The organism is Luteibacter sp. HA06 (assembly GCF_054061215.1).
Map to the genome: position 1 here is coordinate 287476 of NZ_JBSSDZ010000001.1, position 57671 is coordinate 345146.

Here is a 57671-nt window from a genome sequence, read left to right on the forward strand (position 1 = left end):
GGTGCGACGGGAGCGGATACGGTCGCATTCATCGCGATGCCGCCGCCGTGGCTTCGGGCTGGCGCGGCACGGCGTCGCCTTCCTTCCAGCCGCCGCCGAGCGCCTTGATCAGTGATACCGCGGCGAGCAGTCGCTGCTGGTCGTTCTCGATCACCGCACGCTGGCTGTTCAAGGCCTGGCGCTCGGAATCGACGACTTCGAAATAGCCGGCCAGACCGCGGTCGTAACGTGAACGGGAGAGCTTCGCCGCCGCTGTGGAGGCGTCGACTGTTTCGTCCAGCGCATCGCCGCGTTCGCGCAGCCACGACGTGTCGGACAGCGCGTCCTGTACTTCCCGGAACGCCGTGATGCCGGTCTGCCGCCACCGGGCCTGGGCCCCGAGATAGGCGGCCTGCGCAGCCTCCAGGTTGGAGCGATTGCGGCCCCCTTCGAAGATCGGCAGGTGCACGGACGGGCCGATCGACCAGATCTGGCTTTCACTGTTCGTCAGGTCGCCAAACCTCGGGCTGGCAAAGCCACCCGACGCGGTAAGACTTACCGAGGGAAAGAAAGCGGCCCTGGCGACGCCGATTCGAGCACTCGCCGCCGCCAGCGCACGCTCGTCGCTGGCGACATCGGGCCGCCTCTCGAGCAGTGTCGAGGGAAGACCGGCGGGCACATCGGGCACATGAGGTGTCCACGTGATCGGGGCCACGCTGAAGTCCGCCGCGTTGCGTGCTTCGAGCACGGCCAGCGCGCTCTCGAGATTGTCCCGGCGGCGGCGGGCATCGGACAGATCGGCTCGCGTCTGACTGAGCTCGGCACGGGCGCGCAAGCCGTCCAGATCGCTCACCACGCCCGCTTTCGCCCGACGGTCGGCAAGGCGGAGTTCGTCTTCGCGGACGCTGACCGTGCGTGACAGCACGTCGATTTCGCGGTCACTGCTGCGCAGGGAGAGGTAGGTGGATACGGTAGAGGCGGCCAGACTCAGTCGCACCTGCGCGACCGCGTCTGCGCTGCTCTGAAGATCGGCACCGGCCGCCTCCACACTCCGCCGCACGCGACCCCACAGGTCCACTTCATAGGCGACGTCGACGGGCGCTTCCCACACGGTGGTCTCGAGGAAGGGGAACCGGTTGGCGATGGTCCCCGAGGTACGCGCGCGCGCGTACGCGGGGTCGAACGTAACATCCGGGTATCTGGCTGCCCGTGCGACGCCGAGCAGGGCCCGGCTCTGGTCAAACCGTGCCAGCGCACCGGCCAGGTCCTGGTTCGCCGCAAGTGTCGCGGCAACGTGGCGATTCAGTTCGTCGTCGCCGAACAGCCGCCACCAGTCGTCCGGGAGCGCAGCGGTCACCTCGGGCGCTTGCTTCCATGCTGCCGGCACCGGGGTATCCGGCCGCTGGTAGTCGGGGCCGACCACGCAACCGCCCAGCCCGGCGACAAGCAGCGCCAGTGCGCATGCCCGCCCGATCATGGGGCCGCTCCACCTTCCGGCACGCGGATCTTCACGATGGTCGACAGTCCGGGTGCCAGTCTCTCGCGATAACGCTGGAGGTCCTGGTCGCTGAAGAGGATCTTCACCGGCACGCGCTGCACCACCTTGGTGAAGTTGCCGGTGGCGTTGTCCGGCGGCAACAGGGCGAATTGCGAGCCCGAGGCGGGAGACAGGCTGTCCACGTGACCGATGAAGGTCAGATCGGGCAGCGCGTCGATGGTCATTCGCGCCTCGGTGCCCCGTTTCATGCCGTGCAACTGGGTTTCCTTGAAATTGGCCACGACCCAGACCTGGTCGGAGACGATCGACAGCAGGGTCTGGCCGGCATTGACCCGCGCACCCACCTCGACGGAGCGTCGCCCTACATAGCCGCTGACCGGGGCCAGCACCTTGGTGTAGCCATAGGCCAGGGTGGCGTCATGCAACGAGGCCTCGGCCGTGGCCACCTGGGCCCGGGCCGATTCGGCGGCAGCGGTGGCGGCGACCTTGCGCGCATCGGCGCTGGCCTTGTTGGCTCGCGCGGAATCGGCGGCCGCCTTGGCCGCGTCATACTCCTGCTGGGAAACACCGCGGGGGGTTTCGTGAACCAGTTCGCTGTTGCGCTTCAGATCGAAGGCCGTCTTCTCCACGTTCGCCTGCGCGGCGACGATCGAGGCATTGGCTTCGACGATCTGCGCATCCGCACTGGCGACCTGCCCCCTGGCGCGATCGATGTCGGCGTGGGCCTGCTCCACCCGGACGTCGAAGTCGCGGGTATCCAGCTCGAGCAGTACCTCGCCCGCCTTCACATGCTGGTTGTCGTCCACATGCAGGGCGACCACGGTGCCCGTCACGCGTGGGGCGATAGGGTGCAGGCGCCCTGTGACATAGGCATCCGTCGTGGTTTCCGTCCGGTCCAGCCAGAAGAAAATGACGATGACGAGCGCGCCGATCACCAGCAGGCCCCCGATGATGCGTAACGCGTGTTTCATCCCGCCAACCTCCGTGAATACGGCGCCACGCTGCCACCGCTGTTGCCAACTTGCTTGGCGAATCCTGCGGGCAATCCCGAGCCCGGGCGGTCCCTCACGTTTTCCTGTCGCGGGGTTAGCCATGCTTTGGGGCCACCTACGAGAACGCCGCCATGCCTGATGCCCGTTACGATGCCGCCTCGCCGGTGCGCGAAGGTTCCCCGTTTCCGCGCGGCGCCACCTGGGACGGCAAGGGCACGAACTTCGCGCTGTTCACCGCGCACGGTACGCGCGTGGAAGTATGTTTCTACGACGAATCCGGCAACGAGACCGGGCGCATCGACCTGCCCGAGTACACCGACGAGGTCTGGCATGGCTATGTTCCGGGTGTGGGCCCGGGCCAGCTCTACGGCTACCGCGTCCACGGGCCTTACGAGCCGGAGAACGGCCACCGCTTCAATCCCAACAAGCTTCTCCTCGATCCCTACGCCAAGCAGATCGTCGGCGACCTGATCTGGGCGGACGAGCTGTACGGCTATACGGTAGGACATGCCGACGGCGACCTGAGCTTCGACGAGCGCGACAGCGCACCCTTCATGCCCAAGGCGATGGTGATCGACCCGTCGTACAAGTGGGTGGAGTTCGGCAAGCCCTCGGTGCCCTGGACGCGTACGGCCATCTACGAGGCGCATGTGCGCGGCTTCACGATGCGGCACCCCGATGTTCCTGAAAACGTGCGCGGCACCTTCGCCGGCATGGCCACGCCCGCGGTGATCGACTACATCCGCGACCTCGGCGTGACTTCGGTCGAGCTGCTTCCCGTGCATGCCTACCTCGACGACCACTACCTGCAGGAAAAAGACCTGCGCAATTACTGGGGCTACAACACCATTGGCTTCTTCGCGCTGAAAACGCGATACATGTCGGGCGGCGATCCCCGCGAGTTCAAGGACATGGTCGCGGCGTACCACCGCGCCGGCCTCGAGATCATCCTCGATGTGGTCTACAACCACACGGCCGAAGGCAACGAGATGGGCCCGACGCTCTCGTTCAAGGGCATCGACAATGCCAGCTACTACCGGCTCGCCGAAGACAAGCGTTATTACATCAACGACACCGGCACCGGTAACACGGTGAACCTCAGCAACGCCCGCGTGTTGCAGATGGTCAACGACTCGTTGCGTTACTGGGCGACAGAGATGAATGTCGACGGTTTCCGCTTCGACCTGGCGACGATTCTCGGACGCGAGCCTTACGGCTTCGACGAGAACGGCGGTTTCCTAGACTCGTGCACGCAGGATCCCGTGCTCAACCAGGTGAAGCTGATCGCCGAGCCGTGGGACTGTGGTCCCGGCGGTTACCAGGTGGGCGAGTTCCCGCCGGGCTGGGTGGAATGGAACGACAAGTTCCGCGATACCGTGCGTGCCTTCTGGAAGGGCGAGGGCGGCAAACTCGCCGAGTTTGCGCGGCGTTTCACGGGCTCCGCCGACCTCTTCGACAAGCGCGGACGCCGCCCCTACGCTTCGCTCAACTTCATCACCGCGCACGACGGCTTCACATTGCGCGACCTGGTGAGCTACAACGACAAGCACAACGAAGCCAACGGCGAGAACAACCAGGACGGCTCCAGCAACAATCACTCGTTCAACCACGGCGCCGAAGGCAACACGAAGGACGCCGGCATCCGTGCCATGCGCCAGCGGCAGTCGCGCAACCTGCTGGCGACGCTCTTCCTCGCCCAGGGCACGCCGATGCTGCTGGCGGGTGACGAACGCGGTAACACGCAGAATGGCAACAACAATGCCTACTGCCAGGACAACGAGATCAGCTGGATCGACTGGAACGACGATCCGACCGAAGGTGGCCTGGCCACGGCCGTTCGCGAACTGGTTGCCCTGCGCGACCGCTTCCCGATCCTGCGTCGCGCTCGCTTTCTCGACGGTCGCTATGACGATGTCGCCGAAGTTCGCGACATTGTCTGGCTGAACCCGGGCGGTGGCGAAATGCAGCAGGAGCACTGGGACGATCCCCGCGCACGCTCCATCGGCATCCTGCTAGACGGCCGCAGCCAGGCGTCCGGCGTGCGCGAACGGGGTAACGACCAGACCGTGCTGATCCTGATCAACGCGTTCGACGGCGGCGTGGAGTTCGAACTGCCGGAGGGCGCCTGGACAGTTGCGTTCTCGACCGATCTCGACCTGGCGACCGACACGACCGCCGAGGACAACAAACTGATCGCGCCGCCGCGTAGCTTCGTGGTGCTTGCCCTGGGCTAAGATTCCCGAACCTTCTGCCAGGGACCGACCGCCATGCGCCTCCGCCCGCTCGTTGCGCTCCTCCTTCTTGTCGGTTCCAGCGCTGCCGGGGCCGCCGACCTCGTCGTCTCGGCGGCTTCCAGTCTTACCGACGCTTTCCAGGCAGTCGGCAAGGCCTACGAAACAAAGCATCCGGGCACGCATGTGGTGCTCAATTTCGCCGCGTCCGACGTGCTGCTGCGGCAGATCGCCAGCGGGGCGCCCGCCGATGTCTTCGCCTCTGCCGACGAAACCGCCATGGACAAGGCGGTTGCGGCCAAAGCCATCGACCCGGCCACCCGCCAGGATTTCGCGAGCAACCGGCTGGTGCTGATCGTGCCCAAGGGCGGCCAGGCGCATGTCACCTCGCCGGCTGACCTCAAGAGCGATGCGGTGAAACGCGTCGCCTTCGGGGATCCGGCCTCGGTGCCGGTGGGCCGCTACACCAAGTCGGCGTTGGAGCAGCAGGGTCTGTGGGAGACCGTCTCGGCCAAGGGCGTGCTGGCGCAGAACGTTCGGCAGAGTCTCGACTACGTGGCCCGGGGTGAAGTCGATGCCGGCTTCGTCTTTGCCACGGATGCCACCCTCATGAAAGACAAGGTCGATGTGGCCGCCGTGGTGCCGACGCCGAAGCCGATCACCTATCCGATCGCTGTCGTCACTGGCTCGAAGCAGGCAAAGGAGGCGGTCACGTTCGAAGCTTTCGTGCAGTCGCCCGAGGGGCGCGGCATCCTCGCCGGGTTCGGCTTCCAGGCCCCCTGAGCCCCGTGGGAGCGATCTGGGTACCGCTTGCGTTATCGCTCAAGGTGGCGCTGTGGGCGACCGCCATCAATCTCGTGCTGGGCGTCGCCGTGGCCTTCGGGCTATCGCGCTGGCGCTCCCCGGCCCGCGAGGTGGTCGACTCGATCCTCACCCTGCCGCTGGTCCTTCCGCCGACGGTGCTCGGTTACTACCTCCTTGTTCTTCTCGGCCGCCGCGGCGTCTTCGGTGCGTGGCTGGATCGCGTCGGCATCGAACTGGTGTTCACCTGGCAAGGTGCCGTCATCGCGTCGACCCTGGTCGCCTTTCCCCTGGTGCAGAAAGCCGCCCGGGCTGCCTTCGAAGCGGTCGACCCCCAGCTGGAGAGCGCCGCGCGCGTGCTCGGACTGCGTGAGGCCGCTGTGTTCTTCCGGGTTTCACTGCCCCTGGCTGCTCGTGGCATCACGGCGGGTGCCTTACTCGCCTTCGCCCGGGCGCTCGGCGAGTTCGGCGCCACCCTGATGATCGCCGGCAATCTGCCGGGGCGCACGCAGACCTTGTCGGTCGCGATCTACGCGGCCGTGCAATCGGGTGACGACAACACCGCGGCCCTCATGGTCGGCGTGACCTCGGTCACCTGCGTGATCGCCTTGCTACTCGCCGGCTGGCTGGCGCCGGATCACTTGCGGCGGTCGCGTCCATGAGCGTGGATATCGCGATCCGGAAGACCCTTCGTTCAGACGATCGTCACTTCGAACTCGACGTGGAGATCGTGTCGCAACAACGGCGTGTCGTACTGTTTGGCCCCTCGGGCTCGGGGAAGAGCCTGACGCTCCGGGCGGTCGCCGGTCTGCTCACGCCGGACGCGGGCCACGTGCAAGTCGACGGGCGGGTTCTCTACGATTCGGCGTCCGGCATCGACCTGCCGACGCGAGTGCGCGACGTCGCCTATGTCTATCAGGACTACGCGCTGTTCCCCCATCTCACCGTGGCGCAGAACATCGCCTTCGGGCTGGAGCGTGGCTGGCTTAACCCGCGACGTCGTCACCGCGAAGTGCGCGCGCAGCGCTGGATCGACAGCCTCGAGCTTGGCGCTATCGCGCACAGCTACCCCTCCCGCATCTCGGGCGGCCAGCGGCAGCGTGTCGCGCTGGCACGGGCGCTGGCGACCGAGCCGCGTATCGTCGTCCTCGACGAGCCTTTCGCAGCGCTCGATCCCGCGCTGCGCGGCCGTATGCGGGCCGAACTGCTGACACTGCAGCAGCGCCTCGATCTCCAGCTCATGGTGATCACCCACGACCCTGCGGACGTCGAAGCGCTCGACGGACACACCTTCGAAATAAGGGACGGCCGGGTAGCCGCCGTGGGATGATGCCCGCCTTTCGTGCATGACCACCCGGCGAGACAGGCAACAGCAGTGACGGCAAGGGACGACAAACAGGGCGGCAAGGTCATCGCGACCCACGCCTTCAAGTACCTGCTCACCGTGGCGATCGTCGGCGGCGCGATTTTCCTGCTGCACCGCTATATCGCGAGGATGGCATGGCACGATGTGCTCGCCGCGATCGAGCGGATTCCCCGCTGGCATGTCGGCGGTGCGATCCTGGCGACCCTTGTCAGCTGGGCCTGCCTCACCGCTTACGACGTGTTTGCTGTCGAAACCGTGGTGCCGGGCAAGGTCCCGATGCGGATGAAGATCTTTTCCGGCGTGACCACGCATGCTATCTGCAACGCGCTCGGCTTCCATGCAATCACCGGGACCGCGTTGCGCTATCGCATGCTATCTACCCAAGGGGTCGGTGCCCCCGATGTCGCGCGCGTCGTGGGTCTGGTCGGCTTTTCCGTGGGCATGGGCTTCGCCGCGGTCACGGCTATCGCGATGATGCTGGAGCCGGCCATCGCCCATGGTTGGGGACGCTGGCTCGGGCTGGCGCTGATCATCCTCTTCGTTCTCCTGTTGCGCTGGCTGGCCGGCAAGCACGACGAACTCAAGCTCTGGAAATTCACCACGCCGGTGCCGTCCGCCCGTTCCGCCGGCGCGCAGATCGTCATCGGCGTGATCGAGATGGTCGCAGCGATCACGGTGATGTACCTGCTGCTGCCGACGGACATTGCCGGCAGCTTCCTCGACTTCGCGCCGATCTACGTGGGTGCGATTCTCGCCGGCATCGTCAGCAATACGCCCGGCGGCATCGGCGCGTTCGAGGCGATCACGCTGGCGGCCTTCCCGCAGGAGCAACGCGCACAGGTGCTTGCCGCGCTGTTGGCCTACCGCGCGATCTACGGCCTTGGCCCGTTCGTGCTGGCCTCGATGGCGCTCGGCGCTTACGAAGTACGGCGGCGGATGAGGAAGCAGGCATGAGGCTCGCGCGCTGGGCGATTCTCATCCCCGTGCTTCTCCTCGCCGCATGCGCTACGCCGCACGCCCGGCGTACCGATGTGCTGTTCTGGAATGAAACACAGCGTGAGGCGGCGTTCCGGAGCATGGAAACGCATTACGCGAGTAACGTCGTGCGCCACGGTATCGCGCACCCACTGCCTGCCGGCGCGCCACTGCAGCCGCGCTTTGCCGATGGCGGCACACTGGCCGCATACATGGCGGCACATCATGTCGCCGGCATCATGGTCGTGCAGGACGGGCGGATACGCCTGGAGCAATACGGTCTCGGCGCCACGCCGGAAACGCGCTGGACCTCGTTCTCCGTCGCCAAGTCGTTCACCTCGACCCTGGTCGGCGCGGCCCTGCGTGATGGCTCGATCCACAGTCTCGACGACAAGGTCACGCGGTACATTCCGGAGCTCGCTGCTGGCGCCTACCGCGATGTCACCGTACGGGAACTGTTGACGATGACATCCGGCGTCCGCTGGAACGAGGATTACGTCGATCCGAAATCGGACGTCGCGATGATGTACGAGGGACGCCGCCAGCCCGGTGAGCCTCTATTGGTCACCTACATGGCCGCGCTGCCGCGCGAGTTCGCGCCGGGTGAGCGCTGGATCTACAAGACCGGCGAGACCGACCTGATCGGCATCCTCGTCGCGCGCGCCACCGGTAAGACCCTGGCCGCGTATCTCTCGGAGAAAGTATGGAAGCCCTACGGCATGGCTTCCGATGCACTGTGGTTGAAGGACGAGGTCGACGGTACGGAAGCGGGCGGCTCGGGCATCTCGGCAACGCTGGCTGACTACGCGCGCCTTGGCCAGTTCCTCCTCGATGGCGGAAGCGCGAACGGAAAGGCCGTGCTGGCAGATGGCTGGATCACCGATGCCACGCAAAAGCATGCGGACATCGGTGTGCCCGGCCGTGGCTATGGCTACCAATGGTGGACCTACGACGACGGCGCGTTCGCGGGCATCGGCATCTTCGGGCAGCTGCTCTACGTTGATCCGGGTCGCCATCTGGTGATCGTGCAACTGGCGGCGTGGCCAGTGGCGACGAACGATGAACAGGCAAAGGCGCGCACCGCCTTTGTCCAGGCTGTTATCGCTGGCCTGGATCGCTGACACCACCCATCAGGACGAATGGGCTTAAAATTCCCATACCCCTCCCCGATACGTACGAAGGCCCGCCCCATGGCGCTTACCTGGAACGACCTCATCTGCACGCCGGACAAAGAAGCGATCGACGCGCTCGCCGAATCCTGGAACTGGCTCCTCGGTGACGCGTTCACGCCGCTGATGTTCACTGCCCTTGGCGACATGTTCTTCGAAGCGGATGCCGGCGGCATCTTCTGGCTCAATACCGGCACGGCGGAAGTCGAGCGTGTCGCGGACAACGTCCCGGCATTCAACACCCTGCTTCGCGAAGAAGCCGCCGACGACTGGCTGCTGCCGGGGCTCATCGAAGCTTTGCTCGAGGCGGGCAAGGTGCGTGCGGAGGGTGAGTGTTACACCTACGTCACACTGCCGGTTTTCGTCGAAGGCGAGTACACCGTGGAGAATCTGAATCCGGTTCCGGCGAAGGAACACTTCGAACTCACCGGGTCGATCCTGCGGCAGCTCGACGACATGCCTGATGGCGCGAGTGTGGACATCGAGGTCAAGCACTAACCTGATCAGAACGGATGCCGCCCTCGCGGGGAATCAGTGCTTGCTCTTGTCTGCTCGAGACAGCGCAAGGCGTTCTTCGATGTCCTTATGAACCATGGCGGCAGCGTGATAGACGCCAGTGCGCGCAGCTTCGTCGCGCGACGCTATGCCACGCTTAATGAAGTCGCTTTGTTCGTCAGCCGCGTAGTTTGCGATTTCGATCAGGTTCTGGTCGGGATCGCGCAGATAAACCGAGCAGATTGGGCCGACTGCGCCGGTACGATTGATCGGTCCTTCTTCGATGGCGATGCCGAGGGCGCGCAGCTCTTCGACGACTTCTCCGAGGGGGGTGCTGGCAATGAGACAAATATCAATCGCGCCGGGTGTAGGCGCCTTTGCCTTGGGCTCGAACTCCTTGCCCCGCTGATGAAGATTGAATTTCTGCCGACCGAAGGTGAGCGCCTTGCGGCCTTCGCCGAATGTTGTCACGTTGAATCCAAGCACCTTGGTATAGAAGGCAACCGTCGCATCGATATCGGCGACGGTGAGTACGAGGTGGTCGATGCGGTCGATTTTCATACGTTTGACGATACCCCACTCAGGGTCCGCACGCAGCAGCCCGCGATTCAAGCAGCGCCCGCTCCCGATCGTTCCGCGTCATTGCCGCGGCGCGCAGGAAGGCCTCGCGCGCCGCCTCGAACCGGCCCAGGCGAAACAGCAGATCTCCCTGCACGCTCGGTAGCAGGTGGTAGTCCTTCATCGACGGTTCGTCGATCAAGGACTCGACGATATCCAGCGCAACGTCGGGGCCTTCCGACATCGACACGGCGACCGCGCGATTGAGTTCAACCACGGGTGATCGCACGACGTCCACCAGTGCGGCATACAGTGCGGCGATGCGTGCCCAGTCGGTATCTTCGGGACGCACGGCGCGTGCGTGACAGGCGGCGATAGCGGCCTGCAAGGCGTACGGGCCTTTCGCGCCGCCAAGACGTTCCGCGCGCTCGAGTGCCTTCAGTCCAAGGCCGATCAGAAGTCGGTCCCAGCGACCCCGGTCCTGCTCCAGCAGGAGGATCGGTTCGCCGTCGGAACGGGTCCGCGCCCCGGCGCGAGAGGCATGGATTTCCATCAGGGCGACCAGCCCGTGCACCTCCGCCTCATCGGGCATCAGGCCGGCAAGCACGCGGCCCAGTCGCTGCGCTTCGGCGCAAAGGGCGGGCCGCATCCAGTCGCCGCCGGTCGTGGCCGCGTAGCCCTCGTTGAATACGAGGTAGACCACGCGGAGCACGGCGGCCAGACGCTCCCGTAACTCGTCACCGCGAGGTACTTCGTAGGCGATCGCTGCATCGGCGAGGCTGCGCTTGGCGCGGACGATGCGTTGCGCGACGGTCGCCTCAGGCACCAGGAAGGCGCGCGCGATCTCGTCGGTTGTAAGGCCGCCGAGCAGACGCAGCGTGAGGGCAACCTGGGCCTCGGTGGAAAGCACGGGATGGCAGGCGGTGAAGATCAGCCGCAGCATGTCGTCGCCGATATCGTCGTCGAGCGCCTCGATGAGCGCGTCGTCGGACGATTCGAGCATGCCTTCCATGTCCTTGCCCAGGGCTTCCAGCTTGCGGCCGGCCATGCGCTCACGCCGGATGCGGTCGATCGCCCGATGCTTCGCCGTCTGTGTCAGCCAGGCGCCAGGGTTGTCGGGTACGCCAGCGGTCGGCCACTGTTCGAGGGCGATGACCAGGGCGTCCTGGGCGAGTTCTTCAGCCAGCCCGACATCGCGAACCATGCGGGCGATGGTGGCGATCAGTCGCGGTGACTCGATCTTCCAGATCGCGTCAATCGCACGGTGAGCATCACGGGTAGTCATGACGACGGATCAAAGCATCCGCCGTCATGACAGGCAAGGCGCGCTGCGGCATCAGCTGATCGTGGCGAGCAACTCACGCATGGCGTACAGCGGCCGGATCTCCAGGCGGGCGTCGTCGCCGTCCGGGAACGGGTAGGCCTTCGTCCATGCAAGCACGTCATCGATGGAGTCGACGCGCAGCACCCAGAAGCCGGCGATCATTTCCTTGATCTCGGCGAAAGGCCCGTCGAATACGCTGGCACGTCCTTTGCCGAAGCGAACCCGCTTTGCGTGCCGGCTGGAGGACAGGCCGAAACCTGCGATGAGGAACCCGGCCTCGTGACCGGCCTTGTTCGCTTCCATCATCTTGCCCAGCACCTCGGGACCCGGGTCGAAATCGGTCTCGCTGCGCTCATTGGCCTTGAGCATCACCATGTAACGCGGCAGCTCCGAATCGCCCTCGGCCGGGTCACCGAAACCCGACAGGCCGCCCGGGCAGCCGATCGGGCGCACCTCGACCTCGGCCGCACCGTGCGCATCCTCCGCCGGCCAGCCGGATACCCAGGCCACGGCCTGCTCCATGGAATCGGCCTCGATGATGCTGAAGCCAGCGACGAGCTCTTTCGTCTCGGCGAAGGGCCCGTCGACTATGACCGCCTTGCGGCCCTCGGCGAAGTGAATACGAACGCCGTCGCGGCTGGGCTTGAGGCCCTCACCAGCCAGGAAGCGGCCATCCGCCGCCAGTGTGTCCAGATGTTCGGCCATGGCCTCGACCAGTTCACGGGTCGGCGCGGCGCCGGCTTCGCTATCGGTGTCGGCCTTACGTACGATCAGGAAGCGCATAGGCTCCTCCGCTCAGGGGTTGGGGCGTTTCTCGGCGCCATTGATCATCCAGGCGGTGCCGAACTTATCGGTGAACATGCCGAAGCGTTCCGCCCAGAAGGTCTCAGCGATCGCCATATGGACGCTTCCTCCTTCGGACAGCGCAGCGAACACACGATCGGCTTCGGCAGCCTGGTCAAACCCCAAGGCGATCGAGACACCGTGCATGCCCGGGAACGGCATGTTGGGCGGGCAGTCCGAGGCCATCAACCACTGGTCGCCGATCTGTAACCGGGCGTGCATGATTTTCTCTTCAGATTCCTTTGGCAAGGCCGGTTGCCCGGGTTGGGGCGGCATGTCCTTGTACCGAGCCATCATGATGATCTTTGCGCCCAACACCTTCGCATAAAATTCGAAGGCCTCCTCGCAGTTGCCATTGAAACTGAGGTACGGGGTAACTGTCATGGCGGTATTCCTTTGAGAAAGAGGGATCAGGACTTCGCGGCGACTTCGGCGTGCATGCGCTCCACCGTGGCGCGAGCCTCGGGGGTCAACGACTCTTCGCCGAAGTCATCGACCTCGAACATGCGACGAATCTCAATTTCCGACACATCTCCCTCCATCGGATTGGGTGCCCGCTTCATCCACTCGATGGCCTCGTCGAGTGAGCGGACCTGGATCAGCCAGTAGCCGGCGACCAGCTCGCGGGTTTCGGCGAAGGGGCCATCGATGACATCCCGGCGGTCACCGTCGAAGCGGATGCGCGCGCCGTCGCTGCTCGGCCGCAGCCCGTCGGCGGCCAGGAGCACACCGGCCTTCACCAGTTCCTCGTTGAACTTGATCATCGCCGTCATCAACGCCTCGCTGGGCATGTCGCCGGCTTCCGACGCCTTCGTCGCCTTCAGGATCACCATGAAACGCATGTGCCTTCTCCGTTGCCATGGCCGGGACATTCCCGGCTTTCATGACTACGTCGATTGTGCCCTCAGCGAATCGACATGGGCGTACGAAAATTTTCAGCAGCATGACGCCAGGAGCGGGCCGGCGCTTCGAAGCAGCAGCGGACGCCATCCTCCTCGAAGGTGATCGCGGCCTTACCGGAGGCCTGGCAGGCCAGCACCCGCTCGATAAACCGCACGCCGAAGCCCCGGTGGGCCGGGGCCGTCACCGGCGGGCCCCCCGTTTCTTTCCAGGTCATGCACAGGCGCTCCGTGGCCGGATCGAAGTGCCAGCGCAGGTCCACGTGGCCGGTGGCATTCGACAGCGCACCGTACTTGGCGGCATTGGTCAGCAGCTCGTGCACGGCCATGGCGACCGATACGGCAGCGGCCGACGCCAGCATGAGGGGTGGTCCATCAAAGGCGATCCGGGAGTGACCCGGGTCGTGGGGCGCGACGGTGGCTTCCACGACGCCGCGTAACGCGACGTCCTCCCAGGCGTGAGTCACAAGCAGGTCATGGGCGCCGGCCAGGGCTCGCAGCCGGCTCTCGAACGCCGCCAGGGATTCGGCGACCGGACGGTCCTCGCCGAAGGTCTGCGTGGCCATGGCCTGGACGACGGCAAGGGTGTTCTTCACCCGGTGGCTCAGTTCGTTGACGAGGATGCGCTGCGCCCGTGACGCCTCCCGGTGGGCCGTGACATCGATGCAGCTTCCCCAGTAGCCGGCGAAGCGGTCGCCGCGATAGAACGGTTTGCCGTTGTCGAGGAGCCACCGGTACTCGCCGTCGTGGCGGCGGAGGCGATATTCCATCGAGAAAGGTTCCCTTGCCTGGAAGGCGCCCACGTAAGTGGAAAGACACCCATCGATGTCTTCGGGGTGAACCCCCTCGACCCATCCGTTGCCGATTTCGTCGACCATCGAGCGGCCGGTATAAGCCAGCCATGGTGTATTGAACCAGTCACAGAGCAGGTCCGTACCCGAGCGCCAGATCATGACAGGCGCGAAATCGGCCAGCTCGCGGAACGCGTGGTCGTCTGCGATAAGCGATCGCTCGTAAGGACTCTTCGCCTCGTCGTACATCCCTTTCCCCTTCGCTCCCCTGCCTGCCGACGATATCGCAAGTCACGGCGTCAATGAACGCTTCTCGCGCCGAGGCGTGAGGCCCGTCACGCACGGCGATATCGGGGAAGATTCTCCGATTTCTTCCATTGCGCATGAGTACATCTACGTAAGCATGCGCAATAACGCCCGCAAACCTCCCGAAGTCTGGCGCCGGCATGTCAGAATCCGGACGCCATCGCGACAGGGGTCGCGCGTAGCATCACTTTGGGGATCAACGTCACGTCGTCAGGACACCGCCACGGGCGCGTGGCCGGCGCCGACGTATCCGCGGGCACGGCGGCACGCCGTCACACGAGTAAAGGATTGGAAGGGAATATGGATCTGCTTCGTTTCATCGCCTCGTTGCCCGCGCGCCTGCTGCGTGGCCTGCTCTGGCTGCTCGGCACGGCACTCCGCCCTGTCTTCGGCAACATGTCCTGGTCCGCGCCCGCCTGGGTCCCGGCTACGGGGCGGACAGCCCGCCAGCATCCCCTGAAGTTCGCCGGGACGATCGCCGGGGTACTCGTGCTTGCCGCGGCCGGCTGGTTCGGCTGGCACTGGTGGGAAAACCGCCCGAAGCCCGTCGAACCCAACCGGATCACCTTCGAGGCGCCGGCGCCGGACATCAGCGACTACGACCACGTGCCGGTGACCGTGCATCCGCTGACCGTCACGTTCTCCGCCTCGGCGGCAAAACTGGAGGCGCTGGGTAAACCGGTCACTGATGGCATCGCCATGGACCCGAAACTCGCAGGCCAGTGGCGCTGGGAAAACGACCGCACGCTGACCTTCGTACCCGCTGCCGACTGGCCCGTGGGCCGCAAGATCGACGTCCGCTTCGACAAGGCGAAGGTGTTCGCACCGCATGTACTGCTGGCGGACGACCACTTCGAGGTCGCCACCGCACCGTTCACGGCGAAGGTGGTGAACGGTGAGTTCTACCAGGACCCGCAGGACCCGACGAAGAAGAAGACCATCGTCCAGCTGGGCTTCAATTACCCGGTCGACGCAGCCCAGCTGGAGAAGCGCCTCGCCCTCGACCTGCGCAATCGCGACCAGAAGCACGGCGCGGAGCTCAAGTTCAGCGTCACCTACGACGAACACCACCTCAATGCCTTCGTCCATTCCCAGCCGCTGCAGTTGCCGCGCGACGACGGCTCGGTCGGCCTCAAGCTCGACGACGGCGCACGTAGCAGCCGTGGTGGCGACGGTACCGAGAAGGCGCTCGAGACCGCCGTACGTGTGCCAGGCCTGTACAGCCTCACGCTGGACGAGGTCACGCCCACCCTGGTCGACAACGCGCGCTTCGAGCCCGAGCAGGTCGTGGTGATGACCTTCGGCGGTCCGGTCAGCGACGCCGAGTTGACCAGGCACCTGCACGCCTGGGTCGTCCCACCGGACGACAACGAGCACGCGTGGTCCGCCGGCGAGATTAGCGACAAGGACCTCCGCTCATTTACCCCGATCAAGCCTGAAGTCGTACCCACCGAGAACGACTGGTCAGCCGCGCAGAGCTTCCGCTACCACGCCCAGCCGGGGCAGCGCATCTACGTCCGCGTGGACAAGGGCATGACCTCGTTCGGCGGCTACGTGATGGCCAAGCCCCGCGCGGACGTGCTGACCGTGCCGGACTACCCGCGCCTTCTGCGCTTCATGGCGGACGGCTCCCTGCTCTCCCTTAGCGGCGACAAGCGGATCTCCGTCGTCTCCCGGAATATTCCCGGCATGCGCGTCGAGGTCGGTCGGGTCCTGCCCGATCAGCTGCAGCATCTGGTTTCGCTGAACTCGGGCAGCTATGCCAAGCCCGAGATGTACGGTTTCACGTCGGATCACATCGTCGATCGCTTCGTAAAGAACGTTTCCTTCCCGGACGAGGGTCCGGGCAAGGCGCACTACGAAGGCTTCGACCTGGGCCAGTACCTGGCATCCGGCAAGCGCGGCGTCTTCCTGCTCAAGCTCTCGGGCTATGACGAGAAAGCCGAGAAGGAGGCGCGGGAGCGCCGGGTGAAGGCAGCTCGCGAGGCGGCGGCCCGCGATGCGGGCGCGGACGCGGATGCCGCGGCAGCCGAAGCAGAGAAGGGCGATGACGAGAGCCACGCGCCGTACGACTGGCCGAAGGACGAGCGCCTCGTTGTCATCACCGATCTCGGCGTGATCGCCAAGAAGTCGATGGACGGCAGCCAGGACATTTTCGTGCAGTCCATCCGCACGGGTTCCCCGGTCCCGGGCGCCACCGTGACGGTCATCGCGAAAAACGGCAGTACGCTGTTCACCCAGAACACCAGTGCGGACGGTCTCGCGCATTTCGCCAACCTCAAGGGTTTCACGCAGGAGAAAGCGCCGGCGATGTACGTGGTGCGTCAGGGTGAAGATCTTTCCTTCCTGCCCGTGACCTCGTACGACCGCACGCTGGATTTCTCCCGCTTCGACATTGGCGGCGAGCCCAACGCGCACAGCCAGGGGCAGCTTTCCGGTTACCTGTTCTCCGACCGTGGCATCTACCGCCCGGGTGACCTCTTCCACATCGGCATGATCGTGCGCGCCAACAGCTGGACGCGTAGCGTCGCTGGCATGCCGCTGATCGCCGAGGTGGTCGATCCGCGTGGCACCACCGTGCGGCAGCAGACCGTATCCATGGACGCGGCAGGCTTCGCCGAACTCGAACACACCACCGCAGAAACCTCGCCGACGGGTAACTGGACGGTGAACCTTTACATCGCCAAGGACGGCAAGCCGTACTCGCAGATCGGCAGCACCACGGTGCAGGTGAAGGAGTTCCAGCCCGATCGCATGAAGGTGGCGGCGAAGCTCTCCACTGCCGTGACCGAAGGCTGGGTGAAACCGGCGCAGCTCAAGGCTCTGGTCGACGTGCAGAACCTCTTCGGAACACCCGCCGCGGACCGGCGTGTGGAGGGTTCTCTCACCCTGCGTCCCGCCTTCCCCTCGTTCCCGAGCTACAAGGATTACCACTTCTACGACGTGCGCCGGGCGAAGGAAGGTTTCGAGGAGAAGCTCGCCGACGCGAAGACCGACGATAAAGGCCACGCCGAGTTCGCGCTGGACCTGTCCAAGTACGCCGATGCCACCTACCAGCTCTATTTTCTTGCCAAGGCGTACGAGGCCGACGGTGGTCGCAGCGTCGCCGCCGCCACGCAAGGCATGGTCTCGTCGAACGACTGGCTGGTCGGTTACAAAGCCGTCGACAACCTGGACTACGTGAGCCGCGATGCGAAGCGTACGGTCAACCTCGTCGCCATCGATCCCGGTGCGAAGCGTATCGATCTCAACGGCCTGAAGCAGGCCATCGTCGAGACGCGCTTCGTGTCGGTACTGACCAAGCAGGACTCGGGTGTCTTCAAGTACGAGTCCAAGGCGCGCGAGACCACCGTCTCGGAGACTCCGCTGACCATTCCAGCAGCGGGCCTGGAGGTCGCACTTCCCACCGGCAAGCCCGGCAACTTCGCGCTGGTCGTGAAGAATGCCGAGGGTAAGGAAGTCAATCGCGTCGCCTGGTCGGTAGCCGGCGAAGGCAATGTGTCGCGTTCGCTCGAGCGCAATGCCGAGCTACAGCTCACGCTGTCGAAGAAGGACTACGCCCCGGGCGAGCCGGTGGATATCGCCATCCGTGCGCCCTACGCGGGTAGTGGCCTGATCACGATCGAGCGTGACAAGGTCTACGCGCACGCCTGGTTCCATGCCGATTCGACCAGCACGGTCCAGCACATCACGGTGCCGGCGGATTTCGAAGGCAACGGTTACATCAACGTGCAGTATGTGCGCGATCCCTCGTCGGACGAGATCTTCATGAGTCCGCTGTCGTTCGGTGTCGTGCCGTTCTCGGTGAACATGGATGCACGACGCAATGTGCTCGCCGTGGAGTCCCCGCAGCTGGTCAAGCCCGGCGACACGGTGACCTTCCACGTGACCTCCACGACCCCGACGCGCGCCGTGGTGTTCGCCGTGGACGAGGGCATCCTGCAGGTCGCGCACTACAAGCTGGGCGATCCGCTGCAGTACTTCTTCCGCAAACGCATGCTGGAAGTGTCCACCTCGCAAATTCTCGACCTGATCATTCCGGACTTCCAGAAGCTGATGACCATGGCGGCGCCGGGCGGTGATGCGGACGGTGCCATTGGGCGGCAGCTCAATCCGTTCCGCCGCAAGCGTGACAAGCCGGTGGCTTACTGGTCCGGCGTCGTCGATATCGACGGTTCGCGCGACCTCACCTACAAGGTTCCCGATTACTTCAACGGCAAGCTTCGCGTCATGGCGGTCAGTGTCTCGCCGGAGAAGATCGGCACCTTCGAAGGCGCCACCACGGTGCGCGGTGACTTCGTCCTGTCGCCCAACGTCCCGACCACGCTCGCCCCGGGCGACGAGGCGGAGATCAGCGTCGGTGTGGCAAACAACCTCACCGGCCTGGGGGGCAAGGAGGTGCCGGTCGCCGTGAACCTGAAGCTCGGCCCGCAGCTGCAGATCGTCGGTGATGCCGCGAAGACGCTCAGCCTCGGCGAGATGCGCGAAGGGGTGGCGATCTTCCGCGTCCGCGCCACGGACAAGCTTGGCTCGGGCAACATGACGTTCACGGCTGGTTTCAACGGGAAGTCCGCAAAACAAAGCGTCGACCTTTCCGTGCGACCGGCTTCGCCCCTGCGTACGGACCTGGCCTTCGGCCGTGTCGACGCGCACGGGCGGGGCGATGTGACGTCGCTGCGCGACATGCACGACGAATACGCCAAGCGTGACGCGTCGTTCTCCACCGTCCCGGTGGTGCTGGCGCGCGGACTCGCGGCGTACCTCGTCGACTTCCCGCACTACTGCACCGAACAGGTCATCAGCGCGGCGATGCCGGCGCTGATCCTGGGTAAGCGTCCGGAGTTCGGCGATATCAAGCCCGCGCGCATGATCGGGGACGACACGCCGCCGACTGATCCGGTGGCGGCATTGTTCGACGTGCTGCGTGCACGCCAGAACGGCCAGGGCGGCTTCGGCCTCTGGACGGCGACACCGGACACCCATGTGTTTGCGACCGATTACGCGGTGCATTACCTGATCGAGGCCGGCGACCATGGCGTGGCCGTGCCCGCTGACCTGCTGGCCTCGGCCAATAACGCGCTCCGCCAGATAGCGGCCGACGACAGCGGCGATTCACTGGTGGAGATGCGTCAGCGCGCTTATGCGATCTACCTGCTCACCCGGCAGGGGAATGTGACCACGAACGACCTCGCCTCGGTGCAGCGTCGCCTCGACGAAGTGTTCCCGAAGCAGTGGCACGACGATCTCGCAGCGGCGTGGCTGGCTGCTTCCTATCAGCTGCTGCATCAGGACAAGCTCGCTAACGACCTCATGTCGCGTCCGCGCAAGCTGCTTAGCCGCAAGTCGGCCGATGAGACCTACGACTACAGCGACTACTACGACACGCCGATCCGCGATGCTTCGGTTCTCTATCTATTGGCCAAACACTTCCCCGAGCAGGCGAAGGCGCTGCCTGCGGAGACCGTCGAGAACCTCGTGCGTCCCCTCGGCAAGGGTCACTACAACACGCTTTCCTCCGGCATGATCATCATGGCGCTGGACGCATGGGCCACCCAGGCGGGCGGGGACGTGAGCAAGCTCTCCATCGGTTCCGTGGCCGCGAATGGCACCGTCACCCCGATCGGTGCGGTGAAGGGTTCGTTGGTCGACGCCCATTGGGCTGCGGGCGCGCAGCGCCTGCGTCTGGTTAACGATGCCGACGCGACGGCGTGGTACGGCGTGGCGCAGACGGGCTTCGATCGCAAGCCTTCGACCGATACGCGCAAGGACGGGCTCGAGATCGTCCGCAGCTATACGGATACCAAGGGCAAGGCGATCGACAAGGTCGATACAGGCGACGAGATCGACGTGCATGTCCGGGTTCGCTCAACGACCGATCACAGCGTCTACGACGTTGCCATCGTCGACCTGCTTCCCGGTGGCTTCGAGCCGGTAATCGACACCGCGCCACCCGCCGACGCAGAGGCGACGCCGGCATCGGATGAGGCTACGGCGGATACGTCGGACGCTTCCAGTGCGTCCGACGGCGACGCAGCCGACGGCGAAGGCGAGGGCGACAACCAGGCGACGGATGGAACCGATGACACGACGCCGGCATGGCATTCGCCGATCGGCAACCCGGAGTCGACCTGGAAACCCGACTACGCGGACGTGCGCGAGGATCGCGTCGTGGTCTACGGCACGGCGAGCACCGATGTGCAGGAGTTCATCTACCGGATCAAAGCGACGAATGCCGGCAAGTTTGTCATTCCGCCGGCGCTGATCGAATCGCTCTACGACCGTGGCGTACAGGCACGCGCCCCCGGCGGCGGAGCGATGACGGTGGAACGCAAACCCTGAGAGCTATCTGCTCCATGTAGGAGCCGATTCATCGGCGATCCCGCGGAAGCGGGCCAGCATTCGGCGAGCACCCTCTCGCCGATAAATCGGCTCCCACACAGAGCTTGACTACGACGCCACAGGTTTATGACCCTCCACCGCCTCCGCCGGATCAAATGGCACAACGCCCTCGTGGCGTTGCTGCTGTTGGCAGCGCTTCCCCTGGGCGTACGCCTGTGGCCGCACGCTCCGCTACGCGCCTGGTTTCCTTCATCGACGGCGGTTTACGACGCCGACGGTCACTTGCTGCGTCTTACCCTTGCCAGCGACGATCGCTATCGCCTCTGGGTGCCCCTCGAGGACATCTCACCGGCCGTGGTCGATGGCGTGCTGTTGCACGAGGATCGCTGGTTCCGCTGGCATCCGGGCGTAAGCGCCTGGGGTCTGGTCCGCGGGGCCTGGGTGACCTACGTCCGGCACGGAAGTCCGCAGGGGGGTTCCACCATCACCATGCAGTTGGCTCGGCTGATCTGGCATCTCGACACGCGCAGCCCCGGCGGCAAGCTCGTGCAGGCCATGCGCGCCGTGCAGCTGGAAGCGGAGTATTCCAAGCACGACATCCTTGAGACCTACCTCAATGCCGCACCTTATGGTCGCAACGTCGAAGGTGTCGGCGCGGCCAGCCTTGCATACTTCGGCAAGCCACCAGCGCGGCTCAGCCTGCCCGAGGCGTTGACGCTCGCTGTCATTCCGCAGGATCCCTCGCGGGGATTGCCCGGGAACGTCAATGGCAGTGCAGTCATCGACAAGGCGTTAAAGACATCGCGAGACCGCCTCTTCGCGCGATGGGTCGCGAGACATCCCGCTGACACCAGTGCTGCGCCGTTGTTCGAACTGCCACTGCGACTCCGGCCGCTGTCACGCCTGCCATTCGAGGCGCCGCACTTCGTCGAGCAGGTGCTCGCCGAGCGCAGGATAGACGGCGATGACGACATGCGTGTCACGACCACGCTCGACCTTGGCTTGCAACATAGCCTCGAGAGCCAGGTACGTCAGTACGTGGAACGTAGCGGCGACCGCGGCATCCGTAACGCTTCGGCGATCCTGATCGACACACGCGACATGGGAATCAAGGCGATGGTCGGCTCCGCCGACTATTTCGACTCGTCCATCTTCGGCCAGGTCAACGGTACGCAGGCCAAGCGCTCGCCTGGCTCGACACTCAAGCCCTTCATCTATGCGCTTGGTTTCGACCAGGGCCTGCTCCATCCTGAAACGGTGTTACGCGACGTACCGTCGGCGTTCGGGCCGTATACGCCGGAGAACTTCGACGGTCATTTCCTCGGTCCTGTCACGGCAACGCAGGCCCTGGTGCGTAGCCGTAACATCCCTGCCGTGCAGATCGCGGCGAAGCTCGCCAACCCGAATCTCTACCAGTTCCTGCATGACGCCGGCATCTCGCGCATGGCGAGCGAGAAACACTACGGGCTGGCGCTCGTACTCGGTGGCGGTGAAGTCACCATGCAGGAACTGGGTGGCCTGTACGCCATGCTCGCCAATCGCGGTGAGCTACGTCCGCTACGCACACTAGCTACCCAGCCGCGTACGAAGGGCACGCGCATGCTCAGCGAGGAGGCCAGTTTCATGGTGATGGATATGCTTCGGCAGAATCCGCGGCCGGACGACGCAGTGGCCGCGCAACCATCGCGCCTGCCGCTCTACTGGAAGACCGGTACATCGTGGAGCTTTCGCGATGCCTGGACGGCCGGCAGCTTCGGGCCGTATGTGCTCGTCGTATGGATCGGCAACTTCGACGGTAGCGGCAATCCCGCCTTCGTCGGCGTGGATGCTGCTGCACCGTTGTTTTTCCGTATCGCCGATGCCCTACGCGCCGAACGTCCCGGGATGGCGGAGCCCATACGACGCAATCCACCGAATCTTCGCCGCGTGCCGATCTGCCTGGCCAGCGGCGATCTCCCGAATGCGTGGTGTCCGCAGGTCGGGAGCACGTGGTTCATTCCCGGCAAATCCCCTATTCGTGTCAGCAATATCCACCGGCCCGTGGTGGTGGATAAGGCGACGGGAAAGCCGGCCTGCCCCCCCTACGATCCCGAGCAGACGCGAACCGAGGTATACGAGTACTGGCCATCCGACCTCGCACGCGTGTTTGCGCAAGCGGGTATGGCACGGCGGACACCACCGCCGCTGCCGGACTGCCAGGGTGGCGGACAACTGGCGGGCGACCCACCGAAAATCACCTCGCCCCTGCGCGGCAGCAGTTACCAGATCCGCGTCTCGCGCCTGGGCAGCGAACGCATCAGCTTCGCCGCGACGACAGATGCGGGCTCGCGCACGCTGTACTGGTTCGTCGACGATGCCTACCTCGGCAGTGTGCCGAGCGGTCAACCGTTGATCTGGGCACCCGACCGCACGGGACGCTTCCTCATTCGCGTGGTCGACGACCACGGCCGTACCGACTCGCGCGATCTGAACATCGGCGCCGTCGAATAAACCACATTCAGCAAACCCACCAAATGTGGGAGCCGCTTCAGCGGCGAAACCCGGTTACCGTTACGCGTATTCGGCATTCACCATCAAGCCGCACCTGCCCGACGTCGATAAGCATGCTCGTACCACCTCCACCGGGCAGGCAAACCTCATGGCCATCGACATCCTCGCACGCGTCCGCTCGATCCTCGGCAGTTCGCGAACCGACATGCGCGGCAAGATCGCAGCGATCGACCGCACGCAGGCGGTGATCGAATTCGCACTCGACGGCACTATCCTCGATGCCAATGCCAACTTCCTCGGCGCACTCGGCTATGCGCGCAAGGATATCGTCGGTCGTCATCACCGCATTTTTGTCGATCCCGCCGAAGCGGAAAGCGATGCGTACGCGGCATTCTGGGCACGCCTGGGCACCGGCGAGCCCGACGTAGGCCTGTATCGCCGGCTCGGTGCGGAAGGTCGCGAAGTATGGATCCAGGCTAGCTACAACCCAGTGCTCGATCGTCGAGGCCGCCCTTTCAAGGTGGTCAAGTTCGCCACGGACGTGACCGAGCAGCGCCTCCGCGCCGCCGACATGGAAGGCCGTCTCGCCGCCATCGACAAAGCGCAGGCCGTGATCAGCTTCCGCCTCGATGGCATCATCCTCGATGCGAATGACAACTTCCTCGCGACCATGGGCTACGCGCGCGACGAAGTGATCGGCCAGCATCACCGCATGTTCGTCGACCGCGTGGATCGCGAAAGCCAGGAGTACCGGGCGTTCTGGGAAAAGCTCGGGCGCGGCGAGCACGACTCGTCACTGTATCGCCGCGTCGACCGGCACGGTCGCGAGGTGTGGATCCAGGGCAGCTATAACCCGATCCTCGACATGGCAGGGCGCCCCTTCAAGGTAGTGAAGTACGCCACGGACGTGACGGCGCAGACACGCGCCACCCGCACGCTCCACGCGTCGCTCACTGAACTGGCCAACACCGTACCGGCGATCGCGGAACAGGCTCGCGTCACGAATGCACTTGCCAACGATGCCAGCCGCTCCGCTGTCGATGGCGGCGCCATGGTCGAGGCGGTGATCGCCACCATGGCGGCGATCCAGGGCGGCGCGCAGGACATCGCGGAAATCGTCGGCCTGATCGACTCGATTGCCTTCCAGACGAATATCCTCGCGCTGAATGCCGCGATCGAGGCGGCCCGCTCCGGGATGCATGGCAAGGGCTTCGCCGTGGTCGCGCAGGAAGTCCGCATGCTCTCCCAGCGTAGCGCCGAGTCCGCCCGCGATATCCGCACGCTGATCGATAGCACTCTCGACCGTGTCCGCGAAGGGAGCGAGCGTAGCGGAGAGGCGGGCGCAGCGATGCGCGATATCCTGAGCTCGGTCACGACCCTGCTGGACCGGGTATCGGACGTGGCACGGGCCACTAACACACAGGCCGGTGGCATCGACAACGTACGGCGCGCGGTAGCCGAACTGGCGTAACGTAGGGGCTCCGACGACGAGGAGCCCCGCCATGAACAGCACCATCATTCCTTGCCTGCGCTACCGCGATGCGCTGGTGGCAATCGATTTTCTCTGCCTTGCCTTCGGCTTCGAGAAACATGCCGTGTACGTCAACGCGGAACATCAGCATATCGTCGACCATGCCCAACTGACACTGGGCGGCGGCATGATCATGCTCGGATCGGTGCGCGAGGACACGCCCTTCAGCCAGCACATGGCGCAGCCGGACGAGGTCGGTGGCCGGGAGACCCAATGTCCGTGCGTGACGGTGAGCGATATTCGCGCGCATTACGAGACGGCAAAAGCCTGCGGCGCGGCGATCGTCGACGACTACGAGGAAAAAGACTACGGCGGCGCGGGTTACTCCGCTCGCGATCCCGAAGGTCACCTCTGGTACTTCGGCAGCTACGACCCCTGGGCACCGCCGCCGGGCTAACTCCAGCGGCGACCGTGTTCCATCATGTACAGGCGGATCTCGTCTTCGGCGATGTTGGCAAGTGCGCGCAGGCCTTTCTTCTGCGTGGCGTCGAGCCGGCGCGGTGCGCTGTCGACGACGCAAAGGGTGCCTAGAAGGTGACCCTCCGGACCGCGCAGAGGACAACCCGCATAGAACCGTATGCGGGGATCGCCGATGACCAGTGGATTGGCGCTGAAGCGTGCGTCGTCCCGCGCATCCTCCACGACGAGGATGTCGTCACCGAGAATGGCGTGGTTGCAGAAAGCCCATTCGCGCGGGGTTTCCGTCAGATCCGTTCCCATGGCCGACTTGAACCACTGGCGCTTCGCCGTCAGCAGGGAGATCACCGCCACCGAGGTGCCGGCGACCAGCCCGGCGAGCCAGGTGAGTCGGTCAAACGCGGGGTCTGGCGTGGTGTCGAGCAGGCCGGTGCGGCCGACCATCCGCAACCGCGTAGCCTCATCGCGCGGCGCTGGGTAGGCCGGCGAACGCTCGGCACGCAACTCGTGAGGCATGGACGGCAACGCGTCGGACGACATCGCAGTGCGCTCCTCAAGCAAGGCGATAACCGCGCTCTGGCGCATGCGGCGGTGCCCGCCGGGCGTTTTCCAGGATTCGAGCGCACCGCTCTCGATCCACTTCTGGGCGGTACTTACAGAGATGCCGAGCAGGCGCGCAGCATCGCGCGTCGTGAGCGTGGGATCGGCATTCAGGAAACTAGCAGGTTGTATGACCAAGGCGGCAATGTACGTAAGGGTTAACATATCGACGCTAACACAGGCCAATGCTTATCACGCTTGGCAACGCTTGCGTCTTTCGGTGGCGAATGTCGGAAAACACACGTCGTGACGCGGATATGACGCCGTCCGTTGGTGGATCTCGGAAGGCGTTGTTCCCATCATGGCGGCTCCAAGAAGCCGGGATCGGGGCAGGTGGTGACTTTGCCGAATTGGCGCACTATTTCGCGGACTCACTCCCTCGCGACACATTGCATACGAGTCGGATACATGTCGAGGCATCCAATGCCGGGCGTCTACATTCCCGTTAAGGAACGTTCCCCATGGATGCCGCAGTCAAGCAACAAGTACAAAACGCCCACCCGAAGGCGGCCATCGTCACCACCTGCATCCTCGCCGCGCTCGCCGGCCTGATGTTCGGTCTGGATATCGGTGTCATCTCTGGGGCGACCCAGTTCATCCAGTCCGACTTCAAGGTGTCGGACAGCATGATCGAGTGGATCGTCAGCTCCATGATGCTCGGTGCCTGCGTTGGCGCTCTCGCGGCCGGTTGGATGTCCGCGGCCCTCGGACGCAAGCGTTCGCTTATTTTTGCTGGCGTCGTCTTCATCGGCGGCTCGCTGTTCTGCGCCGTGGCCGGGTCGCCAGCGATGCTCATCGTGGCGCGCTGCGTGCTGGGTGTCGCCATCGGCGTGGCGACCTTCACCGCGCCCTTGTACCTTGCCGAGGTAGCGCCGGAGAAGATTCGCGGCGCGATGATCTCTACCTATCAGCTCATGATTACTACCGGCATCCTGCTTGCCTTCCTGTCGGACACGGCCTTCAGCGCCAGCGGTAACTGGCGCTGGATGCTCGGTATTATCGCGGCCCCCGGCGTGCTTTTCCTGATCGGTCTTTTCTTCCTGCCTGACAGTCCGCGCTGGCTCCTCATGCGCGGGCGTCGTGAAGACGCTCAGATCGTCCTCGCGAAGCTGCGTGGCGACGAGGGCGTGGTGAAGCAGGAGATCGCAGCCATCGACGAACAACTCAAGACCAAGCAGCACGGCTGGGGCATGTTCAGGGAGAACCGCAACTTCCGCCGCTCGGTCGGTCTTGGCGTGCTGTTGCAGGCCATGCAGCAGTTCACCGGCATGAATGTGGTGATGTACTACGCCCCACGCATTTTCAAGGACATGGGGTACGACACGCATGCGCAGATGTGGTTCACCGCCGCCGTCGGGCTGACCAACGTACTGGCCACGCTGATCGCCTTCGGCCTCGTCGATCGGCTGGGGCGCAAGCCGATCCTTTATGTCGGCTTCACCATCATGGCGATCGGCCTCGGTGTGGTCGGCACGATGATGAGCCTGGGCATTCACTCACGTGGCGAGCAGTTCTTCACCGTTGGCATGCTGCTGCTCTTCATCGTGGGGTTCGCGATGTCCGCCGGCCCGTTGATCTGGACGTTGTGCTCCGAGGTCCAGCCGTTGAAGGGTCGCGATTTCGGTATCGCTGCGTCGACGTTCACCAACTGGGCCACGAACTGGGTGGTCGGCGTCACCTTCCTCAGCCTGCTCAGTGGTATCGGCAACGCTCAGACCTTCTGGCTTTACGGGGGACTCAACGCCGTATTCATCGTCATCACCTTCCTGCTCGTGCCGGAGACGAAGGGCGTGACGCTGGAGCAGATCGAGAGCAACCTGATGAGTGGCAAGCCGCTTCGCCAGATAGGTCGCTAAGCCGGTTCTACCTGGGGATGCCGAGGCGGGCTGCGGAACGTCGCAGGTTCGCCCGGTCCATCCCCAGGTCTCTCGCTGCGGCCGCCCAGTTCATGTTGTTTCGCTGCAGGCTCTGCTCGATGAGGGCGCGTTCGTAGCGGTCCAGGCCGGCGCGGAGGGAGAGGCCCCCAGCGGATGGCTCGACATGCATCGGCGCGGCGACCGGCGTCGCGCCGCCCTGCGTCGACGGCAGGTCGAGGTCGGCAGCCGACAAGGTTAGCGCGCGCGTCCTGGCTCCTTGCCGCGCCAGCGCTTTCAGCGCGCTACGGCCGATGGTGTGCTCGAGCTCCCGCACATTCCCGGGCCATGTCCATGCGAGCAGCGCCGCTTGCGCGTCGCTGGTCAGGCGCAGGCCCGTCAGGCCGAGACGTCCCCGATTCTCCTCCAGGAAGGTGCCGGCCAACAGCAACACATCGTTGCCGCGCTCACGCAGCGCGGGCACACGTAGCGGATAAACGCTGATGCGATGATAAAAGTCGGCGCGGCAACGACCGGCCCGCACTTCGTCGGCGAGATCGCGGTTACTTGCTGCGATGATCCTTACGTCCACCCGGTGCTCCCGATCCGAACCTACGCGTTGCAGATGGCCGCTCTGCATGACGCGAAGCAGGGTGGCCTGTGCCGCGAGGGAGAGATCCGCTACCTCGTCGAGGAACAGCGTGCCGTGGTCGGCCAGTTCGAACTTGCCGCGCCGATCTGTCGTGGCGCCGGAGAAAGCGCCGCGTACATGGCCGAACAGCTCGCTCTCGACCAGATGCTCCGGCAGGGCCGCGCAATTCACCGCGATCAGTGGCCGGTCCGCGCGTGGTGACCCGGCGTGAATGGCCTGGGCCACCAGCTCCTTGCCCACACCCGTCTCGCCGCGGATCAGGACAGTGAGGTCGCTACCGGCGACGGTGGCGATGTCGTCCGCCAGGCGCCGGAAGGCGACACTCCGGCCCGCGAGCATCCGGCCAGGCCGTTGCCCGGCGGCCAGGCGGAAACCCTCGGCGCGCGCACGTTCCTGTTCGGCCGAGCGTTCGAGTCCACCCATACGCTCGGCCACGGATACCGTGGCCGCAGCGAGGCTGGCGAATGCGCGCACGGTTGCGAGATCGGAGGGCTCGAAGCGGCCGGCCTCCAATGCATCCAGGGTCACAAGGCCCCAGGGCTTTCCATCGATCAGCAGGGGACAACCCATGCAGTCGTGAACGTCCAGCGGCAGGTGCGCCTCGACCAGGCCGTCGTACGGATCTGGCAGGTCGCTGTCAGCGGGGAAAAGCGTGGGCCCGTCGCGCGCCAGTAAGGCTGCGAAGCGGGGATGGTCCGACACGCGAAAGCGGCGGCCGAGTGTGTCCTCGGTAAGCCCGTCGACGGCGAGCGGTACCAGCTCGCCGCCTTCGAGGCGGAGCAGGGCGCTGGCGTCACATGGCACCAGGGAGCGCAACGCGTCGAGAAGGCGCCGATAGCGCTCGGCCTCGGGTATCTCCCTGGAGAGGTCGTCGACCAACGGCAGCAGGGCATCGAGGGTGGGCAGCGCGAGAGTCATTATGACCTTATGGGAGTCGTATCGACCCAGTAACGGCAAGGGTCTTTTTGACCCCTGGTCATTCTAACCCCATGAAGTGAAAGGTGTGCAGATCCTGGCACGAGATGTGGATAGCCAATGGCATCCCAAGACCAGAGAGACAGCCAACATGATCTCCGCCGAACACCGCGCCATCGTCCGTTCCACCGTCCCCCTTCTCGAACAAGGCGGCGAAGCGCTCACCACGCACTTCTACCGCATCCTCCTCGACGAGCACCCTGAAGTGCGTCCGTACTTCAACCACGCCAACCAGGCGACAGGCGAACAGCCGCGCGCACTGGCAAATGGCGTGCTGATGTACGCAAAGCATATCGACCGGCTCGAGGCTCTTGGAGACCTCGTCGGCACGATCATCAACAAGCATGTCTCATTGCGGATTCGCCGGGACCACTACCCCGTCGTCGGGGCGTCGCTCCTTCGCGCGATCCGCGAGGTCCTCGGTGCCGACATCGCGACAGATGCGGTACTCGAGGCCTGGGGCGCGGCCTACCAGCAACTGGCCGACATCCTCGGCAGCGCCGAAGAAGAAATCTACGACCGTGTGGCGTCGACACCCGGCGGCTGGCGCGATGGCCGTGCCTTCGTCGTAGCGCACAAGGTGCAGGAGAGCGATGAAATCACCTCGTTCCACTTCGTGTCGGTCGACGGAAGCGCTGTCATCGCCCATGAGCCGGGGCAGTACATCGGCTTACGCGTGCAGGTGGGCGACCACGATATGCGCCGAAACTACTCGCTATCGGCGGCGTCAAACGAAAAGGGCTATCGGATCAGCGTCAAGCGCGTGCCTGGCGGCGCGGTGTCGAACCACCTGCACGACGACGTACACGTGGGCGACACGGTTGAACTCTTCCCGCCATCAGGGCATTTCGTGTTGGAGCACAACGATCGCGCATTGGTGCTCATCAGCGGCGGCGTAGGTATCACGCCGACGCTGGCCATGCTCCAGGCTGCCCTGGCCACCGATCGCCCGATCCACTTCATCCACTCCGCCCGCCACGGCGGCGTGCACGCATTCCGCGACGCCATCGACGGGCTGGCGGCGAAACATCCGCGACTGCGTCGCTACTACTGCTATGAGGCCCCGCGCGAGGGTGATGCCGAGCCGGATGCCACGGGCTTCCTCGACAAAGACCTGCTCGCGGCATGGCTGCCCGCCACCGATGCGATGGACGCCTACTACCTGGGTCCAAAGCCCTTCATGAAGGCGGTGCGGCGCGCGCTGCGTGATCTTGGTGTGCCCGACACGCGGGCGAAGTACGAATTCTTCGGACCGGCATCGTCGCTGGATTGATGCGGGGGGTGTTCTATCACCGAATGCATCGCCGCGTCTTGAGATACATGACCGAACCGCTGCGGCGATGTCCGTTCTCGTGCGTAAGAAAAACCCACTTTTGAGTAATCTTCCATATGGATCGCGAGGCGATTCCTACAGACTTCTACTGGCGCTCGCGTTGGTCGAGCACGGCTGCGTGATGCGCGGGGATGACCCCGTGTCTCCCCAGGCCCGGCGGCCGCTTCTGGCCGTTGATCAACACAAAAATCAGTAAAAGGTTAATTGGATGAACCTCAAGGCAACACTTTCCGCCCTGCTTATCGCAGGCATGGCGGCCCCGTCGGCATTCGCTGCCGACGAAGGCGGCACGATTACGTTCGAGGGTTCGATCAGCAACGTCACCTGCACCGTCCACGGCGGCGACGCCGGTAACGGTCCGGACTTCACGGTCAACATGAAGGGCGTCAGCGCGGGTGCCTTCGCGAATGTCGGCGACATCGCGGGGAAGACCCCGTTCCGGATCTACGTGGGCGCCGCCGGCGAAACCGCATGCACCGACGGTACCAAGGTGTGGGCGGCTTTTGAGAACGGTTCGACGGTGGATCCGAACACCGGTGCGCTCGCCGTGACCGGCGGCGCGTCGGGTGTGCAGATCCGCCTGTTCGACAAGGCGGACACCCCCATCGACATCCTGGCCAACGACCAGGGTGCCGTGCAGGAAACCGTCACCAACAACCAGGCCGCGCTTGTTTACGCGTCCGGCTTTCAGCGGACGAGCGCCGTGGTCGCGGGTGGCGCGAACAGCTCGGTGGTCTACGGCGTCCGCTTCGAACCGGCTGGCCCTTAAGTCCCCGCGCTTTAGTTAGCGAAGAAGGCGATCGCCGGCATCTGCCGGCGATCGTTCGGTTCACAGGAAGGAACGCTATGAACATGCATGGAAGGAACCGGATGCCCCGACGCTGGCCACCAGTATTGGTTGCCATGGCGACCCTGCTTGGCGCCAGCGCCGTCCCGGCGGGCGTAGTCATGAATGCGACCCGATACATCTACCCCTACATGCTCGCCGCCTGGCGAATACGCGGGCACCTGCGTAACGACCGCGGTGACGTGTGGACGCGGGCGTCGAACTACCACTCGCGCACGCCACGGTTCAACGCGCGCTACCGAACCGATCTGATCCGGGCGCGCCGGGCGATGGGCCACGTGGCTGGACAACCATTTTCCTACCCACGACGCCGTCGTGGATGTCATTCCTTAAGGAACGAGGCGAGAAGTATGATCGAGATGACCCGGACAGTACGCCGGCACCTCCCGCGCGCAGCAATACTGGCTACGCTGTGGCACCCCGCCGCGGCGTTTGCTGCCAACGGCGGGTGCTATCACTCTGCCGACGGCTACTACCAGATCGGCCAGACCGCGCAGATCGTCGTGTCCAACGACATGGCTCCGGGTACGGTGGTGCGCGACGAGAAGGCTCACGGCGATGGCAACGTTCTGGCGACATGCATCGAAGGCGTCGCCACGTTCGAGGGCGATTACAGCGCAGTGACGATCGATAGCCTGGTGCCGCTGACCGTCGGTGGAAGGCCTTCCGGGTTTGGGGTGGAGCTCTACATCGACGAGTTGCTGGACGGCACGACGTTTCCTTTTCCACACAGGTACCAGCGGAACTTCAAACTCGGCGATCCCGTTCGCAGCAACCACGCGAACATCGGTTATCGCATCAAACGCATGACAGGTCCGGTGGAGTTCGGGGCCTTCGACAGGGTGACGATCGGCCAGCAGTGGACCGTGCAGCCTAACGGCGCGAGGACCAAACCTTTCCGGCACATGGCCATCTACGATCTGACCCTGGTCCGGCCGGCTTGCAGCATTGTCGTGGACGATCTCAACCAGACGGTGAAGCTGGGGCCGTACAACGCGAGTAATTTCGCAACGCCGGATCGCGCAACGCCCTGGGTGGCGTTCAACCTGCGGGTGGAGCAATGTCAGGAGCCCGTCGGCCTCGTGGCGCAGTTCACGTTCGGTACGAAGGCCGATGGCGTCGCCGGCCAGCCAGACCTGTTCACCCTGGACGGGCCGACCAACGTCGGTCTGGAACTGGGCGACGAGTACAAGCGGAATGTCTCACCCGGTGTGCCGTCCCGGCTCAACGCGCTGGGCTCCGGCAAGGCTTACACCTTTCACGCTCGCCTCAGGGAAACCCAGGCGACAGTGCGCGGCGGCATGTTCAGTCGTGCCGTCAACGTGCTCGTGGAGTTTCGATGAGCGAGAAACGGCACCGTGAGGGTCAGTACTCGGCGACCAGCGTGTGGAAGGGCTTCGTAAGCCTTACGCCGTCAACATCCCACGCCTTTGCCGGCTTTCCATCCACGGTGACAGCTTTTGGCTTCACGCGATCCGGCCAGAACACCCGCATGGGCGTGTCGGCGCGAATGCCATCGCCGAGCGTGACTCTGAATATCGAGTCTTTGCGTTGCGCCGTCATGCTGAGGGAGCCGTAGGCTACCGGTAGACGTGTCACGGACAGCCCCTTGCCCGCCACCCATGATGGCGGCGCGCCCGGCAACAGGTACAACCCATCGTCCGCCTCACGCATCAGCATGCCGAAGATCGTTCGCGCATATTCCGACCCGATCCACGTGTGCGGCATGTCACCGAGATATCCTGGATGCCGCAAGCGCGAATGCACCACTTCGGCCCACATGTTCCACTCGGGCGGCCGCCGGTCACGCACGACATCGGCGAGCAGTTCGGCTGCATCCCCCGGCCGATCCAGGTAGACGTAGGTAAGTACGTTGCGTAGCTCGTAAGGCGTATACGCGAACAACTCGCCGGGGGCTTCGCGCTTGCGTACATCGGCCAGGTAGCGGTCGAAGGTTTGTTTCAGCGCTGCGGCAGGTAGCACATCCATCTGTCCCGCCGGATCCAGCGCAATGGAAACGCTCGTCGGATCGCCGTCGCCCAGATCCGCGGCGGCGGGAATCGTGTCGACACCCTTCCATGCCATCGTCGCTTCAATGGAGCGTCGCAACGACTCACGCAGCGCGGCGTACTGCCTGCGAGCATACGAGGCAAGCTCCGTGTCGCCCCACTGTTCCGCCAGCCACGCGCCGTCGTGCCATCCTTTCAGCGCCCAGTAGTCGTCCCAGTAGCTATGCGTAGGGCTGGAATAGCCCTCGTGGCTGATCGACGGGGCGATGATGCCGTGGAAACGTTCTGGTGCGGGCAGGTCGCTCAGGTAACCCGGAACCATCGTGCGCTCGCGAAGCTCCTGCATGAAGTGCATCGCCGCACGCACCTTCGGCTCATAGGCTTTCACGCTGGCCGCGCCGCCGCCGAAACGGGCGACATCGGCGACGAGGTTGATGAATTCGCCCTGGCTGTCGTATTCGATATCCGAACCGAAGCCGCGGTTCACGCTGCCGTCGGCGTTGAGGATGGGCGAGACCAGGCCGTTCTCGTGCACCGCGTGGGCGGCATACCAATCCAGGTAATCGCGTGCCGTCTTCGTCTCGCCCATGCGCAGAAGGATCGACGCTGTCGCTGCGCCATCCCGAATGAACGAGCGATTGTAGTTGCGTGGTCCCGCCTGCATGGCATGCCCGGTTTGATTGACCAGCATGTACGCGGCCTGCGAGCGCAGGATGTTCACCAGGGATTCGTCGGGTAACGAAATGGCGACGCCGCCAAGGCGTCTCTGCCATTCGTCAGATACATCCGCGGATAAGACATCGAAAGCGTCCGCTTTCAACACGCTCCGGTCGATTTCCGGCGGCTCGGGCAGGTGTCCGCTGCTGTCGGACGCTGCGTTGCCGAGTGGAAACGCCAGCACGATGTCGCGCTGTTCACCTGCAGAAAGATGGACGCTGTAGTCGAGCACGGCAGCCGCAAGGCCATCGTCGTCGTGCGCTTCGCGCGCGGACGGAACTTCTCCGGCAGCCACGGTCGCCGTGATCTCGGTCTCACCATGCATCCCGAACGGGGCGGCACCCGCGGCGTCCACCGGCGTAAGCGATGCAAGCAGAGTGCGGCCATTTACACGTACGCTGGCACGCGCCGCGTCGCCAACCATCGCGATGTCATGAATGGGCGACGCACCACCGTTCTGCCAGGGCGGGTTCACCTGCATCGGTCGCACGACGAGGGACAGGGTGCCGTCGACAGGTGCGCCACTCCTGTTGGTCAGGCGATGGCGCAGCAGCACGACAGGCTGCGACCCTTGCTGGATCGCAAAGGCTTCGCTGGTGACGATGACGCCCGGCTGCGCCGGCCATGTCACCGAAGGCATCGGCTTCCACCCATCGCGCAGCGCGTGGGTGCGTTCCGCGCCATCGGCGATGCTGGCGTGGCCGGCGGCATCGCGCCAGATCGCCTGCACCTGCGGGCCGCCCTTATACGGCTCGATGTTGCCGTACTCGTCGAAGATGGATTTCTGCAGACCCGCCGGCACGCCGACCGCTGTCCAGTACACCTGCTGCATATGCAGCGACGAGGGAAAGAGCGTCGCCTGAGCTCGTGATGCGACGATCTGGTAGCGCTTCATCGGCGTCATGACGCGCATCGGCCCCAACAGCCGCAGACGCTTCACCGATGGCGCCATGCCGTTTTTCTGCCCGACGACCAGGCGTAGCGCGGAGACCTCGCGCGGCGTCCGGGCTGCCAGGTAGGAGTTGTCCCCAAGACTGCCGGGATCGGTGTCGATCGTGGTCCAGCGCCCGTTCGTGTCCCGCCCTTCCAGGGCCGCGCCCTCGCGTGGGCCTGCCCACTCGACCTCCAGCCCGGCGATGGTCAGAGGTCGGGGCAGGGTGATGTCCAACTGCCCGGCGCCGTCCGCAGCCTTCCCGACGAGGGTCCGGGTGGTCCCGTCGGCCCACAGCGAGGCGCCATCGCCGCTACCGTTCAAGCCGGTGATATGAGCGGCGTCCGCAGCGGCGAACGGTTCGAATTCGAAGACGGAGACACCCCAGTCGGCCGTCCTCGCGGGTGCCGCAAGGCGCACGTATCGCGCTTCCGCCGCCGGGAAGACCAGGTATTCCGTGCCGCCCGGCGAATCGCTGACGCTGTAGACAGGGCGGAACGTCGTCCCATCGGTCGAGACCTGGATCGAGTACGACGCCGCAAAGCCGCTGTCCCAATGGATGCGCACGCCCCCGACACGGGTGACGCGGCCCAGATCCACCTGAAACCACTGGCCGGGACTGAAGCCGCCGCCCCAGCGGGTCGATTCATCCGCATCGATGGCATGGGCGGGCGCCAGGGCCGGGACCTGTTGCGACGAACTGCTGGCCCGCCACTCGCTGCGCGGCGGCAGTCCGTCGGCAGCGAAGGCCGGGGCCGCCATCAGGCTGAGTAGGGCGAGGGTCAGGCGGGTGGCGCGCAAGGCGTGGCAACGGGGCATACGAAGGACCTCCGGGGAGGTCACCAAGCCTAGGCACGTAACGCCATGTAACCAAGCCTTCGGCGCTAGAATCGGTGGTCTCGCGACCTTACGAATGACCCGATATGCGTAATCCATTGCAGGAACAGTTGCTCAAGGCCGGTCTGGTCAAGAAGGACAAGATCGCCAAGGTCGTGCGCGAGCAGGCCAAGCAGCGGCAGGGCAAGGCGCCTGTCGTCTCCGACGAAGCCCAGGTCGACGCGCGCAAGCTGCAGGCTGAGCGTGCCGAGCGCGATCGCGCGATCGCCGCCGAGCGCAACGCCGAAGCGCGGAAGAAAGAGATCCGCGCCCAGGTGCGTCAGATCGTCGAGACGACGCGGGTCAAGCGCGACGGCGACATCGCGTATCGCTTCACCGACGGCGAGAAGATCACCAGCCTGCTCGTCAGCGAGCCGCTGCGCGCCCAGCTTGCCGCCGGCGTCCTGGCCATCGCGAAGCTCGACGAGCGCTACGAACTCATCCCGCGTACGGCAGCGGACAAAATCCACATGCGCGTCTCCGACGTGGTCGTCTCCGATCACGGCCGCAAGGACAACGCGCCGTTGCCTGCCGACGACGATGACGACTATTACAAGCAGTTCGTCGTCCCCGATGACTTGATCTGGTAAGGAGCGACTGCCGATGAGCGTTCTGGTCACCGGCAGCGCCGGACACCTGGGCGAGGCCATCGTCCGTCGGCTGCGCTCGGAGGGGCGCTCCGTACGCGGCATCGACATCAAGGCCTCCGCGTTCACCGACCATGTCGGCTCGATCACCGACGAGGCCTTCGTGCGCGACGCCATGTCGGGTGCTACGTCGGTCATTCACAGCGCAACCCTGCACAAGCCGCATGTGGCAACGCACTCGAAGCGGGCCTTCGTTGACACAAACGTGGCGGGCACGGTCGCGCTGCTTGAATCCGCGGTGGCGCACGGGGTGAAGGCTTTCGTCTTCACCAGTACCACCAGTGCCTTTGGCGCGGCCCTGTCGCCCGGGCCCGGCGAGCCTGCCGCGTGGATCGACGAAAACGTGGCGCCGATCCCGAAAAACATCTACGGAGCGACCAAGATCGCCGCGGAAGGCATGTGCGAGCTGGTTGCGAGGAAAGATAAGCTTCCCGTCATCGTGCTGCGAACATCGCGCTTCTTCCCGGAAGATGATGACAATGCCGGCGTACGTGCGCAGTACGATACGCTGAACACGCAGGCCAACGAACTGCTCTATCGACGCGCCGATATCGACGACGTTGTCGAGGCGCATTTGCTGGCGATCGAACGCGCGCCGGCTCTCGGTTTCGGCCGCTATATCGTCTCGGCCACGCCTCCGTTCACGCGGGACGATGTGGTCGCCCTGCGTGCCGATGCAGCCGCTGTGGTGCGGGGTCTTTTTCCGGACGTGGATGCGCTGTATGCCGCGCGCGACTGGAAGCTGTTGCCGACCCTGGACCGGGTCTATGACAGTAGCCGTGCTTCACGTGAGCTGGGGTGGAAGCCCCGGCGGGATTTTGCCTTCGTGCTCGATTGCCTGCGCCGCGGAGAGGATTTTCGCAGCGACATGGCCCGGGCGATCGGGGTGAAGGGGTATCACGACGCTGGGTTCGCCGAGGGGCCCTATCCGGTTGCCGGCTGAGGGGTCACATCGCCGCTGAAGCGGCTCCCACACTGAACGGCGCAATCCTGTGGGAGCCGCTTCAGCGGCGATGCTTTTACAGCCAGCCAGCCTGCAATCAAACAGCCGGCTTGGACCGATCCGTCTCCAGCGCCTTATTGATCCGCAACGCCAGCAGCGTGCAGGCCGCGCCGGAAAGCAGGTAAACGCTCACCGCCCCCAGGCCGAAGCGTGTCGACAGGCCCAGTGCCACCAGTGGAGCGAAGGCCGCGCCGAACAGCCACGCGAAGTCGGAGGTCAGGGCGGCACCCGTATAGCGGTAACGCTTGGCGAAATTCGCCGTGACCGTACCGGCAGCCTGGCCGTAGGAAAGGCCGAGCAGGGCGAAGCCGATCAGCAGGAAGGCATCCTGCGCGACCTTGCCGCCGCCGAGCAGCCAGGGCGAGGCGATCGCGAAAAGGGCGATCAGCACGGCCATGGTGCCGAGGGTGTTGCGACGACCGAACTTGTCGGCAATGAGGCCAGAGGCCATCGTGCCCAGGATCGCCAGGAGGGCACCGACCAGCTGCACCACCAGGACGCTGTTGATGTCCTGCGAGCGGTTCAGCGCGATCCACGACAGCGGGAAGATGGTGACCAGGTGGAACAGGGCGTAGCTGGCCAGCGCTGCGAAAGCGCCGATAAACAGGTTGTAACCCTGGGCCGTCACCATCTCGATGATGCCGATGGGCTCGAGCTCGCGCTCTTCCAGCAGCTGGGTGTATTCCTCGGTCACCACCAGGCGCAGGCGGGCGAACAGGGCCACCACGTTGATCGCGAAGGCGACGAAGAAGGGGTAACGCCAGCCCCAGCTCAGGAAGTCTTCCGGGGACAGCTGGGTGTGCAGGAACAGGAACAGCGAGGCGGCGATGAGGAACCCGACGGGTGCACCCAGCTGGCCCAGCATGGAATACCAGCCGCGGCGGCCCTTCGGGGCATTCAGCGACAGCAGGGAGGGCAGGCCGTCCCAGGAGCCGCCGAGCGCAATGCCCTGCAAGAAGCGGAGCACCGAGAGAATCACAATGACCGTGTAGCCGTTCGACGTGTTCGCCGGCAGGAAGGCAATGCATACCGTGGACGTGCCAAGCAGGAACAGGGCAGCGGTAAGCTTGGTGCTGCGGCTCCAGTTGCGCTGGATAGCCATGAACAGCGTGGTGCCGAGCGGCCGGGCGATGAACGCCAGCGAGAAAATGGCGAAGGCGGCGAGGATGCCGTCCAGCTGGCTCAGGAACGGAAAGAACACCGACGGAAAGACGAGGACGGACGCAATGCCGTACGTGAAGAAGTCAAAGTATTCCGAGGCACGGCCGATGACGACGCCGACCGCGATTTCGCCTGGGGCGACGGGGGCGTGGCTGGTCTCGTGCTGGCGGCGGACATCCTGTTCGGCGCCTTCCGCGGCATTGTGATGGGCGTGTGAAATGCTCGACATCGTATTCGGCCCGGTCTTGGGAGTTAATTACAGGATAGCGAAGGATCGCACCACTCGGCTTGTAGGGCCATGGGACAAAGTGTCCTATGGTCTTGAAAGGCCGTTAGGCGTATTTTTTCGTGTCCCCACGGTTGCCTCCATCATGCGAATGTCCATGAAGATGATGCGCGGATTGCTGATCCCCGCTTTGGTCCTGCTCTTGTCGGGCTGCGATGCCGTGCTGTTCTCGCCTTCGGGCGATGTCGCGCGCCAGCAGCGCGATCTCATCATTATTTCTGTGGTGCTGATGTTGATCATCATCATCCCGGTGATCGCCATGACCTTCATGTTCGCCTGGAAATACCGGGAATCGAACAAGAACCATGACGACTACGCCCCGGACTGGAACCACTCCACGGTCCTCGAGCTGCTGATCTGGTCGGCGCCCCTGCTGATCATCATCGCGCTGGGCGCCATCACCTGGACCAGCACGCACAAGCTGGACCCCTACCGCCCGCTGGACCAGATCGGCCAGTCGCGCCCGGTTGCCGCCGGCACCAAGCCGCTGGTAGTCGAAGTCGTGGCGCTGGACTGGAAATGGCTGTTCCTCTATCCGGAGCAGGGCATCGCCACGGTCAACGAGATGGCCGCCCCGGTCGATCGCCCGATCGAATTCCACATCACCGCCTCGAACGTCATGAATGCGTTCTTCGTTCCGTCCATGGCGGGCATGATCTATGCCATGCCGGGCATGGAGACCAAGCTCCACGCGGTGATGAACAAGACCGGCGATTTCGAAGGTATCTCGGCCAACTACAGCGGCGCCGGCTTCTCTGACATGCGCTTCCGGTTCCACAGCCTGTCCGACGGTGACTTCGACACCTGGGTAGCCAAGGCCCGCGCCGATGGCAACACCCTGAGCCGCGAGGATTACCTCAAGCTCGAGCAGCCCAGCGAGCGCGAACCGGTGCACTACTACAAGACCGTCGCGCCTGGCTTGTACAACGCGATCCTCAACCGCTGCGTCGAATCGAACCGCATGTGCCAGAGCGACATGATGGCGATCGACCAGCAGGGCGGCCAGGGCGTGGTGGGTACGTACAACGTCACCTCGCTCGATGCCGGCACCCGCTCGCGCCTGGGTGTAGCCGACGACGGCAAGCGCTACGTGGGCGCCTTGTGCGCCGCCCGCGGCGCCACCGGTGCGCCGGTAACACCTGCCGGACGTCCGCTCTGAGCGGCCGCCTTTTCCGATTCAAGCCTCGCCGAGTCCGGTAATGAACACACCCGATCTAGTCAAACTGATCTTCGGACGCCTCACTATCGAGGCGATTCCCTACCACGAGCCGATTCTTATCGGCACGTTCATCGCGGTCGCCCTTGGCGGCATCGCGTTGCTGGCGGTCCTCACCAGGTACAAGCTCTGGGGCTACCTCTGGAGCGAGTGGTTCACCAGCATCGATCACAAGAAGATCGGCATCATGTATATGGTGCTCGGTGTCGTGATGCTGCTGCGCGGCTTCTCCGACGCCATCATGATGCGCGCCCAGCAGGCGATGGCCTTCAACGGTAACGCCGGCTTCCTGCCGCCGCATCACTACGATCAGGTCTTCACCGCCCACGGCGTGATCATGATCTTCTTCGTGGCGATGCCGTTCGTCACCGGCCTGATGAACTTCGTGGTGCCGCTGCAGATCGGCGCGCGTGACGTGGCCTTCCCGTTCCTCAACAACTTCAGCTTCTGGATGACCGTCGCCGGCGGCATGCTCGTGATGGCCTCGCTGTTTGTCGGTGAGTTTGCCCGCACGGGCTGGCTGGCGTATCCGCCGCTTTCCGGGTTGGCGGCCAGTCCCGATGTCGGGGTCGACTACTACATATGGTCACTACAGGTGGCCGGCGTGGGAACGACCCTCTCCGGCATCAACCTGCTCGCCACCATCATCAAGATGCGCGCGCCGGGCATGACCATGATGAAGATGCCCATCTTCACCTGGACCTCGCTGTGCACCAACGTGCTGATCGTCGCCGCCTTCCCGGTGCTGACGGCCGTACTGGCGCTGCTCTCGCTGGACCGCTACGTCGGCACCAACTTCTTCACGAACGATTTCGGCGGCAACGCCATGATGTACGTGAACCTGATCTGGATCTGGGGCCATCCCGAGGTCTACATCCTGGTGCTGCCGCTGTTCGGCGTGTTCTCCGAAGTGGTCGCCACCTTCAGCCGCAAGCGCCTGTTCGGTTACGCCTCCATGGTTTATGCCACGGTCGTGATCACCGTGCTTTCGTACCTGGTCTGGCTGCACCACTTCTTCACCATGGGTTCCGGTGCGAGCGTCAACTCGTTCTTCGGCATCACCACGATGATCATCTCGATCCCCACGGGCGCAAAGATCTTCAACTGGCTGTTCACGATGTACCGTGGCCGTATCCAGTTCGAAGTGCCGATGCTGTGGACGATGGGCTTCATGATCACCTTCGTGATCGGCGGCATGACCGGCGTCATGCTGGCCGTGCCCCCCGCCGACTTCCTGCTGCACAACAGCCTGTTCCTGATCGCGCATTTCCATAACGTGATCATCGGTGGCGTGATCTTCGGCGTCTTCGCCGGCATCAACTACTGGTTCCCCAAGGCCTTCGGCTTCAAGCTGGATTCGTACTGGGGCAAGTGGTCGTTCTGGCTGTGGCTGACGGGCTTCTACTTCGCCTTCATGCCGCTGTACGTCCTCGGCTTCATGGGCGTGACCCGCCGTATGAACCACTTCGAAGACCCGTCGCTGCAGATCTGGTTCATTATCGCCGCGTTCGGCGCGGTGCTTATCGCGGGCGGTATCGCAGCGTTCCTCATCCAGATCTTCGTCAGCATCAAGCGTCGCGAAGCACTGCGCGATGTCACCGGCGATCCGTGGCACGGCCGCACGCTGGAGTGGTCGACGTCATCGCCGCCGCCGTCTTACAACTTCGCCTTTACCCCGGTCATCCACGAACAGGACACCTGGTGGCAGATGAAGGAGCGCGGCGCCGAGCGTCGTACCGAAGGCTACCTGCCGATTCACATGCCGAAGAACACCGCGGCCGGTGTCTATATCGCGGGCTTCGCCTTCGTCATCGGCTTCGCCATGATCTGGCACATGTTCCTCATCGCCGGTGTCGCCTTCCTCGGTCTGCTGGTGACCGCGATCGGCCATACCTTCAACTACAAACGCGACTACTACATCCCCGCCGACGTCGTGGCCCGGACCGAGGCCGCCCGCACGGAAGAGCTTGCCGCCCATGTCTGATATCCACGCCACGCCTGCCGCGGTCGTCGCGGACCAGAAGGACCTTCAGTTCTGGATGAAGGAAGACCACCACCCGGAAAACGGCACGTTGCTCGGGTTCTGGATCTACCTGATGAGCGATTGCCTCATCTTCGCCTGCCTGTTCGCCACTTACGGCGTCCTCGGCCGCAGCTACGCGGGCGGCCCGTCGGGTGCCGACCTGTTCGAGCTGCCGCTGGTGGCGATCAACACCACCATGCTGCTGCTGTCTTCGATCACCTACGGCTTTGCCGTGCTGGAGATGCAGAAGAACCGCCGCGGCACGATGATGGCCTGGCTGATCATCACGGGCCTGTTCGGTGCGGCCTTCCTCGGGATCGAGCTTTACGAGTTCGCCAACCTCATCCATGAGGGCGCGGGTCCGCAGCGCAGCGCGTTCCTGTCGTCGTTCTTCACCCTGGTCGGCACCCACGGACTGCACGTGACCTTCGGCATCATCTGGCTGATCACGCTGCTGGTGCAGGTCGGCCGGTTCGGTCTTACCCCGGCCAACAAGCGTCGCATCATGTGCCTGTCGATGTTCTGGCACTTCCTCGACGTGGTCTGGATCGGCGTGTTCACCTTTGTCTACCTGATGGGAGTGCTGCCGTGAGCGCGCACATCGAATCGCACGACCACCACGACGACCACGGTCACGGTGAAGAAGAAGTCAGCCACAGCACCCTCAAGGGCTACATGATGGGGTTCTTCCTCGCCGTGGTGCTGACGGCGATCCCCTTCTGGCTGGTGATGGGCAAGGTCATCCCGAACCCGCAGACGCTGGCGATCGTGATCCTCACGTTCGCAGCCATCCAGATCGTGGTCCACATGATTTACTTCCTGCACATGGATACGAAGTCGCAGGGTGGCTGGAACATGCTCGCGCTGATGTTCACCCTGATCCTGGTCGTGATCACATTGACGGGTTCCATCTGGGTCATGTTCCACCTCAACTCGAACATGATGCCGGGCATGTCCCATGACATGACCGAGCAGCAGGTGAAGAACCTGCCTTGAGCGCGGACGCAACAAACCAGACAAGGACGCCGCGCTCACCGCGCGGCGTCTTCGTTAGGGGCCTGCTGGTGCTGCTCGGTGCACTGGTCTTTGTCGGGTTTATTGCGCTGGGCACCTGGCAGGTCCATCGCCGCGTGTGGAAGCACGAGCTGATCGCCCGCGTCGATACGCGTGTGCACGCGCAACCGGTGGATGCTCCCGGGCGCGGGCAGTGGCCGCAGGTCAGCGTCGCGAACGACGAATACCGCCGCGTGAAACTCACCGGTCGTTTCCTCCAGGGCAAGAGCGTGCGCGTGCGCGCCAGCACGGAGCTCGGTATGGGTTCGTGGCTTCTTACGCCCTTGCGGACGAGTTCGGGCGACATCATCATCGTCAATCGCGGCTTCGTTTCACCCACCTGGTGCGCGGGTAAGACGAGCTGCACGCCCGGTCCTGCGGGGGTGACCACGATCTCTGGCCTGTTGCGGATCAGCGAGCCGAAGGGTGCCTTCCTGCAGAAGAACGATCCGGCCGGTGACCGCTGGTTCTCGCGGGATGTTGCGGCCATCGCGACAGCGAAGGGGCTGGACGACGTCGCCCCTTACTTCGTGGATGCCGACGCAGCGTCGTCGTCCGGGCGTGGCGAGGGCAACGATGGCCCGGTCGGCGGACTGACGGTGATCGCGTTTCCGGATAACCACCTCAGCTATGCGATTACCTGGTTCGCGCTGGCATTGTTGACGCTGGTGGGCGGTTGGGTCGTCTGGAAAGACCAGAGGCGGAAGCTTCGCCGCTGAGCGGCTCCTACCGGGGTGGGCTTCGGTGTCCCCCTGTTTCAATTTTTCGGGCGCCGAACGTCTTAGGGGTATGCACTCGCATTACCCCGATCCTGCAGCGGTCCCTGACGTCACGCTCGGCCGGCCCTTCGGCAAGCCGCCGCGACATGCCCTTGCGCTTGTTCTCGATCATGCCCGCCGCCGGGCTGTCTTGCGCCGGCAGGGCTCGGTGAGGGAACAGCGGCTGCCCTACCTGCTCCGCAGCCTCTTCGCTTTTCGTCGCCAGGCCGCCTGGCTGGGTCTGGTTGGCGGGTCGCGGGCCATGCGCGACGCCGCCGAACTGAACCCCCGGGTCTACGAGCGCTGGCAGATGCACTACATCTCGCGGGCCTTCGATCTGCCCACGCGAGCACGGATGATCGACGCGCACTACCGCTTCGTCGCTCGTGAGTTTCCGGAACGGCTGCGCAATCGCCTGCTCAAGGGCCACGACGTGCGCCTGGCCACGCTTCCCCTCGGCGGCGGCGAGATGGCCTTCCTGCACGCGCGTGCCCCGGAGAACGAATCCACCGGCGAGTTGGGCCTGTACCTGCTCAACGCCGACAAGGAAGTGATCTCGTCCTGCGCGATCACGTTCGCGGGGGTCGATGGCGTGCTGGTGGGCGCCATGCGTGGGTCGTGGGCGTATCTCGGGCGCGGAGCCATCGCGCGCTTCACCCGCGCTACCGGTGGCCTGCGTCCGCGGGACCTGCTGTTGGCTGTCGTTCGCGCCCTGGCTACCTATTACGGTATCGACCGCGTGCGCGGTGTGTCGCGAAGCGCGCACCCGCTCGATCGCAGGGCCGGTGTCACGACAGCCTCGTACGACCGGTTCTGGCGACGCCACGGCGGGGTGCCGGGTGCGGGCGGATGCTATGAGATTCCCTGCCTGGGCGTATCCAGCGGACGTGCGGATCGCGATGCCTTCCGGCGCGAAGCCTGCGAGGTCACCCTGAAGTCGTTCACCCGCGCGCCGGCCTAGAAGTCGTAGCTGCCTGTGAGCAGCACGACACGTCCTTGCCGTATCGGCACGAAGGTCTCGTCGAAATTCACCGCGTACAGCGTGCGTGCAAAGAGATTCTTGACGCCGAGCGTGATCCGCCAGTTCTCGCCGTAGCGCGACACATTGGTCTCGACGCTGGCCTGCCCCGGAATGCCGAAGTATTGCCCATCGTTCGTCGTGCGCCCCTCGCTGCGGCTGCGGCCGAGGATGCCTGCCGCCACGCCCCAGGGCTTTGGCGAACCGTTGCCAAAGCGATAGCTGGCCCACGCGGCAGCCTGGTGTTTCGGGGCGCCCGTGGGACGGGTGTCATCGTGGTTGCGGATGCGCGATTCGGTGAGGCTGGCGAGCACGTCGAAATCCGGTGCCACGCGGCCGGTGAATTCAAGCTCGAGGCCGCGATTGGTCTGACCCGGCCCCGGCGTTGCGAAGAAGGGAGGCTCCGGCGAGACCAGGTCCACGCTGTGGTCGACACGGATGCGGTAGACCGCGGCGGTCAGGCGCGCGCGCTGATCGAAGAGATCGATCTTCGTGCCCGCTTCGATCTGCCGCGACGTGGCGACCGGCAGCGGCTGGCCATCCTTGCCGAGCAAGGGGTCCGGCTGGAAGCCCGTCGACATGTCCGTATAAAGCGAGACCTCGTGCGTCAGCTTGTACACCACGCCGAGTTTCGGCACCCAGCGATCCTTGCGGACCTTTCGCGGGGAGCCGTCCGTCCACCGCGTGTCGAGTTCGTAGCTGGTGCGTCGAACCGCGGCGAGAATGTTCCAACGGTCACCCAGGGCGATCTGGTCCTGCAGGTAGACGCCCGCATTCGTCTGCCAGGACCCACCCAGGGTCTGCACGGTGGTACTGACCGGTGCAAGCAGCGCGTTGAACTTCGCCGACATGGTGGCGCCGGTACGCAGGTCATAGGCCAGCGGCCGCGTCACGATCACCGCGCTGCGGTCGGCCTCATCGATCGTCGTTCCCTCGGTGATGCTGCCGCCACCACTGTCGCCGGCGTGGGTGCGCGCCAGGTCCATGCCTACCAGCACGGTGTGGGTCACATCGCCGGTGCGGAACGTGCGCGTGAGGTCGTTCTGCCATGTCCAGTAGGTGCCGGAGTAGCGAAAGCTGCGCGCCACCGCCGACGATGTGCCCCCGAACACCGAAACCGGGCTCGACGAAAGGTACGACCAGCTGCTTCCGTTGCTGCGTTGGCGCACGTACTGGCCCCGACTGTGGAACGTCCAGTCGTTGTCGAAATCGTGATCGACCTCGAACACGCCGCGAAGGGTACGGTAGGTGGATATGTCGCCGGGGTTGCCCGGAACGGAGCGCACCGGCGACGCCGCAGACAACGAAGGACCCAGCAGCACCGTGTGCTCGGGACCGGGTACGCGATTGTCGACGAATTCCAGGCCACCCATGACGCGGGTGCGGTCGCCCTGCCATGCCAGCGATGGGGCAAGGTAGGCGCCGCGGCCGCCGCCGTCGCCCTGCGGCGTCTTCTCGCCACGCTGCCCCGACGCGACGACGCGGTAGGTCAGGGAGCCATCTTTCGATGCGGTTCCGGCGAGGTCCACACCGAGCCTCGCACCGTCGTACTTGCCCACGGAATAGTCGATCGTGTGCACGGTCTCGGCTTGCGGTCGCTTCATCACGACGTTGATCGAGCCGCCGAAGTTATTGTTCTGCGAGGCATCGCCGAGGATCGCCTCGGGACCGCGAAGCACTTCCACGCGTTCGATGCCGATCAGCGGCGGCAGGTCTTCCGTACGCGCGATGCCATTGGGCATGCCATCGGTCATACCGTGCCCCGCATCGAAGCCACGAATAAGGAACAGGGGTGATCCACCGTAACCATCCACGTACTGAACGCCTGCGACGTAACGCGCGACATCGCCGATATCCACGGCCTGCTGCGCTTCGATCACGTCGCGTGTCACCACCGTGACCGATTGCGGGACGTCGGTGAGGCGCGCATCGGTACGCGTCACCGTGCGTGTGGTGTCGGCCTTGAACCCGTTGTCCTGGATCAGTCCCTGCACGTCGACGGTGGCCAGAGGCACGACGCTGCCAGGGTCGAACACGACGGACGGATCGAGCGGTGCCGGCGTGGCGTTGCCGGGCTTCTGGCGCTGACGCACCACCACCGTGCGCGCGTCGTACGTCTCGCTTTCCAGATCGGTGCCAGCAAGTAGCTCGTCAAGGGCCGCGTGCGGCGTCAGCACGCCGTTCGCGCCCGATGACCGCCAGTTGGCGATCGACCCCGATGCGGTGAGGACCTGCACATTGCTCTGCTTGCCCCAGGCCAGTAGCGCGGTGGCCAGCGGCTGTGGCGCGATGTCGAACGGGATGACGACGTTCGCGGAACCCTCGGCGGGAGCATCGGCGGCGCAGGCAACGTGGATCGCCCACGCAAGCGCGAGAGCGCCGGTGAGTGCGCGCCGGCGCCCGCGAAGCGAGTACTGCAAGATCTGCCGTCCCAAAGGGGGTGGGGTTTCAGCGCGGCTTCTGACTCCGCGTCATCGATGTCTGGTGAGCCAGCTCCAGCCGGTCGGCGTAGCTGTCCACGCGAACCGGAAAGACCCGCGGTAAGGCGGACACCCAACTGTCGATGGTATCGACCTCGACGGTGCCGGTAAACGTCAGGCGTCCGAGATCGGCGTCGGCCAGACGGATCGGCCGGGTGCTGTACCGGTTCACGTTGTCCACGACGGAGGACAGTGGCTCATTGACGAATTCCAGCCGGTGGCCCCGCCAGGCCGTGGCGGAGGCCGCCGAAACATCGAGAATACGCATCGCCTGCGTCTCAGGATCGAACGAGACCTCCCGGCCTGCGCCCAATTCCACAGTGCCGGCGTCACCGTCCGACGCCGAGGGAGATACCCGCACACGGCCCTCGGTCACGGCCACCGTGACGCGGTTGCCCGTCCGGCGGACATTGAAGGCGGTACCCAGATCCCGGATCCGCAGCGGACCCGCCGTCACCACGAAAGGCCGCTCGGCATGGGCGACGCGGAAGAAGGCTTCGCCGGCCTCCAGCTCGACCGCACGTTCGTCGCGACCGTACCTTGCGGTGATCGAAGTGGCGCCGCCCAGCTCGATGCTCGAACCGTCCGGCAACGCGATGTCGCGATGACCTGCATGCTCGCTGGCGTACTGGCGGGTCGATTCCGCGCCGGCAGAGCGCAGGGCCAGGAACAGCCCTGCGCCAAGCACGATGATCGCGATGCCGGCGGCCAGGCCAAGGGCAAATCGCGGTGGCGCGCGGCGGCGCACCGCCAGCGGGACATAGCGGGCTACAAAGGCCTCACGCGTGGCTCCGTCCATGGCAGCGGCCGCCTCGGCCAGGGCGCAGGCGCGGTCGAAGGCGACGGCGTGGCGGGGATCGGCTTCCAGCCACTCGCCCCACTGCAACATGGCCTGCTCCGGCAGGGCGGGATCGCGCAGGCGCGACCACCAGTCGGCGGCGGTGTTCTCGATATGACGATGGGCGGAAGAAGCGGTGTTCATTGGGGGTTCTCCGCGCGATCGCGACGTTCGCGGCAGTGAGCAAGGGCGTTGGCGACGTGGTAGCGCACCATGCGCTCGCTCAGTTTCATGTCCCTGGCGATGGTGGCGAAGTCGCGCCCATCGACAACGTGCATGACGAAGGCCCGGCTGGTTTTCGGCGGCAGTTCATCCAGGGCCTGGCGGAGGTCGCGCCATTGCTCGACGGCTGAGGCGTGTTGCTCGGGAATCGGGGTGACGTGCCAGTCGTCGTTGTCCGGGTCCATCGGTGCGTTGGACCGCACGTTGCGCATGCGCAGCCGGTCCACGGCCAGGTTGGACGCGGCACGGAACAGGAAGGCGCGTGGGGAGTCGATCCGGGTTGCCTCGTCGAGTGAGAGCAACTTGAGATAAACCTCCTGGGCGACTTCCTGAGCATCGGCGTGCGAATTCAGTCGCGCCCGCAGGAACGCCACGAGCGCCGCATTATGTTCACGGAAGAGGGCAACCACCTGCGCGGCACGTTTACCGCCCGCTGGCGTGCCCGTCGCCTCGGATGGATCCATGGGTTGTCTTACCGCGTTCATAAGGCAGGGAGAGAGTCACTATAGGTTCGCACGGTGGGAAATCGACGCCCGTACGGGCAGAACGAGCGCCGATTTCCGCACCGGCGAACACCCTAGACGTCCCAGCTCCGGGAAATTGAAATGCGAACGGCCTGATTTTCCTCCAGGTAGTTGTAAGGGAGTTGTCAGCGGCCTCGATTAGCATGACTCCCCACCCCGCCGTCCCCTGTTTTATCAATGATTTCCACCGACGAACGCCCCCTTCGCCGCGAGTTCGGCTGGTTCATGCTTTTCGCCCTTGTGGTGCTCGCAGCCGGTATCGGCATGCGCGACCCCTGGCCGCCCGATGAGCCGCGCTTTGCGCTGGTCGCCCGGCAGATGCTCGATTCCGGCCAGTGGCTGTTCCCGCATCGTGGCATGGAGCTTTACGCCGACAAGCCACCGCTGCTCATGTGGACCGAGGCGGTCTGGATGTGGCTCACCGGTGGCTGGCGCGGTGCCTTCCTGCTGACCTCGCTGTTTTCGGGGCTGGGCACGCTCGCCCTGGTCGCGTATCTGGGGCGCCGCCTGTGGGATGCACGGGTTGGCCTCCATGCGGCCGCCATCGTGCTGACGACGATGGCCTTCGTCGATGTGGTCAAACACGGCCAGATCGATCCCCTCGAACTGTTCTGGATCACCCTCGCCAACACCGGGCTGCTGCTGCACTGCCTGCGCGGCCCCGACTGGAAAATGTACTGGCTGGGCTGCTTCGCCGCCGGATTGGGCGTCATCACCAAGGGCGTGGGTGTCATCGCCTTGCTGATGCTCATCCCCTACGCCGTCATGCGCGCGCGGCAGTGGCCGGGTCTGAGCCAGACCCGTGGCGACGGGTGGCGATGGGCGGGGGGCGCGGTGTTCTTCCTGCTCGCGATCGCCGTATGGCTCGCGCCGATGCTGATCACCGCCTACGGGCTCCGCACTCCGGAATATCTCAACTACGTTCAGGACATCCTGTTCCACCAGACGGCCGATCGCTACGCCGATTCCTGGGCACATGAGGAGGCGCCGTGGTTCTTCCTGCTGGTGATCCTGCGCCTGTGGATGCCCACCTGGTGGCTGATTCCCCTGCTCGCGCCGCGCTGGCGCGAAGCGTGGCGCCTGCGCGAGCCCCGCGTGTGGATGCCGCTGATGTGGTTCGTACTGGTCCTGATTTTCTTTTCGCTTCCGACGGGCAAGCGGGCGATCTATATCCTGCCGGGGCTGCCGATGCTGGCGCTGGCGATGGCGCCCTACGTCGGCGATCTGCTGAAAGCGCGCTGGATGCCCCGGCTAGCCTTCGGCCTCACCGTCGCCACCGGGCTGCTCTTTGCCGCCGTGGGTGTCTGGGCGTGGATGGCGGCGCCCAGGGCTGCCCAGCGGATTGCCGAGGGCTACGAACTTCCTGGTCACGGCCAGTCGTTATGGCTGTGCGTCATCGTCGCCGGCATCGGTTTCCTCCTGGCTGCCGCGGTGTTCCGTCCGCGGCGTGGCGCACTCGCCCTGATGGTCGGCGCCGGCCTCGCGTGGGTCGTCTGGCCGGTCATGACGTACCCGCTGCTCAATGCCAACCAGTCCGCTGTCCAGCTCATGAGTGAGGCGGATGCGCGGATCGGTCCGGATGGCCAGCTCGGACTCGTGTCATGGCGCGAGGAAGTGCTGTACCAGGCACGGCGCCCGGTGGTCGAATTCGGCTTTACGCGCGATGCCGCGCTGCAACTTGCGGATGCCCGCGCATGGCAGCGCGGCGACCCTGCGCATCGATGGATTCTTCTTAATGAAGACGCGCTGGATGACTGTGTGATCCGCGAGAGGGTCGTGGACATGGGCATCGCCAATCGCGTTCGTTCGGCGTTGTTGCCGGGGGATGGGACTCTGGCGGGGTGTGTTCCCGAGTAGCGGCGATGCTCTTAGCGAGCAGGCGCCTCAGCCATCGTCCGCTTCACCATCCGCTCGTACTTCTTCTTCGTCCGCGACGCGTTATGCGCGCGATTCATCGAGCAGTGCGGCACGATGTTCTTCTCACCGAAGCCGTCGATCATCACCAGTCGCGGTCCGCCTCGCGAGTCTTCGCCATAGACCACATTCCATGCATGCAGGTCGGCGGCAATGACGTTATGGCTCAGCAGCCGCGCATAAAACGCTTCGAGTTCGGCGCGGGTCTTTTCGGTGAAGCCTTCGGCCTGCACCCAGGCGTGCAGCGTCGGCGCAAGCTGCCCATCCGGCCGGCGCACCTTCTCCACGATCTGGCCCATGCCGATATCGGTCATTTCCAGGCCGACGATGCGGGCGAGGGGGGAGGTCGCGTAGTCACCCACGTAGATGCTGGTGACGTATTCCTTGAACTCGCGAACGAAGTCCTTGTACGGACCACTACGTGCGATGCGGCGATACCATGGCGCCTGGTTCCAGCGTTCTTCGATCGAAGCGCTGGTGATCACCTTGATCAGCAGGTCGGCGTCATCCGGGTGCTGGTACACCTCGCGGATATGGCCGTTGGCGATCGGCTTGGTGTCGGCCAGTCTGAACATCGTCGATCCTCGTGCGGCGCCTGAAAGGCTGCTGTAAGTCGTTCCTGGGGTGCACAGTGTAAAGTCTTCGCGTCGTAACCTGCCCGGATACCCCGACGTGCGCAAGCTAACCTGGCGTTTCATCGTCGCCGCCCTCGTCTTCCTGACGCTCTCCCGCGTCGGCCTGTCCGTGTGGCAATGGTCGCGGGTGCATGACTCTGGTGGCCTATGGCCGGTGCTGTCGGGTGGCTGGCGCATCGATCTCTCGCTCATTGCCATGGTCGTCGCCCTGCCGGCGCTCCTGTCGCCGTGGCTTGGCCACCGCGCCTGGCCTACCCGTATCGCGGCATGGTGGCTGCGCTTCTGGTGGCTGGCCTTCGTGCTTCTGGAAGTCTCCACGCCGCAGTTCATCGTCGAGTACGACACGCGCCCGAATCGCCTGTACTTCGAATACCTGACCAGCCCACACGAAGTGGCCTCCATGCTGTGGAACGGCTACAAACTGTCCGTTGCAGCAGGGCTGGTGGTCTTCGCACTGGTCGGCTGGCTGGGCTTCCGCCTGCTGCCGACCCGTCGGCCGGATCGCGCGCCGATGCGTGGATGGATGCGCCCGGTGGTCACCGTGATCCTCTTCGCCGTGCTCTTCCTGGCTGGCCGCGGCACGCTGCAGCACCGTCCGCTGAATGCGTCGCAGGTGGCCTTCACCAACGATGCAATGGTCAACACCCTCCCGCTCAATTCCCTCTACAACGTGCTCAATGCAGCCATCGCGCTAGGCAACGAGCGCTCGGCGTCCGCGGTGTACGGCAAGTTGCCTGACGACGAGATGCAGTCGATCGTGCGCCAGGCGGCCGGCCTCGAAGGCGCGCCCCTCGACGCGACCTACCCCAGCCTGCATCGCCAGCAGGCGACCCGAAAAGGCGACAAGCCGCTCAACCTGGTCATCATCCTCGAAGAAAGCCTGGGCGCGCAGTTCGTCGGCAGCCTGGGCGGCGACGGATACACCCCGGAGCTGGACAAGCTCGCCAACGAAGGCTGGTGGCTGACCCGCACCTACGCGACGGGTACGCGCTCGGCGCGCGGCCTCGAAGCCGTCACCACGGGCTTCATGCCGACGCCTGCCGAAGCCGTGCTCAAGCTTCCGCGAAGCCAGCGCGACTTCTTCACCCTGGGTGCGCTGCTCGATACCTTCGGTTACCACACGCGCTTCCTCTACGGCGGTGAAGCGCATTTCGACAACATGCGTTCGTTCTTCTTCGGTAACGGTTTCAACGAAGTGGTGGACAGCGCGAACTTCAAGACGAAGCCGGGTTTCATCGGCTCCTGGGGCGCGTCCGATGAGGATATGTTCAACGAACTGCACCAGCGTTTGCTAGACGACGGCAACAAGCCCACGCTCACCGTGGCTTTCTCTGTGTCGAACCACACGCCCTGGGAATACCCCAAAGGACGCATCACGCCCGAAGGTGATCCGGCCAGCAACGCAAATGCGGTGCGCTACGCAGACTGGTCGATCGGTCGCTTCTTCGATCGCGCCAAGCAATCGCCGTATTGGGACCATACCGTCTTCCTGATCGTCGCCGACCACGATGCGCGCGTCTTCGGCGCCAACCTCGTCCCCGTCACGCACTTCCACATTCCCGCGTTGATCCTCGGCGCAGGCGTGCCGGTGAAGAAGGACGATCACATCGTCAGTCAGATCGACCTCGCGCCGACGTTGCTGTCGCTTATCGGCATAAGCAGTGAGCATCCGATGCTCGGCGCCGATCTCACCCAGCGTTATCCGGACCGCGCGATCATGCAGTACGGCGATAACTACGGGTATCTCAAAGGCGATCGCCTGATCGTGCTGCGACCGAACCAGCCCGCTGCCCAGTATCATTACCTGATCGACGGCGAGAAACTCGATCCGGTCACGGTCGAGCCGACACTGGAGAAGGAAGCGCTGGCGCACGCATTGTGGCCGAGCTGGGCGTACAGCAAGCAGCGTTATCGACTACCGCCGGGTGCGACCTCGCCAAAGCCATGACGCCAGCTGAGAGCGTTCGCTCTCAGCCTGTCCGCGACACGGTGCGTTTCACGGCATCGGCCAGGGAGGCCTGGGAATAAGGCTTGGCCAGTCGCGGTATCTCGAGCTGTGGCCCGGCTGGAAGGTCGGCATAGCCGGTGGCCATGATCATCGGCAGGTCCGGCCAGCGTTCGCGAATCCGCTCGGCGAGTTGCGTGCCTGTCATCTGGGGCATGGCATGGTCGGTGATGACCAGATCGACGCACGTGGCCTCCAGTACCTGCAACGCTTCGTAACCCGAGCGAGCGGGAATGACCTGGTAACCGAGGGCCTCGAGCATGTCGACGGTCGTCGTGCGCACCAGATCGTCGTCGTCGACAGCAAGGATGCTTATGCTGGCTTCCGGTGCGCAGCGCGCTGCGACGAGCTCGCGTTGTGCTTCGCGCTGCGTCACGACGCCAAGCTCCGGTGCGGCGGGAAGCCAGATTTCGGCCGTGGTGCCTTCATTGACGCGACTACGAAGCACCAATGTGCCGCCAAGCTGCTCCGAGAGCCCGTGGACCATCGACAGGCCCAGCCCGGTGCCCTTGCCAACGCCCTTGGTGGTGAAGAACGGCTCGATCGCTCGCTTGAGCATGGCTTCATCCATGCCGGCTCCCGAATCCGACACGGACAGGCGCACATAGCGGCCGGGTGCCAGTGAATCGTGGCCATCCTGCACCCAGGCTTCGTCCGTGGCGATAACGAGTGTGCCCACACCATCCATCGCATCGCGTGCGTTGACGGCGAGATTGAGCAAGGCTGTCTCGAGCTGGTTCGCATCGGCGCGGATGGCAGGTACACGCGAGCCGAAATACGTCTCCAGAAGGACGGTTGGTCCGAGCGACCGCCGGAGCAGCTCGGCCATGCCTTCGACCAGTTGCCGTACGTCGATGCTTTCGGTCGTGAGCTGCTGGCGCCGGGCGAAGGCAAGCATGCGCCGCGTCAGTGCGCTGCCACGCTCTGCGCCGGCGATGGCATTGGCGAGAAGACGTCCAAGTCGCGGATCCTCCGGAAGACGCTCGCGGAGCAGTTCGAGGCTGCCCTGCACGGCCATCAGGAGATTGTTGAAGTCGTGTGCAATGCCGCCGGTGAGGTTGCCCAGCGCCTCCATTTTCTGGACCTGCAGGAGTGCCTGCTCCGCCTTGATGCGCGCCGTTTTCTCGACCGCTTCGGGAACCATGGCGACGACATCGCCCGCATCGTTCATCACCGGGCGCATGGAGAAATCGAAGGAGCGCACGCCCGTGGACAGGTTCAGCGCCATGCTCATGTCTTCGCTGCCACCGGCCGCGACCCGTCGTGTCGCGGCCTCGACGGCTTGCGGCATGCCGGGCGTGCCATCGAACCAGGGCGTGAGCCAGAGCGGTAGCCCGATAACGTCGTCGAGCGACGCCTCAATCCCCGCCAGCGCCGTGGCATTGGCATACAACACGCTTCCATCGGGCGAGAGGAGGAACTGGTAAAGGTGCGACGTCTCGAAGATCGTGCGCAGGTTGGCCTCGCTGCGTTCGAGCGCCACCGTGCGCTCCGTCACCATGGCTTCCAGGTGCTCGCGGAAGCGTCGTTCACCTTCGCGGACGTTCTCCTCCGCCCGGACGCGGTCGGTGGTCTCGACGACAAAGGCGATCACCCCACCGGGCTTCCCGCTCTCGTCGATGACAGGCGAGTAGTCCAGGTTCATCCACACCGGCTCGGACCTGCCGTGCCGCTCGAGGGTGAGCTGCATATCCTTATAGGCGAGCGTGCCGCCGTCGAGCCCGACGCGCATCACGTTGTCATTGAAATCGGCGATCTCCGCCCAGCCTTTGCGAACCTCGGAACCCAGCAATTTCGGGTGTCGACTTCCGGCAAAAACGGAGTAGGCATCGTTGTAGATCATGATGCCGAGAGGACCCCACAACAGCACGATGGGCACCGGCGATAGCAGCAACATGCTGGTGATGGTGCGCAGGCTTTGCGGCCAGGTCTGGAGCGGCCCAAGCGGCGTGAGGGTCCAGTCGAAGGCACGAATGAGCGCACCGGTTTCGCCGCCGCGATCCAGCCAGGAAAGGTCGCCGGCAGCGCTTGGCGTGAATGGCGGAAGTTGTGTCATCGGAACCGGTCCAGGTGACTCGTCGAAGGGAATTCTAGAAAGGCAGATGTGACGGCGAGCGCAAGGGCAGGCCACGGATATACCCGCGTTCAGCCCCGGCTGCGGCCGCGCGCTTCGTCCAGTTTGTGGCACAGCAGGTCCACGCTGCCGAGGATCGACGGCGAGGGAAGTGCCAGTGTCGGAGCGTCGATCGTCATGACATTGTCGTGCTTCACGGCGCTGAGGAAACCACTCTGTCGCCAGTCTGCCAGGGCATCGTGGCCGCCATCGCCGCTGAGGATGACATCCGGATCCCGGGCGAGCACCGCTTCGCGTGTGACGGTGGGGGCGGCCTGGGAAAGATCGGCAAAGATATTGTCGCCGCCGCACAGGTCGAGCGCGTCATCGATGATCTGCGCACGGCCGATGGTCATCAGGGGTCGGTCCCATATCTGATAGAACACCTTCAGGCGAGCCTTGCCGGCGTAGTGGGCGCGAAGGCTGGCCAGCGCGGCATCGAATGACGTTGCGTTCCGGTCGGCCTGCTCCTGCGTGCCCGCAAGAATGCCGAAGCGCCGGGTCGCCGGGGCGACGTCGGCCAGCCGCGTCGTCTCCGAGTAGAAGATCGGAATCCCGAGTCGGCTGAGCTTCTCGACCTGCGCCGCTGGCGTGCCGCTACGCCAGACGACGATGATGTCCGGCTTCAGGCCGACGATGCGTTCCAGGTCGATCATCGTCGCATCGCCCACGATCGCGACGTTCCTGGCTTCGGCCGGGTGATCGCTGAAGCGGGAGGTGCCAACGACATACGTGCCTGCGCCCGCGGCGAAGAGTGCATCGGTAATGTTCGGCGCCAGGCTGACGATCCGATGCGCGGGGGCCCGTAGCGTGACCGTGCGGCCCGCATCGTCCGTTACCGTGACGGCGGCGTTGGCGGTACCCGTAGCGAGAAGAGCGAGCAGCGCGAGGCGACGAATCATGCGGAGCTTCCGTTGAGGCGTTCGGCGCGGAAAAACCGTTCGCCGTCGAGGGTCACGCCGTGGATGGGATGGTGGAAGGCGGTCGACAGGTTCTCATTGGTGATCACCGCGTCCTTCAGGCCGGCCAGCGCGTCGCCGTTGCCGTCCAGCAGTACCGCATGCGTTGCGTGCTGGAAGGCCAGGTTGATGTCGTGCACCGTGTAAACGACGGATTTGCCGTCGCGCGCGGCCGTTTGCATCAGCTCGTGCAGTGTCTTCATCTGGTGGTGCAGGTCCAGCGAGGACAACGGCTCGTCGAGAAGCATCACGTCGACGTCCTGCGTGAACAGCGCAGCGATGTTTACGCGCTGCCGTTCGCCGCCGGACAGCGTGGTTACGTCACGCTCCGCCAGCGCCTCCAGTTCGAAGGTACGCAGGGCGCGTCGCGCCGGCTCGAGGTCCTCGTCACCCCAGGCCCAGAACGGCAGACGCGGATGGCGCGCGGCAATCACGGCTTCCATGACGGTGAGGCTGAAGGCGTCGACGATCGACTGGGGCAGGAAACCGCGCAGGCGGGCGAGTTCGATGGGGCGGTACTGGCTTATGTCCCGGTCGCCGAGTAGCACTCGCCCCTTGTCGGGGTCACGCAAACCAGCCAGCGTGCGAAGCAGCGTCGACTTGCCGGCGCCGTTCGGGCCGAGCACGCACCAGACCTGGCCGGGCTCGATGCGCATACTCAGCTCACGCACGAGCAGCCGGTCGCGAACGGAAAGGCTGATCGCCTCGGTGGCAAGGACGCTGCTCATCGGCGTTTCACCAGCAGGAACATGAAGGTCGGTACACCGATGACCGCCATGACCGCACCTACGGGTAGCTGGATGGGATCGGCCACGATACGCGAGATGGTGTCGGCCACCACCACGACGATGCCGCCACCGATCGCGCACGCGGGAATCAGCACGCGTTGGTCATTGCCGATGACACGTCGAAGTGCGTGCGGCACTACCAGGCCGACGAAGCCGACGGTGCCGGCGGTTGTCACTGCTACGGCCGTTGCCAGCGAGGCGATCACGAAGATCGCGGACTTGATGACATTG

Annotated in this window: 44 protein-coding genes and 4 pseudogenes (2 of these 48 only partly in view); 27 read left to right on the plus strand and 21 right to left on the minus strand. The window is 64.7% G+C overall.

Translation table 11 applies throughout. The features are described from left to right. The 3 genes in view from ACVWWJ_RS01210 to ACVWWJ_RS01220 are tightly spaced (each overlapping or abutting the next) and all read right to left on the minus strand, a layout consistent with a single transcriptional unit that may run on beyond the window. Window positions 1-32 carry the start of an MFS transporter gene (locus ACVWWJ_RS01210; RefSeq protein WP_456966479.1) on the minus strand. 1573 nt of this gene lie to the left of the window's left edge, so the window shows 32 of its 1605 coding nt (coding positions 1-32); its start codon is at window positions 30-32; its stop codon lies off the left edge, out of view. Further along, window positions 29-1456, minus strand: a complete 1428-nt coding sequence (locus ACVWWJ_RS01215; protein WP_456966480.1) for an efflux transporter outer membrane subunit — start codon at window positions 1454-1456, stop codon at window positions 29-31. Before ACVWWJ_RS01215 ends, ACVWWJ_RS01210 begins: the two co-directional genes overlap by 4 nt. Beyond that, window positions 1453-2448 (minus strand): HlyD family secretion protein, encoded by a 996-nt coding sequence (locus ACVWWJ_RS01220; RefSeq protein ID WP_159891348.1) that lies wholly within the window; start codon window positions 2446-2448, stop codon window positions 1453-1455. The genes ACVWWJ_RS01215 and ACVWWJ_RS01220 overlap by 4 nt, the downstream gene beginning before the upstream one ends. A gap of 152 nt (window positions 2449-2600) precedes the next feature. Between ACVWWJ_RS01220 and glgX the strand changes: the two genes are divergently transcribed. From glgX to ACVWWJ_RS01255, 7 genes are all read left to right on the plus strand, one after another. Continuing rightward, window positions 2601-4703, plus strand: coding sequence for a glycogen debranching protein GlgX (gene glgX, locus ACVWWJ_RS01225; protein WP_159891350.1), 2103 nt, complete (start codon window positions 2601-2603; stop codon window positions 4701-4703). A 33-nt stretch (window positions 4704-4736) separates the two neighbouring features. Continuing rightward, window positions 4737-5483 carry a molybdate ABC transporter substrate-binding protein gene (gene modA / locus ACVWWJ_RS01230; RefSeq protein ID WP_456966481.1) on the plus strand — a complete coding sequence of 249 codons (747 nt, stop codon included), beginning with the start codon at window positions 4737-4739 and terminating at the stop codon, window positions 5481-5483. Window positions 5484-5488: 5 nt separating this feature from the next. Next, the gene (gene modB, locus ACVWWJ_RS01235; protein WP_159891354.1) at window positions 5489-6163 is read left to right on the plus strand and encodes a molybdate ABC transporter permease subunit; all 675 of its coding nucleotides are present in this window, start codon (window positions 5489-5491) and stop codon (window positions 6161-6163) included. Next, the gene (locus ACVWWJ_RS01240) at window positions 6160-6831 is read left to right on the plus strand and encodes an ABC transporter ATP-binding protein (protein WP_456966482.1); all 672 of its coding nucleotides are present in this window, start codon (window positions 6160-6162) and stop codon (window positions 6829-6831) included. The genes modB and ACVWWJ_RS01240 overlap by 4 nt, the downstream gene beginning before the upstream one ends. Before the next feature lie 45 nt (window positions 6832-6876). Further along, complete coding sequence (locus ACVWWJ_RS01245; protein ID WP_159891358.1) at window positions 6877-7821, plus strand: lysylphosphatidylglycerol synthase domain-containing protein; 945 nt, start codon at window positions 6877-6879, stop codon at window positions 7819-7821. After that, window positions 7818-8963 carry a serine hydrolase domain-containing protein gene (locus ACVWWJ_RS01250; RefSeq protein WP_456966483.1) on the plus strand — a complete coding sequence of 382 codons (1146 nt, stop codon included), beginning with the start codon at window positions 7818-7820 and terminating at the stop codon, window positions 8961-8963. The genes ACVWWJ_RS01245 and ACVWWJ_RS01250 overlap by 4 nt, the downstream gene beginning before the upstream one ends. 69 nt (window positions 8964-9032) lie before the next feature. Beyond that, entirely contained in the window at window positions 9033-9509 is a 477-nt protein-coding gene (locus ACVWWJ_RS01255) for a T6SS immunity protein Tdi1 domain-containing protein (RefSeq protein ID WP_456966484.1), read from the plus strand. 186 nt (window positions 9510-9695) lie between these two features. Here the strand turns inward: ACVWWJ_RS01255 and ACVWWJ_RS01260 are convergent. The 6 genes and pseudogenes from ACVWWJ_RS01260 to ACVWWJ_RS01285 form a co-directional block, all read right to left on the minus strand. After that, a pseudogene (locus ACVWWJ_RS01260) lies at window positions 9696-10067 on the minus strand (VOC family protein); the annotation flags it as partial. A gap of 19 nt (window positions 10068-10086) precedes the next feature. Beyond that, complete coding sequence (locus ACVWWJ_RS01265) at window positions 10087-11349, minus strand: RNA polymerase sigma factor (protein WP_456966485.1); 1263 nt, start codon at window positions 11347-11349, stop codon at window positions 10087-10089. 51 nt (window positions 11350-11400) lie between these two features. Beyond that, window positions 11401-12171 carry a YciI family protein gene (locus ACVWWJ_RS01270; protein WP_456966486.1) on the minus strand — a complete coding sequence of 257 codons (771 nt, stop codon included), beginning with the start codon at window positions 12169-12171 and terminating at the stop codon, window positions 11401-11403. 12 nt (window positions 12172-12183) lie between these two features. Beyond that, a complete protein-coding gene (locus tag ACVWWJ_RS01275) occupies window positions 12184-12615 on the minus strand; it encodes a VOC family protein (RefSeq protein WP_456966487.1) in 432 nt (143 codons plus the stop codon). A 26-nt stretch (window positions 12616-12641) separates the two neighbouring features. Beyond that, window positions 12642-13073 carry a YciI family protein gene (locus ACVWWJ_RS01280; protein WP_456966488.1) on the minus strand — a complete coding sequence of 144 codons (432 nt, stop codon included), beginning with the start codon at window positions 13071-13073 and terminating at the stop codon, window positions 12642-12644. Between the two features lie 62 nt (window positions 13074-13135). Beyond that, the gene (locus ACVWWJ_RS01285; RefSeq protein WP_456966489.1) at window positions 13136-14170 is read right to left on the minus strand and encodes an HWE histidine kinase domain-containing protein; all 1035 of its coding nucleotides are present in this window, start codon (window positions 14168-14170) and stop codon (window positions 13136-13138) included. Between the two features lie 357 nt (window positions 14171-14527). Here ACVWWJ_RS01285 and ACVWWJ_RS01290 point away from each other — a divergent pair, with 357 nt between their 5' ends. The 5 genes and pseudogenes from ACVWWJ_RS01290 (at window position 14528) to ACVWWJ_RS01310 (ending at window position 24984) form a co-directional block, all read left to right on the plus strand. After that, a complete protein-coding gene (locus ACVWWJ_RS01290; protein WP_456966490.1) occupies window positions 14528-20566 on the plus strand; it encodes an alpha-2-macroglobulin in 6039 nt (2012 codons plus the stop codon). 126 nt (window positions 20567-20692) lie between these two features. After that, a complete protein-coding gene (pbpC, locus tag ACVWWJ_RS01295) occupies window positions 20693-23056 on the plus strand; it encodes a penicillin-binding protein 1C (protein WP_456966491.1) in 2364 nt (787 codons plus the stop codon). A 205-nt stretch (window positions 23057-23261) separates the two neighbouring features. Then, window positions 23262-23996 (plus strand): annotated as a pseudogene (locus ACVWWJ_RS01300) (PAS domain-containing protein); the annotation flags it as partial. 129 nt (window positions 23997-24125) lie between these two features. Then, a pseudogene (locus ACVWWJ_RS01305) lies at window positions 24126-24527 on the plus strand (methyl-accepting chemotaxis protein); the annotation flags it as partial. Window positions 24528-24558: 31 nt separating this feature from the next. Next, complete coding sequence (locus tag ACVWWJ_RS01310; RefSeq protein ID WP_456966492.1) at window positions 24559-24984, plus strand: VOC family protein; 426 nt, start codon at window positions 24559-24561, stop codon at window positions 24982-24984. On the opposite strand, the gene ACVWWJ_RS01315 is transcribed toward ACVWWJ_RS01310, so the two are convergent. After that, on the minus strand, window positions 24981-25769 hold the full coding sequence (locus ACVWWJ_RS01315; protein WP_456966493.1) for a GAF domain-containing protein: 789 nt from the start codon (window positions 25767-25769) through the stop codon (window positions 24981-24983). The two genes, ACVWWJ_RS01310 and ACVWWJ_RS01315, sit on opposite strands and share 4 nt — an antisense overlap. Window positions 25770-26065: 296 nt before the next feature. Between ACVWWJ_RS01315 and ACVWWJ_RS01320 the strand changes: the two genes are divergently transcribed. After that, window positions 26066-27460: a sugar porter family MFS transporter gene (locus tag ACVWWJ_RS01320; RefSeq protein WP_159891380.1), complete on the plus strand. Its 1395-nt coding sequence runs from the start codon at window positions 26066-26068 to the stop codon at window positions 27458-27460. A gap of 7 nt (window positions 27461-27467) precedes the next feature. Here the strand turns inward: ACVWWJ_RS01320 and norR are convergent, their stop codons facing one another. Continuing rightward, window positions 27468-29027: a nitric oxide reductase transcriptional regulator NorR gene (gene norR, locus ACVWWJ_RS01325; RefSeq protein WP_159891382.1), complete on the minus strand. Its 1560-nt coding sequence runs from the start codon at window positions 29025-29027 to the stop codon at window positions 27468-27470. A 148-nt stretch (window positions 29028-29175) separates the two neighbouring features. On the opposite strand from norR, the gene hmpA reads away from it, so the two are divergent. From hmpA to ACVWWJ_RS01345, 4 genes and pseudogenes are all read left to right on the plus strand, one after another. Then, window positions 29176-30357 carry an NO-inducible flavohemoprotein gene (gene hmpA / locus ACVWWJ_RS01330; protein ID WP_456966494.1) on the plus strand — a complete coding sequence of 394 codons (1182 nt, stop codon included), beginning with the start codon at window positions 29176-29178 and terminating at the stop codon, window positions 30355-30357. Window positions 30358-30625: 268 nt separating this feature from the next. Then, on the plus strand, window positions 30626-31186 hold the full coding sequence (locus ACVWWJ_RS01335) for a fimbrial protein (RefSeq protein WP_159891386.1): 561 nt from the start codon (window positions 30626-30628) through the stop codon (window positions 31184-31186). Between the two features lie 200 nt (window positions 31187-31386). Beyond that, a pseudogene (locus tag ACVWWJ_RS01340) lies at window positions 31387-31579 on the plus strand (conjugal transfer protein TrbN); the annotation flags it as partial. 590 nt (window positions 31580-32169) lie between these two features. Next, the gene (locus ACVWWJ_RS01345) at window positions 32170-32607 is read left to right on the plus strand and encodes a fimbrial protein (protein WP_456969642.1); all 438 of its coding nucleotides are present in this window, start codon (window positions 32170-32172) and stop codon (window positions 32605-32607) included. 22 nt (window positions 32608-32629) lie between these two features. Here the strand turns inward: ACVWWJ_RS01345 and ACVWWJ_RS01350 are convergent, their stop codons facing one another. After that, window positions 32630-35740, minus strand: a complete 3111-nt coding sequence (locus ACVWWJ_RS01350; protein ID WP_456966495.1) for a discoidin domain-containing protein — start codon at window positions 35738-35740, stop codon at window positions 32630-32632. A gap of 104 nt (window positions 35741-35844) precedes the next feature. On the opposite strand from ACVWWJ_RS01350, the gene ACVWWJ_RS01355 reads away from it, so the two are divergent. Together ACVWWJ_RS01355 and ACVWWJ_RS01360 are read left to right on the plus strand one after the other, a co-directional pair. Then, on the plus strand, window positions 35845-36387 hold the full coding sequence (locus ACVWWJ_RS01355) for a DUF2058 domain-containing protein (RefSeq protein WP_159891390.1): 543 nt from the start codon (window positions 35845-35847) through the stop codon (window positions 36385-36387). 13 nt (window positions 36388-36400) lie between these two features. Then, the gene (locus ACVWWJ_RS01360) at window positions 36401-37387 is read left to right on the plus strand and encodes an NAD-dependent epimerase/dehydratase family protein (protein WP_456966496.1); all 987 of its coding nucleotides are present in this window, start codon (window positions 36401-36403) and stop codon (window positions 37385-37387) included. A gap of 97 nt (window positions 37388-37484) precedes the next feature. Here the strand turns inward: ACVWWJ_RS01360 and ACVWWJ_RS01365 are convergent, their stop codons facing one another. Continuing rightward, a complete protein-coding gene (locus ACVWWJ_RS01365; protein WP_159891394.1) occupies window positions 37485-38837 on the minus strand; it encodes an MFS transporter in 1353 nt (450 codons plus the stop codon). 142 nt (window positions 38838-38979) lie between these two features. On the opposite strand from ACVWWJ_RS01365, the gene cyoA reads away from it, so the two are divergent. The 6 genes from cyoA to ACVWWJ_RS01395 all read left to right on the plus strand — a co-directional run bounded on the left by cyoA (window position 38980) and on the right by ACVWWJ_RS01395 (window position 44905). Further along, window positions 38980-40053 (plus strand): ubiquinol oxidase subunit II, encoded by a 1074-nt coding sequence (gene cyoA, locus ACVWWJ_RS01370; protein WP_456966497.1) that lies wholly within the window; start codon window positions 38980-38982, stop codon window positions 40051-40053. Between the two features lie 67 nt (window positions 40054-40120). After that, window positions 40121-42094, plus strand: coding sequence for a cytochrome o ubiquinol oxidase subunit I (gene cyoB / locus ACVWWJ_RS01375; protein ID WP_200851617.1), 1974 nt, complete (start codon window positions 40121-40123; stop codon window positions 42092-42094). Between the two features lie 55 nt (window positions 42095-42149). Continuing rightward, window positions 42150-42725, plus strand: coding sequence for a cytochrome o ubiquinol oxidase subunit III (gene cyoC / locus ACVWWJ_RS01380; protein WP_200851618.1), 576 nt, complete (start codon window positions 42150-42152; stop codon window positions 42723-42725). Beyond that, window positions 42722-43129, plus strand: coding sequence for a cytochrome o ubiquinol oxidase subunit IV (gene cyoD, locus ACVWWJ_RS01385; RefSeq protein WP_046965717.1), 408 nt, complete (start codon window positions 42722-42724; stop codon window positions 43127-43129). Before cyoC ends, cyoD begins: the two co-directional genes overlap by 4 nt. Next, window positions 43126-43905, plus strand: coding sequence for an SURF1 family protein (locus ACVWWJ_RS01390; protein WP_456966498.1), 780 nt, complete (start codon window positions 43126-43128; stop codon window positions 43903-43905). The genes cyoD and ACVWWJ_RS01390 overlap by 4 nt, the downstream gene beginning before the upstream one ends. A 70-nt stretch (window positions 43906-43975) precedes the next feature. After that, window positions 43976-44905 carry a DUF535 family protein gene (locus ACVWWJ_RS01395; protein WP_159891402.1) on the plus strand — a complete coding sequence of 310 codons (930 nt, stop codon included), beginning with the start codon at window positions 43976-43978 and terminating at the stop codon, window positions 44903-44905. On the opposite strand, the gene ACVWWJ_RS01400 is transcribed toward ACVWWJ_RS01395, so the two are convergent. The 3 genes from ACVWWJ_RS01400 to ACVWWJ_RS01410 are packed head-to-tail and all read right to left on the minus strand — an operon-like array spanning window position 44902 to window position 48966. Then, the gene (locus ACVWWJ_RS01400) at window positions 44902-47382 is read right to left on the minus strand and encodes a TonB-dependent siderophore receptor (protein ID WP_456966499.1); all 2481 of its coding nucleotides are present in this window, start codon (window positions 47380-47382) and stop codon (window positions 44902-44904) included. The genes ACVWWJ_RS01395 and ACVWWJ_RS01400 overlap by 4 nt on opposite strands. 28 nt (window positions 47383-47410) lie before the next feature. Next, window positions 47411-48424, minus strand: a complete 1014-nt coding sequence (locus ACVWWJ_RS01405) for a FecR family protein (RefSeq protein ID WP_456966500.1) — start codon at window positions 48422-48424, stop codon at window positions 47411-47413. Next, window positions 48421-48966 (minus strand): sigma-70 family RNA polymerase sigma factor, encoded by a 546-nt coding sequence (locus ACVWWJ_RS01410; protein ID WP_159889799.1) that lies wholly within the window; start codon window positions 48964-48966, stop codon window positions 48421-48423. Before ACVWWJ_RS01410 ends, ACVWWJ_RS01405 begins: the two co-directional genes overlap by 4 nt. A 237-nt stretch (window positions 48967-49203) precedes the next feature. Here ACVWWJ_RS01410 and ACVWWJ_RS01415 point away from each other — a divergent pair, with 237 nt between their 5' ends. Continuing rightward, window positions 49204-50883: an ArnT family glycosyltransferase gene (locus ACVWWJ_RS01415; protein WP_456966501.1), complete on the plus strand. Its 1680-nt coding sequence runs from the start codon at window positions 49204-49206 to the stop codon at window positions 50881-50883. Window positions 50884-50894: 11 nt separating this feature from the next. Here ACVWWJ_RS01415 and ACVWWJ_RS01420 read toward each other — a convergent pair whose 3' ends face one another. Next, window positions 50895-51515: a YrbL family protein gene (locus ACVWWJ_RS01420; RefSeq protein ID WP_456966502.1), complete on the minus strand. Its 621-nt coding sequence runs from the start codon at window positions 51513-51515 to the stop codon at window positions 50895-50897. A 97-nt stretch (window positions 51516-51612) separates the two neighbouring features. Between ACVWWJ_RS01420 and ACVWWJ_RS01425 the strand changes: the two genes are divergently transcribed. Then, window positions 51613-53523: an LTA synthase family protein gene (locus ACVWWJ_RS01425; RefSeq protein WP_159889759.1), complete on the plus strand. Its 1911-nt coding sequence runs from the start codon at window positions 51613-51615 to the stop codon at window positions 53521-53523. A gap of 22 nt (window positions 53524-53545) precedes the next feature. On the opposite strand, the gene ACVWWJ_RS01430 is transcribed toward ACVWWJ_RS01425, so the two are convergent. The 4 genes from ACVWWJ_RS01430 to ACVWWJ_RS01445 form a co-directional block, all read right to left on the minus strand. Further along, on the minus strand, window positions 53546-55636 hold the full coding sequence (locus ACVWWJ_RS01430) for an ATP-binding protein (protein ID WP_456966503.1): 2091 nt from the start codon (window positions 55634-55636) through the stop codon (window positions 53546-53548). 89 nt (window positions 55637-55725) lie between these two features. Next, a complete protein-coding gene (locus tag ACVWWJ_RS01435) occupies window positions 55726-56595 on the minus strand; it encodes a cobalamin-binding protein (protein WP_159889755.1) in 870 nt (289 codons plus the stop codon). Next, a complete protein-coding gene (locus ACVWWJ_RS01440) occupies window positions 56592-57380 on the minus strand; it encodes an ABC transporter ATP-binding protein (RefSeq protein WP_456966504.1) in 789 nt (262 codons plus the stop codon). Before ACVWWJ_RS01440 ends, ACVWWJ_RS01435 begins: the two co-directional genes overlap by 4 nt. Next, window positions 57377-57671 carry the 3' end of a FecCD family ABC transporter permease gene (locus ACVWWJ_RS01445; RefSeq protein ID WP_456966505.1) on the minus strand. It continues 707 nt past the right edge of the window, so 295 of the gene's 1002 nt are visible here — the last part of the coding sequence; its start codon lies beyond the right edge, outside the window; the stop codon is at window positions 57377-57379. The genes ACVWWJ_RS01440 and ACVWWJ_RS01445 overlap by 4 nt, the downstream gene beginning before the upstream one ends.

Excerpts from the sequence above, each read along its gene's own strand:
- ACVWWJ_RS01215 (WP_456966480.1), bottom strand. The coding sequence starts at position 1,456 with ATGATCGGGCGGGCATGCGCACTGGCGCTGCTTGTCGCCGGGCTGGGC.
- ACVWWJ_RS01220 (WP_159891348.1), bottom strand. The coding sequence starts at position 2,448 with ATGAAACACGCGTTACGCATCATCGGGGGCCTGCTGGTGATCGGCGCG.
- glgX (WP_159891350.1), top strand. The coding sequence starts at position 2,601 with ATGCCTGATGCCCGTTACGATGCCGCCTCGCCGGTGCGCGAAGGTTCC.
- modA (WP_456966481.1), top strand. The coding sequence starts at position 4,737 with ATGCGCCTCCGCCCGCTCGTTGCGCTCCTCCTTCTTGTCGGTTCCAGC.
- ACVWWJ_RS01240 (WP_456966482.1), top strand. The coding sequence starts at position 6,160 with ATGAGCGTGGATATCGCGATCCGGAAGACCCTTCGTTCAGACGATCGT.
- ACVWWJ_RS01250 (WP_456966483.1), top strand. The coding sequence starts at position 7,818 with ATGAGGCTCGCGCGCTGGGCGATTCTCATCCCCGTGCTTCTCCTCGCC.
- ACVWWJ_RS01255 (WP_456966484.1), top strand. The coding sequence starts at position 9,033 with ATGGCGCTTACCTGGAACGACCTCATCTGCACGCCGGACAAAGAAGCG.
- ACVWWJ_RS01265 (WP_456966485.1), bottom strand. The coding sequence starts at position 11,349 with ATGACTACCCGTGATGCTCACCGTGCGATTGACGCGATCTGGAAGATC.
- ACVWWJ_RS01270 (WP_456966486.1), bottom strand. The coding sequence starts at position 12,171 with ATGCGCTTCCTGATCGTACGTAAGGCCGACACCGATAGCGAAGCCGGC.
- ACVWWJ_RS01275 (WP_456966487.1), bottom strand. The coding sequence starts at position 12,615 with ATGACAGTTACCCCGTACCTCAGTTTCAATGGCAACTGCGAGGAGGCC.
- ACVWWJ_RS01280 (WP_456966488.1), bottom strand. The coding sequence starts at position 13,073 with ATGCGTTTCATGGTGATCCTGAAGGCGACGAAGGCGTCGGAAGCCGGC.
- ACVWWJ_RS01285 (WP_456966489.1), bottom strand. The coding sequence starts at position 14,170 with ATGTACGACGAGGCGAAGAGTCCTTACGAGCGATCGCTTATCGCAGAC.
- ACVWWJ_RS01290 (WP_456966490.1), top strand. The coding sequence starts at position 14,528 with ATGGATCTGCTTCGTTTCATCGCCTCGTTGCCCGCGCGCCTGCTGCGT.
- pbpC (WP_456966491.1), top strand. The coding sequence starts at position 20,693 with ATGACCCTCCACCGCCTCCGCCGGATCAAATGGCACAACGCCCTCGTG.
- ACVWWJ_RS01310 (WP_456966492.1), top strand. The coding sequence starts at position 24,559 with ATGAACAGCACCATCATTCCTTGCCTGCGCTACCGCGATGCGCTGGTG.
- ACVWWJ_RS01315 (WP_456966493.1), bottom strand. The coding sequence starts at position 25,769 with ATGTTAACCCTTACGTACATTGCCGCCTTGGTCATACAACCTGCTAGT.
- ACVWWJ_RS01320 (WP_159891380.1), top strand. The coding sequence starts at position 26,066 with ATGGATGCCGCAGTCAAGCAACAAGTACAAAACGCCCACCCGAAGGCG.
- norR (WP_159891382.1), bottom strand. The coding sequence starts at position 29,027 with ATGACTCTCGCGCTGCCCACCCTCGATGCCCTGCTGCCGTTGGTCGAC.
- hmpA (WP_456966494.1), top strand. The coding sequence starts at position 29,176 with ATGATCTCCGCCGAACACCGCGCCATCGTCCGTTCCACCGTCCCCCTT.
- ACVWWJ_RS01335 (WP_159891386.1), top strand. The coding sequence starts at position 30,626 with ATGAACCTCAAGGCAACACTTTCCGCCCTGCTTATCGCAGGCATGGCG.
- ACVWWJ_RS01345 (WP_456969642.1), top strand. The coding sequence starts at position 32,170 with ATGGCCATCTACGATCTGACCCTGGTCCGGCCGGCTTGCAGCATTGTC.
- ACVWWJ_RS01350 (WP_456966495.1), bottom strand. The coding sequence starts at position 35,740 with ATGCCCCGTTGCCACGCCTTGCGCGCCACCCGCCTGACCCTCGCCCTA.
- ACVWWJ_RS01355 (WP_159891390.1), top strand. The coding sequence starts at position 35,845 with ATGCGTAATCCATTGCAGGAACAGTTGCTCAAGGCCGGTCTGGTCAAG.
- ACVWWJ_RS01360 (WP_456966496.1), top strand. The coding sequence starts at position 36,401 with ATGAGCGTTCTGGTCACCGGCAGCGCCGGACACCTGGGCGAGGCCATC.
- ACVWWJ_RS01365 (WP_159891394.1), bottom strand. The coding sequence starts at position 38,837 with ATGTCGAGCATTTCACACGCCCATCACAATGCCGCGGAAGGCGCCGAA.
- cyoA (WP_456966497.1), top strand. The coding sequence starts at position 38,980 with ATGCGAATGTCCATGAAGATGATGCGCGGATTGCTGATCCCCGCTTTG.
- cyoC (WP_200851618.1), top strand. The coding sequence starts at position 42,150 with ATGAAGGAAGACCACCACCCGGAAAACGGCACGTTGCTCGGGTTCTGG.
- ACVWWJ_RS01395 (WP_159891402.1), top strand. The coding sequence starts at position 43,976 with ATGCACTCGCATTACCCCGATCCTGCAGCGGTCCCTGACGTCACGCTC.
- ACVWWJ_RS01405 (WP_456966500.1), bottom strand. The coding sequence starts at position 48,424 with ATGAACACCGCTTCTTCCGCCCATCGTCATATCGAGAACACCGCCGCC.
- ACVWWJ_RS01410 (WP_159889799.1), bottom strand. The coding sequence starts at position 48,966 with ATGGATCCATCCGAGGCGACGGGCACGCCAGCGGGCGGTAAACGTGCC.
- ACVWWJ_RS01415 (WP_456966501.1), top strand. The coding sequence starts at position 49,204 with ATGATTTCCACCGACGAACGCCCCCTTCGCCGCGAGTTCGGCTGGTTC.
- ACVWWJ_RS01420 (WP_456966502.1), bottom strand. The coding sequence starts at position 51,515 with ATGTTCAGACTGGCCGACACCAAGCCGATCGCCAACGGCCATATCCGC.
- ACVWWJ_RS01430 (WP_456966503.1), bottom strand. The coding sequence starts at position 55,636 with ATGACACAACTTCCGCCATTCACGCCAAGCGCTGCCGGCGACCTTTCC.
- ACVWWJ_RS01435 (WP_159889755.1), bottom strand. The coding sequence starts at position 56,595 with ATGATTCGTCGCCTCGCGCTGCTCGCTCTTCTCGCTACGGGTACCGCC.
- ACVWWJ_RS01440 (WP_456966504.1), bottom strand. The coding sequence starts at position 57,380 with ATGAGCAGCGTCCTTGCCACCGAGGCGATCAGCCTTTCCGTTCGCGAC.